The following is a 44,849-nucleotide window of genomic DNA, read 5'->3' on the forward strand; positions in this document are numbered from 1 at the left end:
CTAGCGAGTACAAAAGGAGAAAAAGGTGACAAAGGTGATACCGGAGCAGACGGACTTTCCGCTTACGACCTATGGGCAGCACTACCTGAAAATGCAGGAAAAACACCAACTGATTTCCTAGCGAGTACAAAAGGAGAAAAAGGTGACAAAGGTGATACCGGAGCAGACGGACTTTCCGCTTACGACCTATGGGCGGCACTACCTGAAAATACAGGAAAAACACCAGCGGATTTCCTAGCGAGTACAAAAGGAGATAAGGGGGATAAAGGTGATACAGGAAGCTCTACCTTTGAACTGTGGAAAACCCTTGCGGGAAATGAGGATAAAACAATGGACGACTTTATTACGGAACAAAAGGCAGACCCAAAAACAACCAAATTAGTAGACAATCAAAACAATACGTTTACTTTTTACAATGAATCCGAGGTAGACAATGCGGGAACACCTATAGCAGGAACCGGGGTAACCTTTCCTACGCGTAAAGGATATAGTTTAACGAATTTTATCGACAATGATGTTAGTCGTGTTCGTACTCCTGGTCGTTTCACCTATAACGAAGTAATCGCAGCGAGTGTGAACAGTGAAAAAACTATTGAAACCATTACTTTTGATGTTTTTGAAGATATCAACAAACCTAAAATGCTAAGTTATTCTTTCAGTTTATATGAAAATCTTATATTAAACGGCACAAATGTAACAAAAAAAACCGTCGAAATATTCATATACATGAAAATATACATAAACGACGTATTAATCTATAACACACCGGATTACCCAAATTTTATAGCTAACTTGTATACATATAAACGCAGATTCTTTACAAAACAACTTGATCTTACCAACATCCCTTTAACACCTACAAATAATACACTCAAACTGGTTATCAATGTCGCAAGTATTGGGGGTAGCGCAAGCAATAACACAGGAACTACACCAGGTACATTCGCAACTGGTAATGCAGAAATAGCAATTGTATCTTGTACCGATTCAAGCCTAGTACTATACGAAAAATGACCCCTACTAGACAGTAATCTTGTACTATAGACACACCACTAGAAACACTAAAACTAAAATAAAAATATAATCTTGAGGTGAATTCCAACTACGACCTCAAGATTATTTTTTTTACGATGTCCTTAGGTAAATCATTTTTTACCCTTGCAAACATAAAAGTCAGTAGTGAATCAGCAAAAAACGAGATCCCATCAGGTCACAAAAAAGCTATTCTAGGTTCTATTTCGCTCGTAAAACTCATCCACCAACAAATCCTTTTGCTTCCCTGCTTGTACAGCCAAAACATCACAGCGTTCATTCATCGGATGGTTGTTGTGTCCTTTTACCCATTGGAAAGACACGTGGTGCTGTCGATAAATGCGTAAAAAACGCATCCACAAATCGGGATTTTTTTTGTCTTTGAAATTTTTCTTTTCCCATCCAAACACCCACCCTTTGGTTACGGCATCGATCACGTATTTGGAATCCGAAACGACTAAGACTTTCGTTCCAGGATTTTTTAATTTTTCCAACCCCACAATGACCCCCAACAACTCCATGCGGTTATTGGTCGTCAGTCGGTATCCTTGAGAGAATTCCTTAAACACCTGATGTCCTGCCCATTCTAGGATCAATCCGTACCCTCCTGGACCGGGATTGCCTTGAGCGGATCCGTCGGTGTATATAATAACTTGAAAAGCTTGACTCATCTATACTTCTTTATCTAAGAGCTGCGCGATCACAAGGGGAAAGTGCTTGTACTCTAAAGCTTGCACCGCCTTTGCAATATCCTCGGCTGTAAAGTGCTCCTCTACTGCCGTTCTAGCTTGTAAAATAATTGCTCCTTCATCATAGTGTTCATTTACATAGTGAATGGTAATACCCGTTTCTTTCTCTTTATTGGCTAAAACGGCCTCATGCACAAAATGTCCATACATCCCTTTACCCCCATATTTGGGCAATAAAGCAGGATGAATGTTGATCACTTGGTTGTGGTATCTTTTTACCAAATCTTCAGGAAATTTCCACAAAAAGCCCGCCAATACGATCAAATCAGGAGAGAAATTTTCCAATTTTTCGGCTAACTCGCCGTTATTCAGCTTATTTTTATCAAAAATATAAACCGGTACCTTTCTTTTTTCCGCTTTTTCTATTACTTTAGCATGAGGGTTATTGACCAAAACGAGGTATTGGTTAACAATTGAATTATTCTCAAAATAATTGATAATATTCTCCACATTAGTCCCTGATCCAGAGGCGAATAGCGCTATTTTTCTCATGATATAAGCAGTATTTAGGTTTTTAAAACACTCAATTGAAGTACAAAAAAAAGAATAATTACTGACAATAAACAGAAAAATAGTATTAAGTATTAATTATTTTTATAATTTCGCACTGACAATTAACATGTATAATCAGGATATAAAATAAAGTTTTTTATTTTTGCCCTAGGAAATTAAATTTTAAAATTAAAGATTATGTCAGACATTGCATCAAGAGTAAAAGCGATTATCGTTGACAAATTAGGAGTTGACGAGAACGAAGTTGTAGCAGAAGCAAGCTTCACTAATGATTTAGGAGCTGATTCACTAGACACTGTTGAGCTTATCATGGAGTTCGAAAAAGAATTCGATATTCAAATTCCAGATGATCAAGCTGAAAACATTGCTACAGTTGGTCAAGCTATCTCTTACATCGAAGAAGCTAAGAAGTAATAACTAATAACCCACGTGTTGTTAACAGCACGTGGGCGTTATTATTTTCGGACAAATCTACTTATTTTAGAATAGAAAAAAGGACAGATTAACTCCCGTAGTAATCTGATAAACAAATATAAAGCTACCCAATGTTTCCTTTTACAAAGTGAAAAATTGGGTTTTTTTAACTTATTAAACCATAATATTTACTTTATGAAATTAAGGCGAGTTGTTGTAACAGGTTTAGGTGCACTCACCCCAATAGGGAATAACATCCAAGAGTATTGGAACAGTCTTATTAATGGCGTAAGTGGAGCCGCTCCGATTACACATTTTGATGCTACCAATTTCAAAACCCAATTTGCGTGCGAAGTAAAGAATTTCAATGTAGAGGATTTTATTGATCGCAAGGAAGCGCGTAAAATGGATCGATACGCTCAATTAGCAATGGTAAGTGCGGATGAGGCTGTTGTTGATTCTAAATTAGACTTAGAAAACATAGATAAAGATAGAGCTGGAGTTATTTGGGGATCAGGTATCGGTGGATTGGAAACGTTCCAAAATGAGGTAACTGACTTCGTGAATGGCAATGGTACACCGCGATTCAATCCTTTCTTTATTCCTAAGATGATTGCAGATATTGCAGGTGGACATATCTCCATTAAATATGGATTGAGAGGTCCGAACTTCACGACTGTATCAGCATGTGCATCTTCGACCAATGCTATTATTGATGCTTTCAACTACATTCGTTTAGGGATGGCAGACATCATGGTAACAGGAGGTTCTGAAGCAGCTGTAACGATTGCAGGAGTGGGTGGCTTCAATGCTATGCACGCTTTATCTACGCGAAATGACAGTCCAGAAACAGCTTCAAGACCCATGGACAAAGACCGCGATGGTTTTGTACTAGGAGAAGGTGCTGGAGCATTAGTACTTGAAGAATACGAACACGCAGTTGCACGTGGAGCGAAAATCTACTGTGAGATTGGCGGTGGTGGTATGTCTGCAGATGCGCATCACTTAACTGCACCACACCCAGAAGGTTTAGGTGCTACAAACGTAATGAAAAACTGTTTGAGAGATGCTGGACTTGAGCCAACGGATGTTGACGTGGTAAATTTACACGGAACATCTACTCCGCTAGGGGATATCGCTGAATCAAAAGCTATTCTAAACGTTTTTGGTGATCACGCCTATAACATGAACTTAAACTCTACCAAATCCATGACAGGTCACCTTTTAGGTGCCGCAGGTGTGATAGAGGCAATCTCTGTAATTTTATCAATCGAGCACGGTATTGTACCGCCAACGATTAATCACTTTACAGATGATGAACAAGTAGACGCCAAATTAAACTTCACTTTCAACAAAGCACAAAAAAGAGAAGTAAAAGTAGGTATGAGTAATACCTTCGGTTTCGGAGGTCACAACGCTTGTGTACTAGTAAAGAAATTAGATATTTAAGAACGACAACGTAATGTTGAGCACCGTATTAAATAAAATATTTAAAAATTCCCGTTCAAATCCAAAGGACGGGAATTTTTGTCGTACGATATTCCAGATTACCAAAGCGAAGCCCTTAGACATCGCTTACTACCGATTGGCTTTTACTCATCGTTCAATGAATATCACTGATAATCAAGGAAATCCCATTAATTACGAGCGATTGGAATTCTTAGGAGACGCTATGCTTAACGCTGTTATCGCTTCTCATCTCTACTTAGAAGTACCCAGTGGAGACGAAGGCTATTTAACAAAAATGCGCTCTAAAATTGTAAGCCGTGAAAACCTAAATACCATCGGAAAAAGCCTAGGTTTAATCGATATTGTCGAAAGCAAAATGGGCAATCAACAATTCGGAGAAAACATACACGGCAATATACTGGAGGCCTTAATAGGGGCAATTTATCTGGATCAAGGGTATCCTGCGTGTGAGAGATTCATTCACCAACGCCTGATTTCAACTATTGCGGATATTCACGTATTAGAAACCAAGATCACAAGCTACAAAAGCTTGCTCATCGAATGGTGTCAAAAAACAAAACACACCTTTAAATTTGACGCCTACGAAGACACTTCAAATGAAGATGTAAAATATTTCGGAGTTAAACTATTCATAGACAACAAGTTAATCTCAAAAGGAAGAGCTACTTCAAAGAAAAAAGCCGAAGAAAAGGCTTCTCAACGCGCTTATTTTGCTCTCCAAGAAAAAATAAATCATTAATTTGGGGAATCAATTAACACTTACTTAATATTTGTTCTAAATAACTAGATATTATTTGAATTATAAAAGTTGTATCTTTGTATCTAACGAGTAAACAAATGGGACCAGTAGTTCTAAGATTAGAGGATTTTGAAGCTGAAAACTATAGTCTGATAGCGATACACTCATCGCGCAAGGAGGATTTTAAAGTTACCTATCTTATTAATACTATTCTAGGCCTTTATTTAGAACGCACGAAGATGGATGTTGAAGTGGAAACAGACCAAGGCTTGGCTTCTTTCTCTTTATTCGAATACGACGATCCGGATTATCACGTACTTTGGAAATTAGTATCCAATAAAGCCTTTATACTTCCCGAGTCTCAAATGGCTTCTCCCCTTTTTCAATATGTCGTTTCAACCATTAGCAAGCAAGGATACCTCTTGCCTGAGCACAAAACGGTGGATTATTTTTTAAAGGTTGAAAATACAGATGAACAATTTGAAATTGGCACAGTCATTGAAAAATTAAAATCAATAAAAATAATATCTACTGCATACGAAATCCGAGTAGAAGCGATCAAATCGAAAAACAACCTAATTTTTTAAAAAATATGGTAGCAAAAAAAAGAACCAAAATTGTAGCAACCCTAGGACCTGCATCAGGGACAAAAGAGGTGTTACACGACATGATTAAAGCAGGTGTAAATGTATTTAGAATTAACTTTTCTCATGCAGATTACGCCGATGTACAAGAGAAAATCGACATCATTAGAGAATTAAATAAAGAATACGGTTATACTACTTCTATTCTAGGAGATCTTCAAGGACCAAAATTGCGTGTAGGAATTATGGCAGAAGATGTGGTGGTACATCCAGGTGATACCATTACCTTTTCAACAAAAGAAGAGTTCAAAGGCGATGCACAAAGAGTTTATATGAACTATAAACAATTTCCAAATGACGTCAATGCAGGTGAAACGATTCTATTAGACGATGGTAAACTAATCTTTGAGGTAGTTTCAACCAACAACAAAGACGAAGTCGTTGCCAAAGTAATTCAAGGTGGTCCTTTAAAATCAAAAAAAGGAGTAAACTTACCGATGACAAAGGTTTCCTTACCTGCGTTAACGGAAAAAGACATCAACGACGCCATTTTTGCAATTAAAGCGCAAGTGGATTGGTTGGCGTTGTCTTTCGTGAGAACACCTGAAGATTTACTAGACTTACAAGAAATCATCAAGCAACATTCAGAGCACAAAATTCCTATTGTTGCAAAAATCGAGAAGCCTGAAGCAGTTAAAAACATCAATAAATTAGTTGCATACTGTGATGGATTAATGGTTGCACGTGGAGACTTAGGAGTAGAAATTCCAGCGCAAGAAGTTCCTTTAATCCAAAAACAATTGGTACAAGTTGCTAAAAATGCTAGAATCCCAGTAATCATTGCTACGCAAATGATGGAAACCATGATTTCTAGCTTGACGCCAACTAGAGCGGAAGTAAACGACGTTGCCAACTCTGTTATGGACGGTGCGGATGCTGTAATGTTATCTGGAGAAACTTCTGTAGGAAGCTATCCGGTACAGGTAATCGAGAAAATGACACAGATTATCCAAAGTGTTGAAAACTCGCCTTTAATTACCGTTCCACAAAGCCCACCTACCATTAAAACGAACCGTTATATCACGAAAAACATTTGTTATCACGCCGCATTAATGGCTAATGACATCGAAGCAAAAGCAATTTGTACGCTGACGAACAGTGGATATACTGCCTTTCAAATTTCAGCTTGGCGTCCGAATAGTGATATCCTTGTTTTTACGTCAAATAAGCGCATTTTAACGCAGTTAAACCTGCTGTGGGGTGTACAGGCTTACTACTATGACAAATACGTGAGCACAGACGAAACAATCGAGGACATTAATCATATCGTGGTAACAAAGAAACACGCCGTAAAAGGAGATATGGTTATCAACTTAGCCGCTATGCCGATCGTGGAGAAAGGAATGGTGAATACTTTGAGAATTTCTGAAATTAAATAAATAGAAATGGGTAATCATACCTTATGATTTTTAACTACCCATTGATTGAAAATAAAAAAGCGGGATCCAAAAGGATCCCGCTTTTTTTATGTTGACAGTTACGCATCTCCTTGCCACTCCGCGTAAAAACGCGCTAAGAACTCTTCCATATAACGGTGTCGATCTGCTGCTAATTTCTTTCCTGCATCGGTGTGCATTAAGTCTTTTAACAGCAATAATTTCTCATAAAAATGATTGATTGACGTTCCTTTATGCGCTTTATACTCTTCTTTGGTCATACCAAAGCGAGGCGCTTGTTCTGGGTCGTGAATCGGGTTATTTTGAAATCCTCCATAATTAAATACGCGAGTTATTCCGATGGCTCCGATGGCATCTAGGCGATCTGCATCTTGGACTATTTTCAACTCGATAGAGGTGAATTTTTGATCAAAATTGCCTCCTTTAAACGAAATATTTTCAATTCCCTTGACCACGTGCTCAACCACTTCAGGGTCACACGCTAAATATTCTAGCCATTCCCTAGCCTTACGAGGGCCAACAGTCTCATCTCCGTTGTGGAATTTACTATCAGCAATATCATGAAGGAGGGCTATGAATTGCACAACTTCTGCTTGAGCTTTTGGTTCAAATTTTAAAATATTGAGCGCATTGTTGTATACCCTTTCGATATGGAACCAGTCGTGCCCGCCTTCAGCGTGCTTTAGCTCCTCTTTGACATAGGCAATCGTAGCCTCAATTTTTTTATTCATTTTTATCCATTTTTCGCTAAAAAGCAAACCGCAAACTATTTAATAATAGCAGGTTGTACCCATTTAAAAATATGTTGTTCTTTACCGATACTCATTCGCTCAGCGATGCGCAACATACGACTAGGTAATTTCATCAAGTATTCTCTGGCTTTCTCTGCTTCGTCCGTTAATCCGGTTAATTTAGCTATTTCCCAACGGTCGATTAATTTTTGCATAATCTCCACGTAGTCAATTGCGGTATACACCCCAATGCGTTGGGCTGAATCGGAAAACAGTTCAAATGCATCCCCCATTTTACCACCTGATTCGCGGATCAAATTGGCAGGCATGGTAATTTTGCGCTTCATCATATCGACAAAAGCCAACAGCATTTCGCTTGGATCCACTTTAAAGATACGATCTACGAATTCCGAGTATGCATGGTGGTGACGCATTTCGTCTCCAGCAATTAAACGACAGATTTTCGACAATTTATGATCGCCATATTGTTTGGCTAATTTTCCTACTCTATTGTGAGAAATATAGGTTGCTAGCTCTTGAAAGCTCGTAAACACGAAGTTTTTATAGGGGTCACGATCTGTACCTGGGTCAAATCCGTCGTTCAATAAATATTGGGTAGTAATTTCTACTTCGCGCATATTCACACGTCCTGACAAGTACAAGTATTTATTCAATAGATCGCCATGTCTATTTTCTTCACCTGTCCAGTGGCGAATCCACTTCGCCCAACCGTTTCCGCTCTCGCCTTCGCGTTGATTCACTCCATCAACGTCCATCAACCAAGACTCATACGTCGGCAGCGCTTCTTCGGTAATTGTATCGCCTACCAATACAACCCAAAAATCATACGGTAATTCTTTGGCGAATTCTCTCAATTCTTTGACATCTTCTAAAAATGTTTCACTCTCCGAATTCGGCAGTAAATCAGAAGGTTGCCAAATTTTCTCCACAGGGATTAGATAGTCATCGACGAAGCTATCTATATTTTTTTCCAAGAAGTGCATCACTTCTAAACGAACATTGTGTGTTGACATTTCAATTTGTTTTTACTTCGCAACTAGCTCTTGGTTTGGTTTAGTTTGTTTTGGGAGTAACTGCGAGAATTAGTACTTCTTTATTCTATTTTAGACTTTATCAACTCCTCTGTTTTAGCAAAAAGTTCATCAAAGGCATAATCGCTAATTTTCATTGGTTTATGTGCATAAAGGCTAATTTTGGCTCCTAAACCCATGGGAAATTTTCCAAATCGAAACAATTTCCATGAATTATTTAGAGTCAAGGGAACAAGATAAGCATCTGGTGAAAACTTACATAACATTTTAACCCCGTTTTCTGAAAAACGTTTGGGTTGCCCATCACGGCTTCGCGTTCCTTCTGGAAAAATAACTGCCGCTCTATTGTTGGTAGAGATGTATTGCCCCAAACCGCGAATTACGGATAAGGCTTGTTTGGCGTCTTTTCTATCAATTAGAACGGAACCTCCGTGTCTTAAATTGTATGAAACACTGGGAATTCCTTTTCCCAATTCTTTCTTGCTAACAAATTTGGGGTGATTTTGTTTGAAGAACCAAATGATCATCGGTATATCAAACATACTCTGGTGATTAGCCACGAAGACAATTGGCTTGTCTGCGGGTAGTTCTTCTTCTTTAGACACGCGATACGTTGTACCGAGAATTCCGGTGCACAACATAATCCACCAGACCATTGCATCCACTACTTTTTTGTGGGCCTTATATCCAAAAAAGGTAAAGGCAATCCATTGTAACCCGTGGAAAACAATAAGCACCAACAAGAGGCATAGTACAAATAGCACCGAAAGTGGATAGGATAGTATTTTTTGCATAAGCTCAATTATATCTTGAGCAAATATACACTTTAAAAAAAAACCACCTTATACAAGGTGGTCTCTTTTTAGCAATATTCTTTATAAGCGTCGATCAAATTTTCAGCGATCATCTCAGCTGGATGTCCTTCAATGTGATGTCTTTCTAACATGTGAACTAATTCCCCGTCTTTGAACAAAGCCATCGATGGTGAAGATGGAGGGAATGGGAACATATGTTGACGAGCAGCATCAACAGCGTCTTTATCCACACCAGCAAAAACAGTTACAATCTGCGCTGGTTTTTTTTCTCCTCTCAAGCTCATGATTGCCCCTGGACGCGCATTACGCGCAGCACAACCACAAACTGAATTTACAACTACTAATGTAGTTCCTTCTTTACTTAAAGCAGCCTCAACTTCGTCTGCTGTATATAATGCTGAAAATCCTGCATCAACTAACTCTTGACGCATTGGTTTTACTATTTCTTCTGGATACATACTATTACCTTTAATTAAAAAATTGTTCTAACAAAGTTACACTTTTTCTCTTATTTTGTCATCTTTCCATGCTAAAGTATTCCCAATACGGGTTATACCGCCTTTTTGGGCTTCTTTTCATTTTATTCAACCAAATAAAAATTCCAGTTATAGGCAATGATGTGGCAATTAAACAGCTAATAAAATAAATTATTTTGGAGAATAATCCATAAATATCACCAAAGTGAAGGGCGCGAATTGAACTCGCTATTTTTTCTCCAGTGGACTTGTCAGCAAAAATTTCTTTTTTAATGACCGCTCCGGAATACTGATCAATAAAAACGCGGTCATTTACGGTTTCATTCCAACGAGCTAAATCGTTTTTATTCACTTCAAAGGCAGCTGTTTCATCTTTAGGCAAACTAACAGCTAGCGTGCGGTACTCATAGTTCATCTCTTTATTGGCAATGTCCATCGCCTCCTGTAAGGTTATGCTTTGCTTGTCTTGCACAACCGATTCAGGTTTTACCTCATTTCTTCCTCCAAAGACTTTTGCTCCTAACACGCTACTCAATCCATTTCGATACCACTCAAAAGACCAACAAAGTCCAGTCAGCGACATAATCAAAACAAGAAGTAAGGTGTAAAACCCTAAGGTATTATGCAAATCGTGGTTAATGCGCTTCCAATTGGCACTAAACTTAATTTTAAATCCTGGTTTTAGACTTTTCCAGCCTTTGATTTTCTTAGGGAACCACAAGATCAATCCCGAAATAGATAAGAAACAAAAGATGATTGTCGCAATACCCACGATGGGTCTTCCAATTGATGAATCGAGCAACAGCCAACGATGTAATTTGAACACTGTCATGAAGAATTCATCGCCAGGTCCTTTACCCATTCCTAGAATTTCCCCTGTGTACGGATTGACGTGAACCGCATCAGGGCGTTTTCCCTCTTCTCCACTGCTAACGGAAAAAACATAGGGTTTACTTTCTTTACTAACCAACGTAACGCGTTGTACTGTTCCTTGTGTCGTCGCTTCTACCAATTGAACCAACTCTTCCACAGGTTTTCTTTGCCCTGTATCATACGCTGTTATTCGATAACGCGTCGGCTCCATCCAATCCTGAATTTCAGTCTTAAACGTATAGATGGTACCCGTTAAACAAACTACAAAGAGCACAAGTGAGCTAGCAATCCCCAACCATAAGTGGAGGTCATTCATCAATTTTCGAAAAGGAGATGTCTTTTTTGTTTTCATGGAGATTCAAAACGAACAAACACGATTTTATAACATAAAACCGTGTTTGCAATTATTATTATTTCAATTATAATGACACTAATTAAAGCAAGAAGATTAAAATCTATAGGTCAACTGAGCAGCAAAATTTCGCGGCGAAATTTCATTGATGTATCCCCCTCTAAAATATGAAGTATACCCTCTTTCGTTGAAGATATTATTCATAAACACACTTAGCGTAGCTCTTTTATAGGTATAAGCTGCTTGTGCATTAACCGTAGTATAGCTAGGCATGTCAAATGGTCTAACATTAACGTTTGTATTGTGGCTATCGTCACGGGTGATGCTATATTCGTTTACTGGGCGTTTTCCAACATAGTATACCCCTGCGCTTAACGACAATCCGCTTAATTTTCCTTGATCAAACTTATAGCTTACCCATCCGTTCGCCGTGTGTTCTGGTGCATTCATTGGCGCAGAACCATTTACGTACTGTGGACTGTCTTGGTATCTAGCGTATAAGTTAGCATATCCTAACATCACTTCTAGATTATTGGTGATTTTACCGTTGATTTCCAACTCAAATCCGTTGCGTTTTAGATCTCCTGCCAAGATACTTTCCGTTTTTGACTGCTCGTTTGTCACTGGATCAATATAAGGCGCAACTAAATTATTTTGGTTGATAAAAAAGTAGGTAAAGTTTACACCTAAGTGATCGTTATACCAATTCGATTTGAATCCAAATTCCACTTGTTTGATGTCAGAGGCTCCAGCATAACCACCACCATGTAATAATTTATTGGACTGTCTTAAACTACTCGTTGTCGTATACGAAGCAAATGTGCTGATGTTTTCTTGTGGTTTGAAGATTAATCCAAACATAGGATTCCAACGATCTACTGTAGCGTTTTCGGTTGTGTTACCATTCAAACGGCTGTAGCGAAGACCTAACATTGCACTCAATTTATCGCCAATAGCAATATAATCTTGCACCATAAATCCGATAGTTGGTGACATGGTTCTCGTTGTTGCAATGTCTCCAAAGATTACGTCTTCAGGCAAGGTGTTATCAATAGGATTTAACACATTGATATCGCTTCTAAAATCAACTAATACGTCGTTTCCATCTTTATCTTTCCCCCAAACTTTACCTGTAGTAGATCCTCCAATTGTTTTTGTTTGTCTGTAGTCAAATCCTACTTGGAAAGTGTGTTTTAATATCCCTGTAAAAATATCTTTTCCGATTAAATCCGCTTGGAACACGGAGTTGTAATCGTCAGATTGTCCTCTTGATACGGTACGTTTAATATCTCCGTATTTGCTCCAGTCATCGCCAATTTGCTTCTTAGGTATAACTGTTGTTACGTTTGTTGAACGTCCTAATTCATTGTAAATAGATGCCGTATACGAAGTTCTAAAACTCAATTTTTCTGTCAACTGTCTTTCAAAACGCGCCACGTAGTTTTGCATCGTAATCTTTTTCGAATCACCTTTGAAGCCTAAAAACTTATTGTGTGGCATTTCATATAATTCATTTGAATGGTCTGGCCCAAGGTTTACTGTTCCTTTATCCGTTACATAGTCTCCATTCAAATAGTCCATTTCAACTGTCAACTTCGTTTTGTTGTCAATTTTCCATGTTAAGGAAGGGTTGATGTAAAAATGCTCGTTATTTACATACGTTCTCCATCCATCATTTCTTTCATATGCACCATTGAAGCGGAAAGAAATCGTTTCCTTTTTATCCAATACACGTTCAAAGTCAACTGTAGGTCTAACTTGACCATAGCTACCCGCTCTAAAACCAACTTCGCCTTGGTTTTTGAAGTTTGGCGTTTTCGTCACTAAGTTAATCACACCACCCGCAGCACCTAAACCATTTCCGATTCCTTGTAATACAGCTGCAGATCCTTTAATTACCTCAACACTTTCAATCCCTTGCATATCGGAAATTGCAGAAGCCGTTCTGAAATCAGAATCCATTCCCACTCCATTTCTCAATACAGGTGTTCCTCTAAATCCGCGGATCGACATACTTTCTGCAGGCCCTCCATACGTTGAAAACTGAGTAACTCCAGCTACGTTGCGCGCGGCATCCGTAATAGTTAAAGCCCCTTGTTCTTTAATGATATGCTCAGAAACAATGCTGATTGATTGTACTTGATCTTGTAGTCCTAAAGGTAAACGCGTGATATACTGAAGATTCTTTACGTTTTTATTACTCCTTCCGTACACGGTAATATTCTCTAATTGACTATCGGCTACAAGGAGGAAATTGACAATTTCTTCGTTTTTTGCTAGGGTAATTTCTCTTTGAGAAGTAGAATATCCAACAAAAGAGGCTTTCATTATATGCTTTCCCTTTTGCACATCACTTAGCTTAAACTCTCCATTTTCGTTGGTTTGAACGGCTTTTTGCCCTTCTCCAATCACAACTGTTGCGTAAGGTAATGGTTTATTTACCTCATCTACAACCCTTCCTTTAACTGTTACGTTCTGTGCGAAACCTACCATTACTCCAAAAATGGCAACTAACCATGTAGTATACGTCTTCATTCTGAAACTGTGTTATTTAGACTTATTAAAAACGCCACAAATGTAAAGTGATTCTAAATAACCACCAACTTTTATTTAGACTTTTTTTACATAAGGATTTTGACAGACGTCCACAAAAAGAGAAGAATACCTAATAAAGTCACAGATTATCAATAAAAAAATCGGAATTTCTCACTAAAACCAATAAAAAGCTCGCTCTATGTGCTCAATTTCTGGTAGTGTTTTTTTTATACTAATAGCTACTATATCAAAGCGCACCTCTTCTGATCGCTTAAATTGCACACAAAAAGCATTAGCCGCTGTAACTAAGCGTTTAATTTGAGGGGGTTTTAAAAATTCATGGGGCAAGCCAAAATCAGTAGAACTTCTCGTTTTTACCTCAGCAAACACGAGTAAGTCGTCTACTTCGGCAATAATATCGACTTCCGCCTTGTGGTGTTTCCAATTTCTCGCAACAATGCGGTACCCTTTTTCTTCTAAAAAGGCTACGGCTAATTCTTCTCCTTTCTTTCCTAGTTTCTTTGATTCACTCATACATTGGGGTTAACTAAAAGCGACATTCACTTGATTGTCGGTTACTTCTAGTTCAACAATAGTGCCCAATTTCAGTGCCCAATTCGAAGCGCCATGTCCAGCAGGAAAGCAAAACGCCACGGGATAGTTGTATTCTTTGACTGCGTCGAGGATAATTTCTTGCGCATTATACCCAAAAGGGATGGAGTTGTCGTGCATATCGGTCATTCCACCGATTAGGAGACCTGCCAAATCTTTGAGCATACCGTTGCGCTTGAGGTTGTGCATCATTCGATCCACGTGATAAAGGTATTCATCCAAATCCTCGAGAAACAATATTTTGCCTTTTGTGTCCATACTCGATTCCGAACCGAGTAGGCTATAGAGAATCGATAAATTTCCCCCTACTAATACTCCAGATGCACTTCCTTTACGATTGCCGTTTACTGCCTCAATTGAATAAGAGAGTGGCTGTCCAAAAAGTGCGTGATACAAGGAGGTTTTAGATTCTTCCACGGCTGAGGGGACGCTAAAGGCCATAATGCCGTGAATTGTAGCTAGACCGAGGTTGTGCATATGACTGTGTAGAGTCGTCACATCACTGAAGCCAATCAACCATTTGGGTTGCTGTTCCAAGGGGCTAAAATCAATAGCATCAATAATTCGCACTGTCCCATAGCCGCCTCTTGCACACCAAATAGCTTTAATTTCGGGATCTCGTAGTTGTTGATTCAAATCGGCTGCGCGTGCTGCATCTGTTCCACCAAGCTGAAAGTTGTCCAATCCAATGGTTTGACCTAAAACGACTTGAAGGCCCCACGATTCTAGCAAAGCAATAGCGGGTTGTGCTTCTTCAACTGAAAATTTTCTAGCCGTACAAACAATAGCAACTTTGTCACCAGGTTGTAAATAAGGAGGAATGCGATAATTCATCATCAATGGTTTTGGGGGTTTAAAAATCAAAACGCAGCTGAACCGCAACGGGTTTTTTCGCCACTTTTCTATTGTTTAAGTTAGTCAAAGATACGCCAATCAGACGCACGGAATTTTGCAATTTTTCTTGATAGAGCAATTCTTTGGCACAATCGAGGATAATTCCAGCATCAGCGATAAAATAGGGAAAGGTTGTGCTCCGCGTTTGCTGTACAAAATCAGCATATTTTATTTTTAGCGTTACTGTTTTACCTGCTAATCCTTGTTTTTTAAGTCGCAGGCTCAATTCTTCCACAATATGGCCGAGTTTATTTTCGAGGTAGACCTCTGAACTCAAATTCTCAGTAAAGGTGCGTTCAGTTCCCACAGATTTCACTAAACGGTCTGGGCTGACTGGCGAATCGTGTATGCCGCGCACAATGTAGTAATAAGCCACTCCAGCCTTGCCAAAGTGCTCTTCTAAAAACTCCATCGATTTGGCTTTCAAATCTAAGCCTGTAAAGATGCCAAAGTGATACATGCGGTCGGCCGTTTTCTTTCCAATGCCAAAAAATTTTTTTATTTCTAAGGCTTCTAAAAAAGTGTCAACTTCTTCGGGATTGATTGTTTTTTGTCCGTTGGGCTTGTTGTAATCACTGGCTACTTTCGCCAAAAATTTATTGACAGAAATACCCGCCGAAGCAGTTAATTGGGTGCGTTCAAAAATCTTTTGTCGAATTTCTTGTGCGATTAGGGTTGCACTGGGGCATCCGATTTTATTTTGGGTAACATCGAGAAAAGCTTCGTCAAGGGCTAGGGGTTCCACTAGGTCGGTATACTCAAAGAATACGGCTCGAATCTGCCTAGAAATTTCTTTATACCGATCGAAACGCGGAGGTACAAAAATCAAATGTGGACATTTTTTCTTTGCCAATATGCCACTCATCGCACTTCGCACACCAAATTGACGTGCTTCATAACTTGCCGCTGCCACCACACCGCGCTCACTACTCCCGCCCACAACAATAGCTTTTCCCCTCAATTCGGGATTATCCAATTGCTCAACTGAAGCGTAAAACGCATCCATATCAATATGTATTATCTTTCGACTCATCTTCGCGATAAAATAGTCAAAATAACCGAAAAAAAACAGTTTATACAACCCTAAAAAATGCTCTATTTTTTTTGTTTTTTCTGTTTATTTCCAAGCACTATTGTGTAAATTTGTACGTAAATCAAATACTTTTTGAGTAAGTGGCGCTGTTTTAACCTAAAAAAACGTTATTTATTCCTCTTGCTTTGATTTACTTATTTTAACGCAAAAAATTATATCTAAAAAATGAATGATTTCTTAGCGCAAGCCTTTATATTTTTATTTGCTGCCGTAATTTGCGTGCTCATTTCCAAAAAACTTGGAATGGGTTCCGTCTTAGGTTATCTTTTCGCAGGAGTCTTAATTGGCCCTTTTGTTCTTGGATTTGTCGGTAAAGATGGCGCGGATATTATGCATGCCACCGAATTTGGGGTTGTCATGATGTTGTTTTTAGTTGGATTAGAGTTGGATCCCAAAGAATTTTGGAAAATTCGGAAAGAGATTATTGGTTTGGGAACCGCACAAGCCTTGGGAACAACCTTAATCACAACGGCCGTATGCTATTTTGCTCTTGGTTTAAGTATGGGCACCTCCATTACTATAGGTTTTGTGATCACCATGTCTTCCACAGCGATTATCCTCCAAACCATTTCTGAGAAAGGACTAAATAAGTCTAACGTTGGAAAATCGAGTTTCGCCGTCTTGCTCTTTCAGGATATCATGGTAATCCCCGTGATGGCTTTGATCCCTTTGTTAGCAGTCTCCAAGAAAATACCCATTTCGACCACCAATAGCAGTATGCTCGATGGGCAACCCGTATTAATGAAAACCATGGCGATTTTAGGTGCCATTACCGTTATCTTTTTAGTGGGTAACTACATCGTCAATCCGCTGTTTAAATCAGTAGGACGTTTACAAATACGCGAAATCTATACCGCTTCAGCCCTACTGTTAGTAATTGGGGTTTCTCTTTTAATGAAAGAAGTGGGATTGAGCCCTGCCTTGGGTGCCTTTATTGCAGGGGTCGTATTGGCAAATAACCCTTACAAACATCAATTAGAAAGCGATATAGAACCCTTTAAGGCCCTCTTGCTCGGTATTTTCTTTATCGCAGTAGGATCTACTATTAATTTTGAAATTATTGCAGCTGAACCGCTAATTGTTCTTTCACTGTTGGTGGGATCCATGACCGTTAAGGCGATAGTCTTATTTGCTATTGGTAAGTGGAAGAAATTTCCCAAAGATCAATCGTTTTTATTTGCCATTTTACTTTCACAAATTGGCGAATTTGCCTTTGTAATTTTAGCACTAGGAAAGACGATTAACATTATTGATCAAACTTGGTATGATTACTTATTAGCCACTACTGCACTATCTATGGTGGTTACCCCCATTTTAATGTTGTTGAATGAAAAGTGGATTGGCCCATACTTAGGAATAACCTCTTCGACTAAAAACGATCAACCCTATGACGACTTATCGCACATCAGCGCAGATAAAAAGATCATCATTGCGGGATTTGGAGATTTTGGAAATACAATTGGGCGCTTGTTACAAGCGAACGACATTCCGACCTTAGTACTCGACAATGATGCTGAACGCGTAGAACACTTGCGCAAACTGGGTTTTAACGTGTACTATGGGGATGCAACCTCCATAAATATCTTAAAATCCATCAACGTCGACCAGGCCGATTACGTCATTGCTGCTATGGATCCCCCTGAGGTCAACCAACATTTGGTCGAAGTCCTACACAAAAACTTCCCTAACGTAGAAGTGATTATACGGGCGAAGAACAGAAAAAACGCCTACGAGTATTTACAAGACGGATTTACAGAAGTGTACAGAGAAAACTTCTTTACCGCGGTATACGTTGGAAGCGTTATGCTTGAAAAATTAGGTTTAAGCCATGAAGAAGCGAGAACACAGAGCGAGTTATTCATCAAAAGTGACCGTGCCTCGTTGAGGAAATTGGCTAAAAACATTCATAACTTAGAAGATTATATCACCGTGTCACGCCTCGAATTTGAACAGCAGTCGAACTTGTTAAAAGATAGTTTACGACACAAAAGAGAGACCAAGGATACAGCTGACTATACGGATTAATACAAACAAAAGGAGATCGATATCGATCTCCTTTTGTTTGTATTACTTTTTATCTTGTGTTTTATCATTTGTCACTTCGACAACTGTACCTCCTGTAGGAATAAAGAATTCCATTGGAAAGCTTTTAAAGTATTTTAGCACGGCTTGGGCCAAGTCTTTAGTTTCTTTAAAAGGAATATTTCTCGAGCGGAAAGCCAGTAAGATGGAAAGACCAAAACTGACGATAAAGTTCATGAATCCGATGAGCCACATTCCGATGAAAGCCCACACTAACATAGCGGTTGGTGCTTCAAAACCCGAACCGTAATAGCCGATAGCTATATTTCCACTGACAAAGGTAATGTGTCGAATGTCAATATCTAATCCGATGAAGGTTCCTATGGCACCACAAGTACCCATAAAAAGACCAAAACAAATATTAGAAGCAATTCCCGGCCATTTGGTATCTACCCAATTGGCAATTTTTGTTGAGCGTTGTATTCCAAAATTGTGTTTTAACCACGGGTGTTCTTGTATGCGGTAAAATACGCGATTGTGCTTGTTTCTATTGGATACATTTCCGGAGATAATTCCAGACAAAAACAAGAAAACCCCTGCGATACCAGCGTGGAATAAGGCTTTCGATTCAATTGGATCGGCGTCGATCAACATGCCTTTCCACTCTTTGGCAGCAATATTCACATCAAAGGCAGAGTCAAATCCCCACATCAATAACAAGGCGATTGGAAAAGCTAAAATTACGTTACCGATAAAAGCAATGAATTGAGAACGCACCAAGCGTGCAAATAGCTTTGCAAACCCAATGTGTTTATCCAAGCTATCCACATGTTGTTTACGACCGTCTTCAATTGCTTTGATAATCGCTGCTGCAGTCATTGCCGGCTGTTTTGTCGCTAAAGTAAAGCCTAGTAAATAGATCAGACAGAAGCCCAAGGCGTAATTTAAACTATACAACATGGCGTGTCCGAAAATACTCGCGTCTAGCTTGTGGGCAAGCAATTTCAATATACACATAAAGCCCACCACAATACCGGCTCCCATCGAGCCCCTAAACATATGCCAATATTCACCTGCCGTCTTTGTAATGTAGTGTTCCCCTGTTTTGGCCGTGTGTTGCGTAATTTCGTAGGAGATTAATTGCGTGCTCTCTTTGATTAATCCCGATACGTTGTATTTATAACAGTTGTAATCAATTAATTTTCGAGCCAAACGAATTGTATTAGCTTTCTTTTCAATTTCCACTTCCTCTCCCTCGATAATAATGAGTGAAAGCAGCACATCCACGCGCTGAAGCTGTTGTCTCAAGCGCAGTAAACTCTGGTTAACCTTAATGGAAATACCGTATTTTGAGCTGTTCTTAAAAGCCTGATTGACAAATTCAATACACTGTTTATGAAAGATTTTAATCTGTTTACAGTTGATATCACTTGGTGTCAAATACTTGGTATTGCCCTTTAGAATACTAGAGGCCACCTCCATAAACTCTTTTTCCAAGGCCAAAAAGGGGCTTTCAAAATGGGAATATTCAGGCACCATACTGATAATAGCACTCTCCATTGCTCTACCGCTCATGCGCTGGGTAATCAATCCGATGGAGTTCAACAATTCGCCCATCACCGATTCATCCGATACCTTAGTAAAAATATCCTTAAAATTTAGTTGCTCAAAAAGTTCTACTAATTGCTCTTCAGGAATGAGATCTACCCATATAGCATCGGTATGCTTGTAAAACACTTGGTTTAAAACGTATTCATAGGTATCTTTTTCGGGTTGATACGGCAGTACTTTGGCCCATAAACGCTTTTTAACTTCATAGAAAAAATCGGAATCTTGTAAAATTCCCGCATCCGAGATCATTCGGCTAAAACGTCTGTTAGAAAGTATTTCGCGCAAATACTCCATTAGCGCTAAACGTTCAACTTCGTGCGTCTTTAAATAAGAAGTGAAAGAATCTATGGAAACACGATTAGTTTTTTTTATATTTCGCGGTCGAAAAATATGTACAAGATCAACTAAAAAAGAAATATCTTCGCTCGTATAGATTTTACCGTCAACTACATATTTATTAAAAAGCTCCTCAATTCCTTGAGGTGATTGTAATATATACCTTAATTTCATTTAAAAATATGTTTTTTTCTTAACATTTGGATCAAAACAACCCTAACTTGGCATAAATTTACACCTTTATTTTATATCCTATGATTGAAATCGAAAGAAAATTTCTGATACAAAAAGTAAATTTTGAAACCTTAGCTGTTTCAAAAAACACGATTGCTCAAGGCTATCTGAATAGCGATGCCAATCGAACCGTTCGCGTTCGCCTAAAAAATGATCAAGGATACCTCACCATTAAAGGGGCGAGCAATGCATCGGGCACCTCTCGTTTTGAATGGGAGAAGGAAATTGACTTCGAAGAAGCGCAAGCATTACTGGAGTTATGCGAAGATCATATCATTGCCAAAACACGATACGTAATTCCGCATGGATCCCATCTATTTGAAGTCGATGTCTTTCACGGTAAAAATGAAGGGCTTGTTCTTGCAGAAGTAGAGCTACAAGCTGAAAATGAAACGATTGAAAAACCAAAGTGGCTAGGGGAAGAAGTCACAGGTAAAAAGGAATACTACAATTCGTATTTATCCAAGCATCCATTTACCACTTGGTAATTGAGGAAACAGATGATATCAGCGTCCATAGCTATAAGAAGAAAACCTCCATCGAAGTTATTCAATGGAGGTTTAATTTACATGATCTCAACAATTTAAAAAAAACAACTCATGCAATATGTCGTTACGATTAGTCGTCTACAATGCCCCTAATCTGAATAGTAGATATTTATCTTTATAATTTAGAACAAATATAAATAGTATTTCCCAATCGACCAATTCGCTTTGTAAACAGAACATTGCGAACGCAACAGCCAATGTACGTCTACATCATTAATAGCATAAAATAAGCTTCGATTGGTTATGAAATAAATAGATCCCCCTTATTTTTAGGTAGAAAAGCACAAAAATGTTACCCCATCTTTTTTTTAAAACAAGATAAAATAAAAGAAGGCTGATACCCGATCAGCCTTCTTTTGTATTTTTTTGTAACTATTTTATTTTTCGTCTCTTTAAAAAAACAAAAAGGCGATTAACATGCGGTATGCATCCTCGAATTGTGGATTATTTCCCCAATTTTGACACACTTTTTACTAATATTCGTTGCGTAGAGGGTTAATGCTATACGATCTTTTTGCTCTAATGCGTGACTTATATTTTAAGCCTATAACACCTATAAACTAGAAAATAGGAACGGTCATCTGCTTATTGTGTACTTTCGACAATGCGCTCAATCTTAACGTCTAAGACACCCCGTCCAATATTGTCAGTAAGGTCCATAAAAGCGCGTTTGGATACATCTACACTTCTGCCTTTTACGAAAGGCCCCCGATCTGTAACTGTCAGAACAACAGAGCGTTTATTCTTTAAATTCGTCACTTTGATCTTTGTCCCAAAGGGTAGCGTTTTATGGGCTGCTGTGTATTTCGTATTATCAAAAATTTGCCCACTAGCTGTCTTTCTACCTGTGAATTTATCGTGATAGTAAGACGCTTTGGTCTCTTGATTCACCATTTCATAATCCTCTTCAACTTCAGCCATTACAATAGAATCCGTCTCATCTACCACAGGTAAATCCAACGTAGCTACTGTATCTATAATTTGTGTTAGTTGACTTGCAACTGGTCTCGATTTTTCTTTTAATTTACCCGCTTCCTCAAAACTGGATAACGTAATGATGGTTAAGGCAAAAATAATATATTGAAAGTACTTCATAATTTCCCTATTTTAAAAATAGACCGTATGCTAAAAACAAGAAGTGTACCAAAACAAAAAGTAGCAGGGTGAAAGAGAAAAATAAGCAAACGAAGTAGTAAATAAATTCAGCCGTGAATGTTAAAAATAAAAAGCAAAAGCGAACACTTATACCTCTTTTTAAAAAAGTTAGCGCATAAAAAAGGAGAACGGGTCGATACTGAATCGAGGTGACTCCATAATGACTCCATGGTGACTCCATAATGGGTCTATTAAAAATGCCGTTTTCAATAGACGCATTATGGAGTCATGATAGTAACACTATACTGGCAACACGGTGCTGTACAAAAGGAAACACGAGTTGAAGGTGGCGAGCAAAGCGCAAAAAAAAAGAGTGCCCATTTGGAACACTCTCTATTACTTTATTTTATTTTTGGTTTATGCAAACCATGCTTTCCAAGGAATTCTAGATAAGATTAAAACTAATCCGATCGTGTAGAAAATAGCAAACTTCTTAAATTTATCTTGACTCGTTGTTGCTTTCTTGTGTTTAGACCATCCAATTGTGATTAGTGCAATTGCAATAACGTTAATTAGCGGGTGCTCTAACGCATATAATCTCAAGGTAGAATCTTTCATCGCCACACTAAAACTTTGTACTAAAGGTGAAACGAAATACAAGATGATCCCTAACAATAATTGGATGTGAGTGAAAATTAACCCAATTAAACCCAATTTGCGGTCTTTTTCTGTAAACTCTTTTTTAGAGCTCAATCCTACAAAAGCATTAATTACTACGATAATCAAAAAAATCAATGCTAAATATGCAACGCCTGAATGCGCTGGCTGTAACATTTTATCCATATTGTTGTTATTAGTTTATAGACAAATATATATAAAACTATTGAAAATAAAAGTTTTGCTTTTTGATTTGCAAGCTATCTTTCTCCTTTTACTAATCTGTGTGAAAACCTCAACACTTTCCGTTAATCACAGGTAAAGTTTTTAGTTTAAAAACTTGCATTAAACTTAGGCTTATATTTTATGTTAAATTAATCACATAATTATATAGTAATTGAATTTTAATTATTTATGTTTGTATATCAGAAATAGATTACACCCTTGTACAAATCAAAGATTAATTACCAATTGCATTAATCTTTCAATTACTTAACACCCAATCTAGCTTAAACAATTATATTTAAATCTTTAACCAACTATAAACCGGGACAAGGAAAAAATACGGAACAAGCTTTATGATAAAAAAAATACTATTCTTTTTACTCAGTGCCTCTTTATTTATTTCTTGTTCATCAGATTCAGAAGATGTTGTAAAACCTGAATTTGATGCAAAAGACAGCTACCTTCAAGCCAATCTTCCAAAGATTCTTGAGTTAAGCCATGCCCAAATAAACCATTTTAAAAAGCACATGATATTTGATGAAGAAGGTCATCTAAAATCATGGGATGGAGAGTTCTTAGACAATGTGTATCCTTCGGACGAAGAATATAAAGAAGTACTACTAAAAATATACAGGGACTTGAATATGAATCCTGCTAAGATTATCATCATCAACGAGGATAACAAGGAGAGAATACTACATATATCAGAAGGTAGTTCACCAACAGAAAACAAATACACAACATTTGGTAAAAAGGATGAACCATACATAAGACAAGTAAATGGTGCTTATTTGAATAGAGATGGTGATATGTGTATTCCGCAACGTGGTAGTACTTGTTACCTATTAGTAAAAACCTCCTCTAAAACCTTTACCTCCTGCTAAATAATCACATAACTAAACCATCTGAATATGTTCAAAAAACTAGGTTTTCTCTTAATGTTCTCTCTTGCCTTGATTGCTTGTAAAAAAGAATCTCCTGAAGATCGCTACATCAAAGCCTTTCTCCCCAAAGTACTAACTTTAGATTCATCTGACATCGCGGACTTTAAAAAACACATGGTTTTTAATGAGGAAGGAAATTTAACCTCGTGGAACAGTGACATGTTAGAAAAAGCATATAAAACGGAAGACGATTATACCTTTGCCTTACTGGGGATTTACAATAAACTAGGCATGAACCCTAGTAAAATAGTACTTGTAGATTCCACTAGTAACGAAAGAGTGCTTCAACCTGGTTTTTTAGACATCCACAGTAATAAAATTCCTTTATCTGAGGTGGCGGATTGGGATGCGTTATTCTATATAACATCCACTAATTGTGGTATTTGTATTCAAGATTTCCAACAGATGAATGAACTCGCAGCAAAACACGCTAATAAAGGGATTAAATTTGTTGCTATTTTTGATAAAGTACAAAATATCGAGAATTATAAAAAAGGAACGTCTTTTCAAACACTAGGTTTTCTAAATGAGAATTGGATTATCCTTCAAAAAAATATTTTCCTCCCCTATTTAACCCAAAAATATGAGGATCGCCTCGGATTTCCGTTTATATTCTTCAGGAAAAATGGGATTGATTTAGGTCAATATCCCAAATCATCAGATAAGGCTGAGATTAACCAATACATCCTAGACCAGTATGAAGTCAAAAATGACCAATAAAAACGTTATTTAAACTAAATTGATGTACATTACCCTATACTAATCCAGCGTAAATGCTACTCATGATAACCCAAATACGAATTTTATTTCCGTACTATTTACTTTCTTGGACCTTAACGCTAGGCTTGAGTTTACTTGTCCTACCGTTGTTGTGGTATCTGACTCCAATTTTCGCTTGTGGCTTAACCATGATATACTTTTGGTTCTTTCGCAAATATGAGTTTTACTATTTTAAAAATTGTGGTATACAACCCTTTCGACTATTCGGTTGGTTATTTTTGACCAATCTATTTTTAGCCTTGCTTGTGTCTCAACTAATGCATTAATTCTATGGCAACCTTACATCTCGACAGTCTTGTCTATCGTCTCAACGACAAAACACAGTTAAACAATGTGTATTTATCGTTGCAAACAGGAGATATTGTAGAACTAATCGGTTCGAATGGCGCTGGAAAATCGTCTTTATTGGAAATTTTATTTGGCACCAAAAAAGCACAACACTACCATCTTAGGATTGATAACCATCTCATTCGCCAAAGACATCACTTGTCCAAATATTTTGCATTCAAACCCCAATTCGCGATGTTTCCCAAGCAATTGCGCCTACGTGATGTATTGCCAACAGTCTATGGGAATTGGCCCGAATTTGAATCAAAACAAAGCGAACCTATTTACAACTTCTCTACAGGTATTCAACAGCTCATCCAAACGCTTTTTGTGCTCAATTTACCTCAACCCTTTATTCTTTTAGATGAGCCTTTTGCTGGATTGTCTCCGCTGCTCCAAGAACGACTTCTTCCTATTTTACAAGAAAAAGCACAAAACAAGGGGATTCTTATCGTCAATCATATTCCTGGTCTACTATCCTCCATTCGCACCAAACAATTGCAACTGCATAACGGTAGTCTCCAATCTACTTAACAAGGCTTTCAAGTACTATTGAAAGCCTTTTTTATTTTTAACTACGATATACAAACAACTATAAACTAATGCATTAAACATTCAAACACACTTTAGGACTTCTCTTTTTTACGGTTTACTTTCACTCTAAAATCAACTAAAAACCGGGGATAGGGGAATAATAATGAGCAATATTAATGATGAAAAAATTCATTTTACCATTTTCGTTTTTAGCCTTTTCATCTCAAGGTTTTGCCAATTGCTTTACAGTTAATTTCTCATGTGGTGGTGATACAACCTATTGTGCTGAAGAAAATTCTTCAATAACACAAATCACGAAAGATCTTCGCCAAGTTGATGAATTTGTATGCGAATAAAAACTTGACAACTCCAGCGTGTTTTTACACGCTGTTTTCTCTAAATCTTAAAACTATCATGATGAAGAAAACACTTTTTACAATTCTCATTTTTATGTTGACCATTTGTTCTTATGCTCAGCAAAAAACAATTATGCGTTATAATTATGCTGGCAAAATTGTCTCAGACAAAACGCAGCCCCAAAAGATAGAGGAAAGCGTATTTGTACTAGATATTGACTCTACCCAATCTTCGCGTTTTCTTGAATTAGCACTATTAGAAAGAAAGCAAAGTGTAGCTACTGCAAAAGACCAAAAGGAACTCATGCAAGTTCTTCATACTTATCGCCCTAAAACTGATTTTACTGTTTTTTATTTCAACGGAATAGCAACAACTAATACTGCTATTCATACAACAGTTTATACGTATCAAGATTCTATCAGTGATTTGGTCTGGAAAATGGAACCTAACCGCGAAAAATGGAATACTTATACCGTCCAAAGAGCTACGACTTTTTATGAAGGACGCCAATGGAATGTTCTATTTACACTCGACATTCCTTTAAGAGACGGTCCTTATAAATTTAAAAACTTACCTGGTTTTGTGGTTAAAGCTTGGGACGACGAACATCACTATGAATTTGAATTTATCAACAGCGAAAAAGTGACGATTGACAATTGGGATCTGGTTAATCCAAAAGAGATCGTAACTCAAATCACACCTCAACAATACGAAAAAGCATTAAAGGTCTATCAAAACAAAACGTATAAAGATTTATTAATTGAAATGAATCCTGAGAATGCAAAAACAATTCCCGATGAATATGCTGAAAAAATAGGGCTTCGTTCAAATCTGATCTTCAAGGTTCAATAAAAAAAGAACTCCTGTTTCAATCTAACGATTACTTATATATCACACCTTCTATTATGTTATATCACTTCCGTTGTTTTATAATTCTGTCTCTTCTCTTAGGAAGTATGATCGCTATGGGGCAGCAACGCATTCAAGGAAGAGTAGCAAATACATCCAATACGCCTATTGAAGGAGCCATCATATCCCTCGTAAAAGCAGAAACAGAAGAAGTGATTCAATATACACAATCCAATGCAGCAGGTGTTTTTGAAATGACTCTACCTACGCCTAGTCCAAACCTCAACTTGCGCATTCAACATCTTGATTATGCTATTTATCACCAGGCCTTAGTTTTTCCCATTTCTTATTTAAATCTGACCTTAACAGAACAAGTAACAGTACTGGAAGAAATTGTAATTAAACCCACACCGATCACCCAACGCAATGACACATTGAGCTATAATGTCGATTCTTTTGCATTAAAAACAGATCGCGTTTTAGAAGATGTATTAAAACGCCTTCCTGGCATAGAAGTGAGTACTACGGGTCAAATCAAATACCAAGGTGAGTCGATCAATCGCTTCTATGTAGAGGGATTAGATTTGATGAAAGGACGTTATACTGCAATTACCAACGCTATTTCGCCTGACGATATTAGCCGAGTAGAGGTGTATGAAGATCACCAACCGATTAAAATGTTAGAAGGGGCAGTTTCAACAGGAAAACCCGCTTTAAATATTCGTTTAAAAAACAAAGTAAGTCGTGCGGGTACAGCTAAAATTGGAAAAGGCTTTAGCCCTTTTATTTGGAATGTAAGGCTTTCTCCTATGCTCTTTAGTCGCAATTTCCAAGCCTTAGGAAGTTATGAAACCAACAACACAGGATCTACTTTAGCAACTAAAATGAACAATCTCTACTCTTTTGAAGAATATAATACTTTTTTATATTCCCCTACCAACACCCCTTTTCTACAAATTGCCACTAATGCTGATCCTTCGATCAATCAAAACCGCTATTGGTTTAATAAAAGTCATTTAGGGAATCTAAATGTCTTGCAAAAATTCAAAAACAACTGGGAACTTACAGGAATTTTATACTATTTAAATGAAGATAATGACGCCAACGATAGAGTACAAACCACGACGATACACTATCTAAATCCAACACTTAACACCTCTGAGCCCATCAAATACCAAAGAACAACGGCTAGTCGTGCGGCAAAAGAAATCTTCCATGCTGAATTTACCGCAACGCAAAATCAAAAACAAAACTATACCCAAAACAAAACGACAATCCGCGTATCAAAAGATAAAACAAGGGGGGATTTGATGGTCAATATGCCAGAAAATTTGATTCAGCAGAAAGTAAACGCTCCAATTTTTCAGTTGCAAAATACGTTGAGTGCCCTTATTCCCATAACAGAAAGGCATTGGATTAATTTTCGTACGCTCCTAGATTTTTCAAACAGCAAAGAAGAGTACGCTGCATCTCCAACTGCACTTTTTAATATAGGAAATCAAGATTTAGCTCCTTACCCATCCTTATTTCAGCACTTTGATACTCAATCTTTTTACACAAAAAATGGAGTCGCCTATGTCTGGAGAAAAAATGCTTGGACGTTTTCTGAAGAATACAGCTTTAGTTTTCAACAAACGCATTTCAACACCCATTTGTATGGAAATGAAACTGGTTTTTGGATTCCTATCCCTGGAGATTATCACAATCAACTGCGTTATCAAACGAGCAGTAATGCCTTGCATTCCAAAATCAGTTTCAAAGCCAAGCGTTGGTCTTTGAACCTTAATCTTCCCTTAGACTGGACCACAGCATCGCTGCTAGACAAAGAAAACAACAAAGGTGAGAACAATCGCAAATTATTTGTTTCTCCCTCTCTTTATGCACAATATGTTGCTTCTTTATATTGGACATTTAAAGGAAATATAGCCTATACGAGTGCTTTCACACCGCTAAATCAACTGTATTCTTCTACTGTACTCAATGAATTAAATTTTAGCGCTTACAGCAATCGTGTTTTATCTAATCATCGGTTTAGGAGCAAATTTGAAACAAACTTTAAAGATCCTTTTACTGGGTGGTTTGCGTATTTAAATTTGGAGTATGTTGAACAACAAAATCCTCTTTTATATTCACAGGAAATCGGCGAAAATGGACAACAAGTTATTCAAGCCATTGAGCAACACAACACCCAAACAACACAACGCTTAGAACTAAATATCAACAAGTTTATCGAACCAATTAGCACAACCTTAAAAGGAAGTTTTTCCCATAGTAGAAATAAAAAACCGATGCTGATTAACCAAGTGCATAATACAGTAAGAACTCATCAAAACACCTATCGATTCAGTTTAACCAATACCGCTTTTACCTGGTTGAATATTGATTATTCCTTTGCCTATCAACACTTAAAAAACAACGACGTCTCTTCCTCCACTAGCTCTAAAACAACACATGAGGCAACCGTAAGTATAGTGCCATTTGCCCAACATGCTGTTCTTACAACCTTAGCCTATCAACAAGATCACATTCAACAACAAGCATTCAGCAATACATTTGTAGATATAACCTATCGCTATACCTTTTCCAAACGCAAAATTGATTTGGAACTCGCTTGGACCAATATTTTTAATTATAAAGAATACAATCAGGTCATCATCAATGATATAATGACAAATGTAATGCAGGCTCCAATACGACCTAGGCAGTTGCTAGCCTCCATTCGTTTTTCTTTCTAAACGAGAGCTTCTTATTCTCATAAATAAAGGCGTTCAACAGCTGTTGAACGCCTTTACCTACTAACGCATCAAATTTAAAAATAGAAAACTACTTCCGTTTAGTTGTTACAATTATAACGCCATTTTTTGCTTCTTCTCCAAATTCTTTTATTGCCTCTTCTCCTTTGATGACATTTACTTGTTTAATCTCATTAGGATCTAGGGTATTGATTACCTCCATGTCCTTCACTTCTTTACCATCTATAATATATTTTTGTTTTGGTAATGCAGTTTCTCTTTGTCTTCCTCCTATGACAGTAACCTTGTGGAAACCATTAGCTTTTTGTTCTTCTTTCGCTTCAGACTTGCCTTCTCCAGAAGTGATACTAATGACTCCATTTTTTTCTTTTTCACCATAGCGTTCGACTCCTTCCTCTTTCTTTCTAACCTTCTCCTGATACAGGACTTGTTGCACTTCTTTCTTTTTAGCTAACTCCTCTTTCATTCTAGCTTGCTCTTCTCTCATTCTATCCTTTTCTTGATTCAGGGCTTGTTGTACTTCTTTCTTTTTAGCTAGCTCGTCTTTCATTTTAGCTTGCTCTTCTTTCATGCGATCCTTCTTTTCTTTCAGTTCAGCTTTTATCGATTGTGCACCTTCTTCTCTCAATTTCTTCATCTCTTGTCTTGAAGCTTCCATGTCGCGCTTTGCGGCTTCCATATCACGTCTCGATGTCTCCATATCGTGCTTTGCGGCTTCCATATCGCGTCTTGAAGCTTCCATATCGAGCTTCGCCTGCGCCAAGATTTCTTTGGATTCTTCCTTGGTTAAAGTAACAAACGAAGGCCCTTCACCCGATCCCAGTGTATAGGAAAAAGCTTCTTCAGTTGGTCTAGTTTGAATGACGTCTAAAAATTGTTCCGAAGACATCTCCTTGCCATTGGCAAGCACTTTCATGCCCACTCCACCATTGGCTTCTTCTTGAGCCTTGGTTTTGATAATCTCCAGTTGTTCCTCTGTTATGGAGTCCCCGCTGTTAATAGTCATCACATTGGGATTGGCTGATTTTTGGGGTTCTTGTTCTACCGTTTGATTCGCTAGCCCAGGATTCGTTACTGGATTTGTTGCGATTATTTCCGCCTTGGTTTTAACTTGAAAAAGCAAGAAGAACCCTATTGCGATCGGTAGGCATAGCATAAATTTAGTTTTTTTCATCTGGTTGGATTTTGGTTGGTTTAACATGATGATTCGCTTTTTTAGATCGGAAGATCCAAAAGAATTGACTAATGAAGACCGTTTGTTTTGTTCAAACTGCACCAAAGTCATTTGATATTCATAGCTATTTTGTTTTGTACTCACGTGTTGATCAACGATATACTCTAAATTGAGTCGAACTGCCTGTTCCAAGGATCGCAAAAGCGGGTTGAACCAAAAAATGCGACGCAACAAATAAACGAGTAAGAGATCAAGCGTATGTTTCTGTTGTACGTGAATGCGTTCGTGTTGGATCACCGTATCCAATGCTGGAAGTTCACTGTAATTGACCGGTAAGACAATCCATTTCCAAAAGGAGTAGGCCTCGGCAGTGGCTTGATCAATTTTAATTGTAGGAGTAGTGGCAGACCACAGTGGCAAGCCCTTCACACGACGGATTAATCGCATTACTTTGAGCCCCACAAGCAGTACAATAATGCTTGTAATAACCCAAAATACATAGGGAAGATTAGTCTGTAGATCCAAGCGTTCTACAACCGTTTGTTGTACTTCTACCCCAGATTCATCTTCCATTTTATGGAGTAGAGAAGCCCAATCAAAGCTTTGTTGCACATAGACCGTTTTGGTAAAATGAATGAATGGCAACATAAAACTAAGCGCAATTCCCCCTGTGAAATAGTAGCGGATTGCAGTAAAAAACGTCTCTTTTTTTAAAGCAAAGTAGTAAAATGCCAAAACAAAAAGCAACAAGCCATTTACTTTCAATAAATACAAGATAAAAGATGTCATACGCTGTAGTATTAACGATTGCTATTTTCCTTATTGCGTGTTATGATCGACATAATCTCTTCCAACTCCTTATCCGACACCTGTTTATCCTGAACAAAAAAGTTGACCAAATTGCTAAACGAATTATCAAAATACTTCTGCATGGTTTCTTCCATAAACATGGAGCGATAGTCTTCCATAGAAACAATAGGATAGTACTGGTGTGACTTTCCATAGGCTGTATGCGACACCACCCCTTTTTCCTCTAAAATGCGAATTAACGTGGAAAGGGTATTATAATGTGGCTTAGGTTCTGGCATCTCCGCTAGTATATCATTGACAAATCCCTTTTCTAACTTCCAAAGGATGTGCATAATTTCTTCTTCTTTATTGGTCAGTTTTTCCATCTCATTCCATAATTATACAAACAAACATATAACTAAAATTTTAGTTATCAAACTAATTTATTAGTTATAAGGTAAAAAAAATAAAAAAAGCACTGTAAATCACGTTGATTTACAGTGCTTTTAAAGAAAAATAACACGTAGTCTCCTACAACGCTTCTATAAGTTGAAGCATTTCTTTTGGACCAACATAGGCGTAATGTTGGTATATAATTTCATAGTTTTCATTTAAAAAAACCAAAGCGGGATAAGCATTTTGCGAAGTTAGCGCCTCAGCTAATTCATGCACACCAGATTGAAGTCCCTTTTTTCTATAGACGAATGCTGTATTTTTAAACTGTATTTTTTCCTTTGACTCAGCGTCAAAAGAAACAAAATACGCTTTGTCGAGTAACGCTTGTTGTACGGCGGAGTTTGAAAAGGTTTTCTTTTCCATCAACGCACAGTAGTTACACCAGTTGGTATGTAAAAAAACAACGATTGGCTTCGCTTTTTCTTGCATTTTCGCTTCTAAATTCGAGAAGCTAACTTCTTGTGCTTGGGCACTAACCCAACCCAGGCACAGGAACAGCCAAATAAAGCGTCGAAAATAGCCTATACTTATCCCTTTCATGGTCTAACTAATTTAGAAAATGTTATATCGAACACCAATAAAACCTCTAATTCCTTGTAAAGCGGTATAGCTGTAATCATTTGGTTCAAAAATCACGTCGGTTCTTCCTGGAGGCGGTGTCACACCATTTCCTGGTTCACCGAAGGGATCCCACCATCTTGCAATCGTATCTTCTTTAGGTAGGGTATTGAATAAATTCTTCACTCCTCCATACACTTGAATGTTGTTGCCAAATTTTTTAGTAACCTGAACATTCGCAATAACCGTCCACGGCGAATACTCTGGTCTATAATCGTCTTCCACACGTGGCAAACGCATAGGTCCTTTCCAATCAGCTGTTAAATCTGCAGAAAAACCATTGCCAAAATTATAGCTCGCTATCACATTACCTGACCATTTAGGCGAGTGGTAAATTTGTTCACGCACTCCATCTTCTTTGCGGTACACATCCATATAAGTAGCTCCTGCCATCAATTTTAACGGAAAGTCAAAAGCTACATCAATATTTAAGGAAATTCCTTTAGAGATTGCATGACCATCTAAGTTGGCATAAATAATTTTGGTTTGATCCGTATCAGTATCTGCATCGATTTTATTGGTGAAGTACGTATAGAATCCGTTGATATCAAAGTTGAATGCTCCGAAATTAGTAGGTACTTTGACCGTATAATTTAAGTTGGTATTATAGGATTTCTCTGGATCTAAGTTTTCCGCAAAGACTACCTCTCTGGCTCCTGTTAGGGCACGGTGGTCTTCCGTAAACACATTGACCACTCTAAATCCAGTACCAAAACTTGCGCGCAAAGCGTGATTGCTGTTTGGCGAAAATTTATATCCTACACGAGGAGAGTGAATCCCACCATGTGTTTTGTCATAATCAAAGCGATACCCCAACAACAACTTATTTTGCTTGTTTAACGACCACTCATCTTGTACAAATAGTCCTGGAATTGGCGTTTCTTCTGGTTGATTTTTCACCAAACCATCCTCGTCATATATACCTGTTGCACGTGTATTGTCATCATAGTAGGTATATTTAAACGATCCACCTACTAACAAGCTGTGGTTCCCCAACGTTTTATCCCAATAGAGTTGACCAAAAGCCACTTGTTGCTTGGCATCATAAGACTCGGGACCGTACATAGAATTTTGTCCGTGATAGATATATGAAAACTGGGTATAGATGTTTTCTGTTGTCGGCAATTGATACATTCCGATCGCTTCAAAGCGATTGGTAAAAATACTTTCCGCATACACCTCTTCTCCTCCTCTGTGTTTTTTTCTGTTCCAATGTGTTTCACCTCCCCAACGATCTTCATACACATAGCGCAAAGCTAAGCTCGCTACTTTATTTTCTGGGCGTTTTAAACTGAATTTGTTGAACAAGGACACGCGCTCTTGTTGGGTAACATCTGTAAAGCCATCGCCATTTTTATCTTTGCGCTCGCCAAACTTAAAGTAGTTCCCTCCAAAAAGACCATTTACTTTTTTTCCTAGCTTATATCCCGCTCCTAGATCTAAATTATTCTCCAACCACGTCGTTGAAAATGCATCTACACTTAGTTTTGCTGCATGTTCAGGATCCTTGGTAATCACGTTTATAATTCCACCCATAGCTTCTGTACCATACAAAGAAGAAGCAGGTCCTTTCACCACTTCCACGCGTTCAATCATATTAGTTGGAATTCCAAACAAACCATAAACAGTTGAAAGGGAAGACACAATTGGCATACCATCAATCAAGATCATCGTATAAGGACCTTCCATTCCATTGATGTGAATATCTCCTGTGTTGCAGACATTACAATTCAATTGAGGTTGTACCCCGTTAATCATTTGTACCGCATCAAATAAATTCGCTGTTGGATTTTTTTCGAAGAAAGCAGGAGTATAAATCTCTACTGGCGTCACAGCATCCGATTTTAATACCGGTTTTAACGAACCTGAAATAACGATTTCTTCTAAGCTTGAATCCTCTTCTAAATCAAAATTAACTGTTACCGTTTGATCTTCCTTTACAGTCACTCGCTTTGACTTTCTTTTAAAACCAACAAATTCTGCATGGACAAGATAGGTTCCTACTTGTAGCCCATCCAGCTTATATACTCCTTTGTCATCAGCTGTTGTGCCTTTCGAAGAGCCTTCAATAAAAACACTCGCATAGGACAAAATATCACCGCTTGAGGTAATCTTTCCTTGAATAGTTTGAGCCTCTACTGCAGCAGTAAAAAACAGTAGACACAAAAAACTTATTAATACACGCATAAAAAATTATTTACTATTAGATTAAATTAAAATTTAGGCAAAGCTAAAAATATAATTTCAATAAAAAAATTGTAAATTTGTATTTTATAAAAAATTACTCCATGCTTACGTATTCAGAAGAAAACTACTTGAAAACAATTTTTCACTTGTCCCAAGGGGAAGAAAACGGAATTTCTACCAATGCCATTGCTGCGCGAATAGAAACTAAAGCGTCTTCCGTTACGGACATGATCAAAAAATTGAACGAGAAAAAACTGGTGACCTATCAAAAGTATCAGGGGGTTCGATTAACTTCAGAGGGGCTGTTAGCGGCAAAGATGATTGTGCGTAAACACCGTTTATGGGAGGTATTCTTAGTGGAGAAATTAGGTTTTAGCTGGGATGAAGTACACGATGTAGCAGAAGAGTTAGAGCACATTAAATCGGAAAAATTGATCAATAAGCTGGAAGCTTACCTTGGTTTTCCAACAGAAGATCCCCATGGAGATCCGATTCCCAATGCAAAAGGAGAAATTAAGCAAATCAAGAAAAAATTATTAGCGGAAATAAAGATTCAGCAAACGGTAATCTGTGTGGGGGTCAAAGATTCTTCCGCCGAGTTTCTACAATATTTAGATAAGCAAAAAATCGCTTTAGGCAGTGAGATTGTAATTTTAGAAATTGAACCTTTTGATCAATCGTATTTAATTGAGATCAACGGTAGTAGAATTACTATTACGAAGAAGATTGCAAATAATCTTTTTGTACAATTAAAATAATTGCAAGGCTTACTCCCCAGTAAGCTTTTTTTTATCAACATACCAACAAGAGATCATGAGAAAATTATTTAGTTCACTTGCATTAAAACACCATACATTAAAAAATAGGCTAGTAGTTTCGCCCATGTGTCAATACACGGCTACAGACGGTTTTGCAAACAATTGGCACTTGGTTCATTTAGGGCAATTTGCCATAGGACAAGCGGCAGCGGTAATTCAAGAAGCCACAGCAGTTGTTCCTGAAGGGCGGATTACCTATGGAGATTTGGGAATTTGGTCAGACGCCCATATCGAAAAACTAGAGGAAATCACGCAGTTTATCAAAGAGCAAAACTGCATTCCAGGGATTCAATTGGCACATGCGGGACGCAAAGCCAGCTGTGAAAAACCGTGGATTACACGAGACCAGATTGCTCCCAACCAACCTAATGGATGGCAAACCGTAGGACCGTCAACACAAGCATTTAATGAAAAAGACCATCCGCCTGTTGCGCTAACCAAAATGGCTATTGCCCAAACAGTAGAGGCTTTTAAACAAGCCACTCGTCGTGCCATTACAGCGGGCTATGAGATTATAGAACTGCATGGAGCACATGGTTATCTCATCCATCAGTTCTTTTCGCCCTTAATCAATACAAGAACGGACGAATATGGTGGAAGTTTTGAGAATAGAATTCGATTTTTACTGGAGATTATCGATGCGATACAACCCCTACTCACGACTCAAAGCCTATGGGTGAGAATCTCAGCAACAGATTGGGCTGAAGGAGGGTGGAATATGGAAGAAAGTGTTGCACTAGCTAAAGTTCTTCAAGAACGAGGCGTAGAAGTTATTGATGTAAGTAGTGGTGGTGGTGTACGCCATCAGCAAATAACCACGGGCCCAAACTATCAAGTACCCTTTGCCTCTGAAATAAAAACCAATACTTCATTAATTGTAGGAACCGTTGGAGAAATTAAAACGGGTCAACAAGCGGAAGACATTTTACAACAAAACAAAGCGGACCTGATTTTATTGGGTCGCGAATTTTTACGAGATCCTCATTTTGTGATGACGGCATCGGCTCAACTTGATGAAGAAATTCCATGGGCTTCTCAATACGAAAGAGGAAAAGAATAATTAAATTTTACATATTTTCAATGAATAAAAGCTTATTAGCTCTAGCTGTTGGTGGACTAGCCATCGGTATGACAGAATTTTCGATGATGGGCCTTTTGCCCGAAATTGCAAATGACTTAGGCATATCCATTCCAAAAGCAGGAAATTTTATTTCAACCTATGCCTTAGGAGTAGTGGTTGGTGCTCCATTATTGGTTATGTCATCCAATAAATTTGCCCCGCATAAAACGTTAATGGCCTTGATGCTGTTATTTTCTGTTTTCCACGTACTTTTTGTACTCTCGCCTTCATATTCGACCTTAATCGCTACGCGCTTTATGTCTGGGTTGCCGCACGGAGCCTTTTTTGGTGTAGGATCAGTGGTAGCTACACAACTCGCCCAAAAAGGAAAAGAAGCCCAAGCGGTTTCCATCATGTTTGCAGGATTAACTACGGCCAATCTGGTAGGCGTACCGCTAAGCACCTGGATCGGACAACATTACACTTGGCGTGAAGCATATGCATTAATTGCCTCAATGGGTGTATTAACTACACTCGCCATTTACTTTTGGATTCCCAAACTACAAGCAGATACTACCACCAATACCAAAAAACAAATGGCCTTTTTTAAAACGCCAATTGCCTGGATTTTAGTAGCGCTAATTTCTATTGGTACTGGGGGACTTTTTGCCTGGATCAGCTATATCGCACCAATGATGACCAATATTGCCTTGATTCCCGAAGCAAATATTCCCATTATCATGACTTTAGTAGGGTTAGGTATGTTTTTAGGTAATTTTGTTGGTGGAAAAATTGCGGATACCTTTTCTCCTGCAAAAGCGGTTATTATTTCCTTTACTTTGATGGCCGCATGTTTGATTATCGTGTACTATACAGTTCATATTCAGTGGATGGCTTATGCCATGTCTTTGGTAACCGGACTAGTTGCCTTTACTATCGGTTCACCTTTACAAATGTTGTTGATCAAAAATGCCAAAGGTTCGGAAATGTTAGCGGCATCTGCGGGACAAGCTTGTTTCAACATTGGCAATGCCCTCGGTGCTTTTTTAGGGGGAATTCCCATCACGATGGGCTTTGGGTATAATTCACCTGAATGGGTAGGTGCTGGAATGGCCTTATGTGGCGCTATGCTCGCCTATCTGTTTATTCAGTTCAAAAAAAGAGCGGATACTTTGCCACAAGAAATTCAATAGCTTACATCTACATTCTTCTAGCAAAAGTCTCGCGATTCACAATAAGTTTTTAACTTTGCACAAATAATTTTTTACCATGTACAGAACTCATACTTGTGGAGCACTAAGTGCTTCTGATATAAATACAACAGTTACCCTGTCTGGCTGGGTGAGTAAACACCGTGATAAAGGCTTTATGATTTGGGTTGACTTACGCGATCGTTACGGCATAACACAGTTGATTTTTGACGCAGAGCGAACAGATAAAACTGTTTTTGAAACGGCAAAAAACTTAGGCCGTGAGTATGTGATTCAAGTAACAGGAACGGTTATCGAACGCGCATCAAAAAATCCTAATATGCCAACAGGGGATATTGAGATTTTAGTTGAGTCACTAACGATTTTAAACGAATCGAGTGTTCCACCTTTCACTATTGAAGATGAAACAGATGGTGGAGAAGATATTCGCATGAAATATCGCTACTTGGATATTCGTAGAAACCCGGTAAAAAACAGTTTACTTTTCAGACACAAAGTAGCACAAGAAGTGCGTAATTACCTTTCAGCACAAGATTTCTGTGAAGTAGAAACACCTTATTTAATCAGTTCTACGCCAGAAGGGGCTCGTGATTTTATCGTACCTTCTCGCATGAATCCAGGTCAATTTTACGCCTTGCCACAATCTCCACAAACCTTCAAACAATTGTTGATGGTCGGAGGTATGGATCGCTACTTCCAAATCGTGAGATGTTTCCGCGATGAGGATTTACGTGCAGATAGACAGCCTGAATTTACACAGATTGACTGTGAAATGGCATTCGTAGACCAAGAAGATGTAATGGATACTTTTGAAGGAATGACCAAACATCTGTTGAAATCTATTCACGGGGTTGAAATTGACAAATTCCCACGAATGACTTTTGAAGAAGCCATGCGTACCTATGGTAATGACAAACCAGATATTCGTTTTGGAATGAAATTCGGTGAGTTAAATGCTGTAGCTCAACACAAAGAATTTGGTGTTTTCAACAGCGCTGAATTAGTAGTGGGGATTGCAGTACCTGGTGGAGCAGCCTATACTAGAAAAGAAATCGACGCTCTAATTGACTGGGTAAAACGCCCACAAGTAGGTGCCTCAGGTATGGTATACTGTAAATGTGAAGCTGATGGCTCTTTCAAATCATCTGTAGACAAGTTCTATGATCAAGAAGATTTGAAGCAATGGGCAGCTGTTACAGGTGCACAAGCTGGAGATATTATCTTCATTCTTTCAGGTCCTGCAAATAAAACTAGAGCGCAATTGAGTGCACTTCGCATGGAACTAGGAAATAGATTGGGCTTGAGAAAAGCCGATGAATTTGCTCCTTTATGGGTGATTGACTTCCCTCTATTCGAGTGGGATGAAGAATCAGGACGCTATTTTGCGATGCACCATCCATTTACTTCTCCTAAAAAAGAAGATATGGCATTGCTAGATACAGATCCAGGAAAGGTTCGTGCAAACGCCTATGACATGGTCTTAAACGGAAATGAAATTGGTGGAGGTTCTATTCGTATTCACGATAAAGCAACACAAGAATTGATGTTTAAACACTTGGGATTCTCTAAAGAAGAAGCGGAAAAACAATTTGGATTCTTGATGAATGCTTTCCAATATGGTGCACCACCACACGGAGGATTAGCTTTCGGTTTAGACCGTTTAGTAGCTATTCTAGGCGGACAAGAAACGATTCGCGATTTCATTGCCTTCCCTAAAAACAACTCAGGAAGAGACGTAATGATTGATGCACCTAGTGCCATCCGTCCAGAACAATTAGAAGAATTACACATCGCTATTAAACCATAAAAAAAAGAGCCAGTGGCTCTTTTTTTGTTTACAGTTGACGGTGTGCGGTTGACTGTAAATAAAAAAGGAATGAGTTTAAGGAACTCATTCCTTTTTTTATTGCATATTGCCTTACTTGGCGTTGTACATATTCATCGCATTGTTTAATCCGCCCAAAGCAAACTCTTGAATAGCCTTAGAAGACGTTTCTAGGCGCTCTACAAGCTTTTCTTTCTCCTCTGCAGACCATTCACCCAAAACATAATCCACTTGCTGTCCTTTCTTAAATTCATCGCTAATTCCAAATCGAAAACGCGGATAATTCGTATTGGCTAAAATGGCTTGAATATTTTTCAATCCATTATGCCCTCCATCGGATCCTTTGGCTTTGATTCGAATCGTTCCAAATGGAATATTTAAATCATCCGTTACGATCAAAATTTGCTCTAAGGGAATATTCTCTTTTTGCATCCAATATTGAACAGCTTTTCCGCTTAAATTCATATAGGTATTGGGTTTTAGTAACAACAACGTTCTCCCTTTCACTTTTACTTCAGCCAAACTACCTAATTTCACCGTTTGCCAATCGCCACCCAAATCACGGGCCACTTGATCCACAACCTTAAATCCAATATTATGACGGGTGTGAATATACTCCGCACCAATATTTCCTAAACCGACAATTAAAAACTTTTTCATTGTATTCTCTGACTAATTTTTAACGTACAAAAATAACGTAAAGCCAAGACATTCCATAAGTTATTTCGCACAAATAAAAAAAGCGCTTGTACAAATACAAGCGCTTTTAAATATAATATAGCGTCTACAATTATTTTTTCTTTGCAGGTGCTTTTGCTGCTTTTGCTGCTTCTTGAGCTGCTTTCATCGCTGCACGAGAAATTCTCACTTGACACACTACTGTGTTATCTGGGTGTAACAATTTATAGTTATCTGTTTTGATGTCTGTAACGTATAATTTATTCCCCATTTCTAAGTCAGAAATGTTTACTTCTACGAAGTCAGGTAAGTTAGCTGGTAAAGCTCTAACTTTTAATTTACGGTTGTTGATGTTTAATACACCCCCAGCCATAACTCCTTTAGAGTTACCTGAAATTTTGATAGGCACTTCTAAAGTGATTTCTTTATCGTCGAATAATTGGTAGAAATCGATGTGTAAGATTTTGTCAGATACCGGGTGGAACTGAATATCTTGTAAAATTGCATTGATTTTTTTACCACCTTCTAATTCAATCACAACAGTGTGTACGTTCGGAGTGTAAACTAAACTTTTGAATGCTTTCTCTTCTGCTGTGAAGTGGATTGCTGATTGTTCTCCTCCGTATACTACGCAAGGAACCATTCCAGCATTACGTAAGGCTTTAGTAGACACTTTACCTACGCTTTCTCTTTCTGATCCTTTAATTGTAATTGATTTCATTACTTTAAATATTTATTAATTAATAATTTACATTACGAATGTTTGGCTAATCGACATATTCGATTGCACATTGTGCATTACTTCAGCAAACAAAGGTGCACAGCTTAATACTTTAATTTTGTCACATGGTTTTTTTAACGGAATTGAATCGGTTACGATTAATTCTGTCAAAGAAGACTCTTCAATCTTCTCATACGCACTTCCTGATAGAATAGCATGCGTACAAATTGCACGTACGCTCAAAGCTCCTCTCTCTAACATCATATCTGCAGCTTTAGCAAGCGTTCCTCCAGTATCGATCATATCGTCTACCAAGATAACATTACGTCCTTTCACCTCGCCAATAAGCTCCATCTTTTCAATTACATTTGCTTCTTTTCTTTGTTTATAACAGATTACAACATCCGAATTTAAAAACTTAGAATAGGCATATGCTCTTTTTGATCCTCCCATATCTGGTGATGCAATTGTCAAGTTCTCGATGTTCAAGCTTTTTACGTAAGGTAAAAAGATCGTTGAAGCATACAAATGATCCACTGGTTTTTCGAAGAATCCTTGAATTTGATCTGCGTGTAAATCCATGGTCATGATTCGAGTTGCTCCAGCTGATTCTAATAACTTCGCTACTAATTTAGCTCCGATTGGAACCCTTGGTTTATCCTTTCTATCTTGTCTAGCCCATCCAAAATAAGGAATTACAACCGTGATATGTCTAGCTGATGCTCTTTTTGCAGCATCACACATCAGCAATAATTCCATTAGGTTATCCGCAGATGGAAACGTAGAACACACTAAGAAAACTCTTCGTCCTCTTATAGATTCTTCAAAAGAGGGCTGAAACTCACCATCACTGTAATGTGACAATGTAACTTTACCCAATTCTACTCCATATTCTTTTGCTATCTTCTCTGCTAATTCGATGCTTTGAGAACAAGCAAAAATTTTTGCTTCTGATTCAGGATTTAACATTTTTTCTAATTAGTTGTTATGTTGTTAGTTAGCGCTTCCTTATACTAATTCAGCGATGCAAATTTATAAAATATTAATTGACTAATAGAATTTTTTTGATTTTTTTCTTTGTTAGAATATTTTTTTCTTTACATTTGCACTCACAATTCAACACCAAATGCCCGGATGGCGGAATTGGTAGACGCGCACGACTCAAACTCGTGTTCCTAGGAGTGTGGGTTCGATTCCCACTCCGGGTACTAAAAAAAGGCCTAACTCGATGAGTTAGGCCTTTTTGTTTTTAAGTTTTAAAACTTAAAAACAGCGTACTTCAACGTAACTCCGAACGTAAACAAGAACTCGCCGCGTTGAACGTCAAAATCTTGAATATATCCTCCACCTACATGGATGTTAAAAATCAGTCGAGGAGTAATGTATTGTTCATTACCAATATGTCCCTCCGTAATCAATATTTGATTATAACTTGGATCTGAAGTTTTGCCAAAAGAATACTTTACTTGAGTAGCCAGATAAAAAGTTCGTTCCTCTTCATTGACAAAATGCCACTTCAAATTGGCCTTAGTAAAAGGAATAAAACCATATTCATAATAATATCCACTTGTTTCTTCTAACTTATAGCCTGCTCCTACGCCAGCGAAAGCTTCTAAGTGAATATCATATGTCAGTCTTGTTTTAAAAGAGGTTTCTATCCCTTGTCCGCCAAGATTAATGTAAACCGTATTATTCTTGTTTTGCGAAAAAGTGGATTGATACACACACAAGCTGACAAGAAAAAAAAATAATTTATTTAAGTGCATACGTTCTATTTTAGCTCGCGAAAATAAACAAAATACAACGTTAAATTTTACAAAATTTTTGTTATTTATTTCAACCAATACCTATTCCAACAGGAATAAAAAGAAGGAGGCGACATTACAGGAACAACAACTCAAATTCCAGATAGAAACCGAAACGCCATGCAACAAAAAAGGCTAACACATTCTGTTAGCCTTTTCCATTTACTATTCTATTTTGCATCATCTGCAGAAGGACCATACATTCCAGGAATTGGAATATCCAACAAACGCAAATAGACAGAAAGCTGTCCTCTGTGGTGGTAGATGTGGTTATTTACAAGAAAACGGTTAGCGCCAACCTTAGGCATTTCGACAATAGTGTGTTCCCCAGCTTTTAGTGCCCAATTTTCCATCCACTGCTCTTCAGTCATACCTTCTAACGCTACCACAACTCGTTTCTCAAATGCATCAATCAACGCTAACAACTCTTCAGTTGTTTTAGCCTCTAACGGCTTGTATTCCGTATGGAAATTCAGTGACTTTTGCTTGGTAATCCACTCCGTCCAAACAATTAACTCAACAATATGCTTAGATAAATCCCCTAAACTCATTGATTTTGCATGAGGTTTCCAATCCCATTGATCTGTTGGCACGCAAGCGATAATTTTTCTTGTACTATTTAATTCATGCTGTAATTCTAGCAAGAAACTTTTGTTGATACTCATAATTCAAAATGTTATTTTTCTTCTAGGAAAGCTACGAAACGAAAGGCACATAATCAATTTATTTGAAAAATATAATTTTATTAAAAAGGAATAACAAACCAGGTTAGGGTACTTCCTCCGGGGTCACTATATTTGTAAAAAAAATGAAAAATTGAATCGAGAAACTACCTACCTTTCCTTTGATGAGGCCAAACGAAAACTAGAAAATTACTGTGCGTATCAAGACCGCTGTCACTCCGAAGTAGTCAACAAGATGTTCCAATTAGGTATAACACCCCAAATACACGATGAAATCATCGTTCACCTCATAGCACAGAATTATCTCAATGAAGAGCGATTTGCAAAGAGTTTTGCACGCGGCAAACACCGCTTGAGTGCTTGGGGTAGAAATAGAATCACTTCAGAATTAAAATTCAGAGATATTAATCATCGCTTAATCACATTAGCGCTTGCAGAAATTGACGATGAAGAATATTATGAAACTTTCGATCGCATTAGCGAAAACAAATGGAATCAGCTAACAGATACTGATATACAAAAGAAAAAACAAAAGTTTCAAGCCTATTTATTCCGAAAGGGATATGCCATGTCCGACATAATAACTAAGACTCAGGAATTAGAAAATAATAGTCAATAAACGAATTTTAAGCCCTTTTACGGGCTTTTTTTTATTTAGAAGATAGTTTTATTGATGTGAGTGGTAGAGTTTGTTATTTGCGCGGTTTATCTCACCTAGTTTATAATTGTTTTAGTGTTCGATGAATCTACGATTTGTTTTTTGCGCGGTTTATCTCATCTAGTTTATATTTTGTTTTGGTGCTCGATGAATCTACGATTTGTTCTTTGCGCGGTTTGTTAGTTGCGCGGTTCGCGCGGTTTGCTCTATGCACGGTTTGTAATTTGCGCGGTTTATCTCACCTAGTTTATAATGGTTTTGGAGTTCGATGAATCTACGATTTGTTTTTTGCGCGGTTTGTTAGTTGCGCGGTTCGCGCGGTTTGCTCTATGCACGGTTTGTAATTTGCACGGTTTATCTCACCTAGTTTATAATTGTTTTTGGTGTTCGATGAATCTACGATTTGTTTTTTGCGCGGTTTGTTAGTTGCGCGGTTTGCACGGTTTGTTTAGTTTCTTCATTTGTAAGATAATTGTGCTTTACAACGAGCATCGAACGACGAG

At 37.9% G+C, this 44,849-nt stretch carries 41 protein-coding genes, 1 tRNA gene and 1 pseudogene; 20 read left to right on the forward strand and 23 right to left on the reverse strand.

The annotated features are described in order from the left end of the window. Positions 1–1,014: pseudogene (locus tag HX062_RS09725) on the forward strand (hypothetical protein); the annotation flags it as partial. Positions 1,015–1,226: 212 nt separating this feature from the next. Here HX062_RS09725 and rnhA read toward each other — a convergent pair. Beyond that, positions 1,227–1,703 (reverse strand): ribonuclease HI, encoded by a 477-nt coding sequence (gene rnhA / locus HX062_RS09730; RefSeq protein WP_182628671.1) that lies wholly within the window; start codon positions 1,701–1,703, stop codon positions 1,227–1,229. Then, positions 1,704–2,273 carry a phosphoribosylglycinamide formyltransferase gene (gene purN / locus HX062_RS09735; RefSeq protein ID WP_182628670.1) on the reverse strand — a complete coding sequence of 190 codons (570 nt, stop codon included), beginning with the start codon at positions 2,271–2,273 and terminating at the stop codon, positions 1,704–1,706. Between the two features lie 198 nt (positions 2,274–2,471). Between purN and HX062_RS09740 the strand changes: the two genes are divergently transcribed. From HX062_RS09740 to pyk, 5 genes are all read left to right on the forward strand, one after another. Further along, positions 2,472–2,708 (forward strand): acyl carrier protein, encoded by a 237-nt coding sequence (locus HX062_RS09740; protein ID WP_002988156.1) that lies wholly within the window; start codon positions 2,472–2,474, stop codon positions 2,706–2,708. Positions 2,709–2,903: 195 nt separating this feature from the next. Beyond that, the gene (fabF, locus tag HX062_RS09745; RefSeq protein ID WP_182628669.1) at positions 2,904–4,157 is read left to right on the forward strand and encodes a beta-ketoacyl-ACP synthase II; all 1,254 of its coding nucleotides are present in this window, start codon (positions 2,904–2,906) and stop codon (positions 4,155–4,157) included. A gap of 13 nt (positions 4,158–4,170) precedes the next feature. Continuing rightward, on the forward strand, positions 4,171–4,917 hold the full coding sequence (gene rnc / locus HX062_RS09750; RefSeq protein ID WP_286467253.1) for a ribonuclease III: 747 nt from the start codon (positions 4,171–4,173) through the stop codon (positions 4,915–4,917). A 98-nt stretch (positions 4,918–5,015) separates the two neighbouring features. After that, positions 5,016–5,504: an IPExxxVDY family protein gene (locus HX062_RS09755; RefSeq protein ID WP_182628667.1), complete on the forward strand. Its 489-nt coding sequence runs from the start codon at positions 5,016–5,018 to the stop codon at positions 5,502–5,504. A 5-nt stretch (positions 5,505–5,509) separates the two neighbouring features. After that, positions 5,510–6,940 carry a pyruvate kinase gene (gene pyk / locus HX062_RS09760; protein ID WP_182628666.1) on the forward strand — a complete coding sequence of 477 codons (1,431 nt, stop codon included), beginning with the start codon at positions 5,510–5,512 and terminating at the stop codon, positions 6,938–6,940. Between the two features lie 98 nt (positions 6,941–7,038). On the opposite strand, the gene HX062_RS09765 is transcribed toward pyk, so the two are convergent. The 9 genes from HX062_RS09765 to dinB all read right to left on the reverse strand — a co-directional run bounded on the left by HX062_RS09765 (position 7,039) and on the right by dinB (position 16,331). Further along, positions 7,039–7,689, reverse strand: coding sequence for an HD domain-containing protein (locus tag HX062_RS09765; RefSeq protein ID WP_182628665.1), 651 nt, complete (start codon positions 7,687–7,689; stop codon positions 7,039–7,041). Positions 7,690–7,724: 35 nt separating this feature from the next. Beyond that, positions 7,725–8,723 (reverse strand): acyl-ACP desaturase, encoded by a 999-nt coding sequence (locus HX062_RS09770; RefSeq protein WP_182628664.1) that lies wholly within the window; start codon positions 8,721–8,723, stop codon positions 7,725–7,727. 80 nt (positions 8,724–8,803) lie between these two features. Beyond that, positions 8,804–9,535, reverse strand: coding sequence for a lysophospholipid acyltransferase family protein (locus HX062_RS09775; protein WP_286467254.1), 732 nt, complete (start codon positions 9,533–9,535; stop codon positions 8,804–8,806). A 68-nt stretch (positions 9,536–9,603) separates the two neighbouring features. Then, positions 9,604–10,014 carry a BrxA/BrxB family bacilliredoxin gene (locus HX062_RS09780; protein WP_182628662.1) on the reverse strand — a complete coding sequence of 137 codons (411 nt, stop codon included), beginning with the start codon at positions 10,012–10,014 and terminating at the stop codon, positions 9,604–9,606. 58 nt (positions 10,015–10,072) lie between these two features. Further along, positions 10,073–11,257 (reverse strand): PepSY-associated TM helix domain-containing protein, encoded by a 1,185-nt coding sequence (locus tag HX062_RS09785; protein WP_286467255.1) that lies wholly within the window; start codon positions 11,255–11,257, stop codon positions 10,073–10,075. A 96-nt stretch (positions 11,258–11,353) separates the two neighbouring features. Next, a complete protein-coding gene (locus HX062_RS09790; RefSeq protein WP_286467256.1) occupies positions 11,354–13,792 on the reverse strand; it encodes a TonB-dependent receptor in 2,439 nt (812 codons plus the stop codon). A 174-nt stretch (positions 13,793–13,966) separates the two neighbouring features. Further along, the gene (locus tag HX062_RS09795; protein ID WP_182628659.1) at positions 13,967–14,326 is read right to left on the reverse strand and encodes a YraN family protein; all 360 of its coding nucleotides are present in this window, start codon (positions 14,324–14,326) and stop codon (positions 13,967–13,969) included. 9 nt (positions 14,327–14,335) lie between these two features. Then, entirely contained in the window at positions 14,336–15,238 is a 903-nt protein-coding gene (locus HX062_RS09800; RefSeq protein ID WP_286467274.1) for a S66 peptidase family protein, read from the reverse strand. Positions 15,239–15,257: 19 nt separating this feature from the next. Then, complete coding sequence (gene dinB / locus HX062_RS09805) at positions 15,258–16,331, reverse strand: DNA polymerase IV (protein ID WP_286467257.1); 1,074 nt, start codon at positions 16,329–16,331, stop codon at positions 15,258–15,260. A gap of 225 nt (positions 16,332–16,556) precedes the next feature. Here dinB and HX062_RS09810 point away from each other — a divergent pair, with 225 nt between their 5' ends. After that, complete coding sequence (locus HX062_RS09810) at positions 16,557–18,416, forward strand: monovalent cation:proton antiporter-2 (CPA2) family protein (protein ID WP_182628657.1); 1,860 nt, start codon at positions 16,557–16,559, stop codon at positions 18,414–18,416. Positions 18,417–18,458: 42 nt separating this feature from the next. On the opposite strand, the gene HX062_RS09815 is transcribed toward HX062_RS09810, so the two are convergent. Further along, positions 18,459–20,534 carry a site-specific recombinase gene (locus HX062_RS09815; protein WP_182628656.1) on the reverse strand — a complete coding sequence of 692 codons (2,076 nt, stop codon included), beginning with the start codon at positions 20,532–20,534 and terminating at the stop codon, positions 18,459–18,461. A gap of 80 nt (positions 20,535–20,614) precedes the next feature. On the opposite strand from HX062_RS09815, the gene HX062_RS09820 reads away from it, so the two are divergent. Continuing rightward, positions 20,615–21,082, forward strand: coding sequence for a CYTH domain-containing protein (locus HX062_RS09820; protein WP_182628655.1), 468 nt, complete (start codon positions 20,615–20,617; stop codon positions 21,080–21,082). A 645-nt stretch (positions 21,083–21,727) separates the two neighbouring features. On the opposite strand, the gene HX062_RS09825 is transcribed toward HX062_RS09820, so the two are convergent. Continuing rightward, positions 21,728–22,237: a septal ring lytic transglycosylase RlpA family protein gene (locus HX062_RS09825; protein WP_182628654.1), complete on the reverse strand. Its 510-nt coding sequence runs from the start codon at positions 22,235–22,237 to the stop codon at positions 21,728–21,730. A gap of 417 nt (positions 22,238–22,654) precedes the next feature. Next, positions 22,655–23,080: a hypothetical protein gene (locus tag HX062_RS09830; protein ID WP_182628653.1), complete on the reverse strand. Its 426-nt coding sequence runs from the start codon at positions 23,078–23,080 to the stop codon at positions 22,655–22,657. 392 nt (positions 23,081–23,472) lie between these two features. Here HX062_RS09830 and HX062_RS09835 point away from each other — a divergent pair, with 392 nt between their 5' ends. The 6 genes from HX062_RS09835 (at position 23,473) to HX062_RS09860 (ending at position 29,645) form a co-directional block, all read left to right on the forward strand. Beyond that, positions 23,473–24,003, forward strand: coding sequence for a hypothetical protein (locus HX062_RS09835; RefSeq protein ID WP_286467259.1), 531 nt, complete (start codon positions 23,473–23,475; stop codon positions 24,001–24,003). A gap of 27 nt (positions 24,004–24,030) precedes the next feature. Next, positions 24,031–24,783 carry a peroxiredoxin family protein gene (locus HX062_RS09840; protein WP_286467260.1) on the forward strand — a complete coding sequence of 251 codons (753 nt, stop codon included), beginning with the start codon at positions 24,031–24,033 and terminating at the stop codon, positions 24,781–24,783. A 330-nt stretch (positions 24,784–25,113) separates the two neighbouring features. Next, a complete protein-coding gene (locus tag HX062_RS09845) occupies positions 25,114–25,704 on the forward strand; it encodes an ATP-binding cassette domain-containing protein (RefSeq protein WP_286467261.1) in 591 nt (196 codons plus the stop codon). A 176-nt stretch (positions 25,705–25,880) separates the two neighbouring features. Then, positions 25,881–26,060: a hypothetical protein gene (locus HX062_RS09850; RefSeq protein ID WP_286467262.1), complete on the forward strand. Its 180-nt coding sequence runs from the start codon at positions 25,881–25,883 to the stop codon at positions 26,058–26,060. A 58-nt stretch (positions 26,061–26,118) separates the two neighbouring features. After that, positions 26,119–26,913 (forward strand): GLPGLI family protein, encoded by a 795-nt coding sequence (locus HX062_RS09855; RefSeq protein WP_286467263.1) that lies wholly within the window; start codon positions 26,119–26,121, stop codon positions 26,911–26,913. Between the two features lie 53 nt (positions 26,914–26,966). Continuing rightward, entirely contained in the window at positions 26,967–29,645 is a 2,679-nt protein-coding gene (locus HX062_RS09860) for a carboxypeptidase regulatory-like domain-containing protein (protein WP_286467264.1), read from the forward strand. An 88-nt stretch (positions 29,646–29,733) separates the two neighbouring features. Here HX062_RS09860 and HX062_RS09865 read toward each other — a convergent pair whose 3' ends face one another. The 4 genes from HX062_RS09865 to HX062_RS09880 all read right to left on the reverse strand — a co-directional run bounded on the left by HX062_RS09865 (position 29,734) and on the right by HX062_RS09880 (position 34,887). Further along, positions 29,734–31,626 (reverse strand): M56 family metallopeptidase, encoded by a 1,893-nt coding sequence (locus tag HX062_RS09865; RefSeq protein WP_286467265.1) that lies wholly within the window; start codon positions 31,624–31,626, stop codon positions 29,734–29,736. 11 nt (positions 31,627–31,637) lie between these two features. Continuing rightward, complete coding sequence (locus HX062_RS09870; RefSeq protein ID WP_182628648.1) at positions 31,638–32,012, reverse strand: BlaI/MecI/CopY family transcriptional regulator; 375 nt, start codon at positions 32,010–32,012, stop codon at positions 31,638–31,640. 145 nt (positions 32,013–32,157) lie between these two features. After that, complete coding sequence (locus HX062_RS09875) at positions 32,158–32,622, reverse strand: thioredoxin family protein (RefSeq protein ID WP_182628647.1); 465 nt, start codon at positions 32,620–32,622, stop codon at positions 32,158–32,160. A 12-nt stretch (positions 32,623–32,634) separates the two neighbouring features. After that, entirely contained in the window at positions 32,635–34,887 is a 2,253-nt protein-coding gene (locus HX062_RS09880; RefSeq protein ID WP_286467267.1) for a TonB-dependent receptor, read from the reverse strand. Positions 34,888–34,988: 101 nt separating this feature from the next. Here HX062_RS09880 and HX062_RS09885 point away from each other — a divergent pair, with 101 nt between their 5' ends. The 4 genes from HX062_RS09885 (at position 34,989) to aspS (ending at position 39,783) form a co-directional block, all read left to right on the forward strand. Next, on the forward strand, positions 34,989–35,645 hold the full coding sequence (locus HX062_RS09885) for a metal-dependent transcriptional regulator (RefSeq protein ID WP_182628645.1): 657 nt from the start codon (positions 34,989–34,991) through the stop codon (positions 35,643–35,645). Positions 35,646–35,700: 55 nt separating this feature from the next. Continuing rightward, complete coding sequence (locus HX062_RS09890; RefSeq protein WP_286467268.1) at positions 35,701–36,765, forward strand: NADH:flavin oxidoreductase/NADH oxidase; 1,065 nt, start codon at positions 35,701–35,703, stop codon at positions 36,763–36,765. A gap of 20 nt (positions 36,766–36,785) precedes the next feature. Beyond that, positions 36,786–37,958, forward strand: coding sequence for an MFS transporter (locus HX062_RS09895; protein ID WP_286467269.1), 1,173 nt, complete (start codon positions 36,786–36,788; stop codon positions 37,956–37,958). A gap of 76 nt (positions 37,959–38,034) precedes the next feature. After that, positions 38,035–39,783 carry an aspartate--tRNA ligase gene (aspS, locus tag HX062_RS09900; RefSeq protein WP_286467270.1) on the forward strand — a complete coding sequence of 583 codons (1,749 nt, stop codon included), beginning with the start codon at positions 38,035–38,037 and terminating at the stop codon, positions 39,781–39,783. 111 nt (positions 39,784–39,894) lie between these two features. On the opposite strand, the gene pth is transcribed toward aspS, so the two are convergent. The 3 genes from pth to HX062_RS09915 all read right to left on the reverse strand — a co-directional run bounded on the left by pth (position 39,895) and on the right by HX062_RS09915 (position 42,169). After that, positions 39,895–40,461 carry an aminoacyl-tRNA hydrolase gene (gene pth, locus HX062_RS09905; protein WP_286467271.1) on the reverse strand — a complete coding sequence of 189 codons (567 nt, stop codon included), beginning with the start codon at positions 40,459–40,461 and terminating at the stop codon, positions 39,895–39,897. Positions 40,462–40,591: 130 nt separating this feature from the next. Then, positions 40,592–41,200: a 50S ribosomal protein L25/general stress protein Ctc gene (locus HX062_RS09910; RefSeq protein WP_182628640.1), complete on the reverse strand. Its 609-nt coding sequence runs from the start codon at positions 41,198–41,200 to the stop codon at positions 40,592–40,594. Positions 41,201–41,227: 27 nt separating this feature from the next. Next, complete coding sequence (locus HX062_RS09915) at positions 41,228–42,169, reverse strand: ribose-phosphate pyrophosphokinase (protein ID WP_182628639.1); 942 nt, start codon at positions 42,167–42,169, stop codon at positions 41,228–41,230. A gap of 159 nt (positions 42,170–42,328) precedes the next feature. Here HX062_RS09915 and HX062_RS09920 point away from each other — a divergent pair. After that, positions 42,329–42,408, forward strand: a tRNA-Leu gene (locus tag HX062_RS09920). A gap of 48 nt (positions 42,409–42,456) precedes the next feature. On the opposite strand, the gene HX062_RS09925 is transcribed toward HX062_RS09920, so the two are convergent. Together HX062_RS09925 and HX062_RS09930 are read right to left on the reverse strand one after the other, a co-directional pair. Next, positions 42,457–42,966 (reverse strand): hypothetical protein, encoded by a 510-nt coding sequence (locus tag HX062_RS09925; RefSeq protein WP_286467272.1) that lies wholly within the window; start codon positions 42,964–42,966, stop codon positions 42,457–42,459. A 209-nt stretch (positions 42,967–43,175) separates the two neighbouring features. Next, the gene (locus tag HX062_RS09930; protein WP_286467273.1) at positions 43,176–43,670 is read right to left on the reverse strand and encodes a DinB family protein; all 495 of its coding nucleotides are present in this window, start codon (positions 43,668–43,670) and stop codon (positions 43,176–43,178) included. A 151-nt stretch (positions 43,671–43,821) separates the two neighbouring features. Between HX062_RS09930 and HX062_RS09935 the strand changes: the two genes are divergently transcribed. After that, positions 43,822–44,307 carry a regulatory protein RecX gene (locus HX062_RS09935; protein ID WP_182628630.1) on the forward strand — a complete coding sequence of 162 codons (486 nt, stop codon included), beginning with the start codon at positions 43,822–43,824 and terminating at the stop codon, positions 44,305–44,307. Positions 44,308–44,849 lie beyond the last annotated feature (542 nt).

The organism is Myroides sp. DF42-4-2 (assembly GCF_030326445.1).
Taxonomy (GTDB): domain Bacteria; phylum Bacteroidota; class Bacteroidia; order Flavobacteriales; family Flavobacteriaceae; genus Flavobacterium.

Excerpts from the sequence above, each read along its gene's own strand:
- rnhA (WP_182628671.1), bottom strand. The coding sequence starts at position 1,703 with ATGAGTCAAGCTTTTCAAGTTATTATATACACCGACGGATCCGCTCAA.
- purN (WP_182628670.1), bottom strand. The coding sequence starts at position 2,273 with ATGAGAAAAATAGCGCTATTCGCCTCTGGATCAGGGACTAATGTGGAG.
- HX062_RS09740 (WP_002988156.1), top strand. The coding sequence starts at position 2,472 with ATGTCAGACATTGCATCAAGAGTAAAAGCGATTATCGTTGACAAATTA.
- fabF (WP_182628669.1), top strand. The coding sequence starts at position 2,904 with ATGAAATTAAGGCGAGTTGTTGTAACAGGTTTAGGTGCACTCACCCCA.
- rnc (WP_286467253.1), top strand. The coding sequence starts at position 4,171 with ATGTTGAGCACCGTATTAAATAAAATATTTAAAAATTCCCGTTCAAAT.
- HX062_RS09755 (WP_182628667.1), top strand. The coding sequence starts at position 5,016 with ATGGGACCAGTAGTTCTAAGATTAGAGGATTTTGAAGCTGAAAACTAT.
- pyk (WP_182628666.1), top strand. The coding sequence starts at position 5,510 with ATGGTAGCAAAAAAAAGAACCAAAATTGTAGCAACCCTAGGACCTGCA.
- HX062_RS09765 (WP_182628665.1), bottom strand. The coding sequence starts at position 7,689 with ATGAATAAAAAAATTGAGGCTACGATTGCCTATGTCAAAGAGGAGCTA.
- HX062_RS09770 (WP_182628664.1), bottom strand. The coding sequence starts at position 8,723 with ATGTCAACACACAATGTTCGTTTAGAAGTGATGCACTTCTTGGAAAAA.
- HX062_RS09775 (WP_286467254.1), bottom strand. The coding sequence starts at position 9,535 with ATGCAAAAAATACTATCCTATCCACTTTCGGTGCTATTTGTACTATGC.
- HX062_RS09780 (WP_182628662.1), bottom strand. The coding sequence starts at position 10,014 with ATGTATCCAGAAGAAATAGTAAAACCAATGCGTCAAGAGTTAGTTGAT.
- HX062_RS09785 (WP_286467255.1), bottom strand. The coding sequence starts at position 11,257 with ATGAAAACAAAAAAGACATCTCCTTTTCGAAAATTGATGAATGACCTC.
- HX062_RS09790 (WP_286467256.1), bottom strand. The coding sequence starts at position 13,792 with ATGAAGACGTATACTACATGGTTAGTTGCCATTTTTGGAGTAATGGTA.
- HX062_RS09795 (WP_182628659.1), bottom strand. The coding sequence starts at position 14,326 with ATGAGTGAATCAAAGAAACTAGGAAAGAAAGGAGAAGAATTAGCCGTA.
- HX062_RS09800 (WP_286467274.1), bottom strand. The coding sequence starts at position 15,238 with ATGAATTATCGCATTCCTCCTTATTTACAACCTGGTGACAAAGTTGCT.
- dinB (WP_286467257.1), bottom strand. The coding sequence starts at position 16,331 with ATGAGTCGAAAGATAATACATATTGATATGGATGCGTTTTACGCTTCA.
- HX062_RS09810 (WP_182628657.1), top strand. The coding sequence starts at position 16,557 with ATGAATGATTTCTTAGCGCAAGCCTTTATATTTTTATTTGCTGCCGTA.
- HX062_RS09815 (WP_182628656.1), bottom strand. The coding sequence starts at position 20,534 with ATGAAATTAAGGTATATATTACAATCACCTCAAGGAATTGAGGAGCTT.
- HX062_RS09820 (WP_182628655.1), top strand. The coding sequence starts at position 20,615 with ATGATTGAAATCGAAAGAAAATTTCTGATACAAAAAGTAAATTTTGAA.
- HX062_RS09825 (WP_182628654.1), bottom strand. The coding sequence starts at position 22,237 with ATGAAGTACTTTCAATATATTATTTTTGCCTTAACCATCATTACGTTA.
- HX062_RS09830 (WP_182628653.1), bottom strand. The coding sequence starts at position 23,080 with ATGGATAAAATGTTACAGCCAGCGCATTCAGGCGTTGCATATTTAGCA.
- HX062_RS09835 (WP_286467259.1), top strand. The coding sequence starts at position 23,473 with ATGATAAAAAAAATACTATTCTTTTTACTCAGTGCCTCTTTATTTATT.
- HX062_RS09840 (WP_286467260.1), top strand. The coding sequence starts at position 24,031 with ATGTTCAAAAAACTAGGTTTTCTCTTAATGTTCTCTCTTGCCTTGATT.
- HX062_RS09845 (WP_286467261.1), top strand. The coding sequence starts at position 25,114 with ATGGCAACCTTACATCTCGACAGTCTTGTCTATCGTCTCAACGACAAA.
- HX062_RS09850 (WP_286467262.1), top strand. The coding sequence starts at position 25,881 with ATGATGAAAAAATTCATTTTACCATTTTCGTTTTTAGCCTTTTCATCT.
- HX062_RS09855 (WP_286467263.1), top strand. The coding sequence starts at position 26,119 with ATGATGAAGAAAACACTTTTTACAATTCTCATTTTTATGTTGACCATT.
- HX062_RS09860 (WP_286467264.1), top strand. The coding sequence starts at position 26,967 with ATGTTATATCACTTCCGTTGTTTTATAATTCTGTCTCTTCTCTTAGGA.
- HX062_RS09865 (WP_286467265.1), bottom strand. The coding sequence starts at position 31,626 with ATGACATCTTTTATCTTGTATTTATTGAAAGTAAATGGCTTGTTGCTT.
- HX062_RS09870 (WP_182628648.1), bottom strand. The coding sequence starts at position 32,012 with ATGGAAAAACTGACCAATAAAGAAGAAGAAATTATGCACATCCTTTGG.
- HX062_RS09875 (WP_182628647.1), bottom strand. The coding sequence starts at position 32,622 with ATGAAAGGGATAAGTATAGGCTATTTTCGACGCTTTATTTGGCTGTTC.
- HX062_RS09880 (WP_286467267.1), bottom strand. The coding sequence starts at position 34,887 with ATGCGTGTATTAATAAGTTTTTTGTGTCTACTGTTTTTTACTGCTGCA.
- HX062_RS09885 (WP_182628645.1), top strand. The coding sequence starts at position 34,989 with ATGCTTACGTATTCAGAAGAAAACTACTTGAAAACAATTTTTCACTTG.
- HX062_RS09890 (WP_286467268.1), top strand. The coding sequence starts at position 35,701 with ATGAGAAAATTATTTAGTTCACTTGCATTAAAACACCATACATTAAAA.
- HX062_RS09895 (WP_286467269.1), top strand. The coding sequence starts at position 36,786 with ATGAATAAAAGCTTATTAGCTCTAGCTGTTGGTGGACTAGCCATCGGT.
- aspS (WP_286467270.1), top strand. The coding sequence starts at position 38,035 with ATGTACAGAACTCATACTTGTGGAGCACTAAGTGCTTCTGATATAAAT.
- pth (WP_286467271.1), bottom strand. The coding sequence starts at position 40,461 with ATGAAAAAGTTTTTAATTGTCGGTTTAGGAAATATTGGTGCGGAGTAT.
- HX062_RS09910 (WP_182628640.1), bottom strand. The coding sequence starts at position 41,200 with ATGAAATCAATTACAATTAAAGGATCAGAAAGAGAAAGCGTAGGTAAA.
- HX062_RS09915 (WP_182628639.1), bottom strand. The coding sequence starts at position 42,169 with ATGTTAAATCCTGAATCAGAAGCAAAAATTTTTGCTTGTTCTCAAAGC.
- HX062_RS09925 (WP_286467272.1), bottom strand. The coding sequence starts at position 42,966 with ATGCACTTAAATAAATTATTTTTTTTTCTTGTCAGCTTGTGTGTGTAT.
- HX062_RS09930 (WP_286467273.1), bottom strand. The coding sequence starts at position 43,670 with ATGAGTATCAACAAAAGTTTCTTGCTAGAATTACAGCATGAATTAAAT.